56 protein-coding genes, 3 tRNA genes and 1 pseudogene (2 of these 60 running past the window's edge) are annotated in these 54796 nt (G+C 70.2%); 37 read left to right on the forward strand and 23 right to left on the reverse strand.

What is annotated here, in order from left to right:
- Both DEJ19_RS05460 and DEJ19_RS05465 read right to left on the reverse strand, forming a co-directional pair.
- A protein-coding gene (locus tag DEJ19_RS05460; RefSeq protein WP_111234162.1) for an MFS transporter crosses the window boundary here: on the reverse strand, positions 1-538 show its start. It extends 704 nt beyond the left edge of the window; 538 of the gene's 1242 nt are visible here — the first part of the coding sequence; the start codon lies at positions 536-538; its stop codon lies off the left edge, out of view.
- Complete coding sequence (locus DEJ19_RS05465) at positions 535-984, reverse strand: MarR family winged helix-turn-helix transcriptional regulator (protein WP_111024208.1); 450 nt, start codon at positions 982-984, stop codon at positions 535-537. Before DEJ19_RS05465 ends, DEJ19_RS05460 begins: the two co-directional genes overlap by 4 nt.
- An 83-nt stretch (positions 985-1067) precedes the next feature.
- Here DEJ19_RS05465 and DEJ19_RS05470 point away from each other — a divergent pair, with 83 nt between their 5' ends.
- Positions 1068-1358 (forward strand): hypothetical protein, encoded by a 291-nt coding sequence (locus tag DEJ19_RS05470; RefSeq protein WP_071405508.1) that lies wholly within the window; start codon positions 1068-1070, stop codon positions 1356-1358.
- A 29-nt stretch (positions 1359-1387) separates the two neighbouring features.
- Positions 1388-1648: a thioredoxin family protein gene (locus DEJ19_RS05475; protein ID WP_027464648.1), complete on the forward strand. Its 261-nt coding sequence runs from the start codon at positions 1388-1390 to the stop codon at positions 1646-1648.
- On the opposite strand, the gene DEJ19_RS05480 is transcribed toward DEJ19_RS05475, so the two are convergent.
- From DEJ19_RS05480 to DEJ19_RS05490, 3 genes are all read right to left on the reverse strand, one after another.
- Entirely contained in the window at positions 1592-3175 is a 1584-nt protein-coding gene (locus DEJ19_RS05480) for a DUF6716 putative glycosyltransferase (protein WP_146250726.1), read from the reverse strand. The genes DEJ19_RS05475 and DEJ19_RS05480 overlap by 57 nt on opposite strands.
- Before the next feature lie 67 nt (positions 3176-3242).
- The gene (locus tag DEJ19_RS05485; protein WP_071405510.1) at positions 3243-4115 is read right to left on the reverse strand and encodes an N-acetylneuraminate synthase family protein; all 873 of its coding nucleotides are present in this window, start codon (positions 4113-4115) and stop codon (positions 3243-3245) included.
- On the reverse strand, positions 4112-4903 hold the full coding sequence (locus DEJ19_RS05490) for an acylneuraminate cytidylyltransferase family protein (protein ID WP_111100855.1): 792 nt from the start codon (positions 4901-4903) through the stop codon (positions 4112-4114). The genes DEJ19_RS05485 and DEJ19_RS05490 overlap by 4 nt, the downstream gene beginning before the upstream one ends.
- 152 nt (positions 4904-5055) lie before the next feature.
- Between DEJ19_RS05490 and DEJ19_RS05495 the strand changes: the two genes are divergently transcribed.
- Positions 5056-5128 (forward strand) — tRNA-Arg (locus DEJ19_RS05495).
- Positions 5129-5189: 61 nt separating this feature from the next.
- Here DEJ19_RS05495 and DEJ19_RS05500 read toward each other — a convergent pair.
- Entirely contained in the window at positions 5190-6527 is a 1338-nt protein-coding gene (locus tag DEJ19_RS05500; protein ID WP_111234164.1) for a hypothetical protein, read from the reverse strand.
- Positions 6528-6616: 89 nt separating this feature from the next.
- A complete protein-coding gene (locus tag DEJ19_RS05505) occupies positions 6617-6883 on the reverse strand; it encodes a hypothetical protein (protein WP_017886047.1) in 267 nt (88 codons plus the stop codon).
- A 150-nt stretch (positions 6884-7033) separates the two neighbouring features.
- Between DEJ19_RS05505 and msrA the strand changes: the two genes are divergently transcribed.
- The 3 genes from msrA (at position 7034) to DEJ19_RS05520 (ending at position 8611) form a co-directional block, all read left to right on the forward strand.
- A complete protein-coding gene (msrA, locus tag DEJ19_RS05510; RefSeq protein ID WP_071405513.1) occupies positions 7034-7561 on the forward strand; it encodes a peptide-methionine (S)-S-oxide reductase MsrA in 528 nt (175 codons plus the stop codon).
- Positions 7562-7598: 37 nt separating this feature from the next.
- Complete coding sequence (locus tag DEJ19_RS05515) at positions 7599-7802, forward strand: hypothetical protein (protein ID WP_027464651.1); 204 nt, start codon at positions 7599-7601, stop codon at positions 7800-7802.
- 119 nt (positions 7803-7921) lie between these two features.
- Positions 7922-8611: a single-stranded DNA-binding protein gene (locus DEJ19_RS05520; protein WP_111095460.1), complete on the forward strand. Its 690-nt coding sequence runs from the start codon at positions 7922-7924 to the stop codon at positions 8609-8611.
- 72 nt (positions 8612-8683) lie between these two features.
- Here DEJ19_RS05520 and DEJ19_RS05525 read toward each other — a convergent pair whose 3' ends face one another.
- Positions 8684-9421 carry a hypothetical protein gene (locus DEJ19_RS05525; protein ID WP_111033444.1) on the reverse strand — a complete coding sequence of 246 codons (738 nt, stop codon included), beginning with the start codon at positions 9419-9421 and terminating at the stop codon, positions 8684-8686.
- Between the two features lie 189 nt (positions 9422-9610).
- Between DEJ19_RS05525 and ettA the strand changes: the two genes are divergently transcribed.
- A complete protein-coding gene (ettA, locus tag DEJ19_RS05530) occupies positions 9611-11296 on the forward strand; it encodes an energy-dependent translational throttle protein EttA (protein ID WP_071405516.1) in 1686 nt (561 codons plus the stop codon).
- Positions 11297-11328: 32 nt separating this feature from the next.
- On the forward strand, positions 11329-11781 hold the full coding sequence (locus DEJ19_RS05535; protein WP_071405517.1) for an acyl-CoA thioesterase: 453 nt from the start codon (positions 11329-11331) through the stop codon (positions 11779-11781).
- Here the strand turns inward: DEJ19_RS05535 and DEJ19_RS05540 are convergent.
- Positions 11768-12631: an acyl-CoA thioesterase gene (locus tag DEJ19_RS05540; protein ID WP_111030580.1), complete on the reverse strand. Its 864-nt coding sequence runs from the start codon at positions 12629-12631 to the stop codon at positions 11768-11770. The two genes, DEJ19_RS05535 and DEJ19_RS05540, sit on opposite strands and share 14 nt — an antisense overlap.
- A 91-nt stretch (positions 12632-12722) precedes the next feature.
- Here DEJ19_RS05540 and DEJ19_RS05545 point away from each other — a divergent pair, with 91 nt between their 5' ends.
- Both DEJ19_RS05545 and DEJ19_RS05550 read left to right on the forward strand, forming a co-directional pair.
- Positions 12723-13424 carry a DUF8185 domain-containing protein gene (locus DEJ19_RS05545; RefSeq protein ID WP_071405518.1) on the forward strand — a complete coding sequence of 234 codons (702 nt, stop codon included), beginning with the start codon at positions 12723-12725 and terminating at the stop codon, positions 13422-13424.
- A 76-nt stretch (positions 13425-13500) separates the two neighbouring features.
- Complete coding sequence (locus DEJ19_RS05550; protein ID WP_111234165.1) at positions 13501-14343, forward strand: NAD-dependent epimerase/dehydratase family protein; 843 nt, start codon at positions 13501-13503, stop codon at positions 14341-14343.
- A 218-nt stretch (positions 14344-14561) separates the two neighbouring features.
- On the opposite strand, the gene DEJ19_RS05555 is transcribed toward DEJ19_RS05550, so the two are convergent.
- From DEJ19_RS05555 to pepN, 3 genes are all read right to left on the reverse strand, one after another.
- Positions 14562-15023 (reverse strand): globin, encoded by a 462-nt coding sequence (locus DEJ19_RS05555; RefSeq protein WP_258377486.1) that lies wholly within the window; start codon positions 15021-15023, stop codon positions 14562-14564.
- A gap of 56 nt (positions 15024-15079) precedes the next feature.
- Complete coding sequence (locus DEJ19_RS05560) at positions 15080-16147, reverse strand: mechanosensitive ion channel family protein (RefSeq protein WP_111234166.1); 1068 nt, start codon at positions 16145-16147, stop codon at positions 15080-15082.
- Positions 16148-16220: 73 nt separating this feature from the next.
- Complete coding sequence (gene pepN / locus DEJ19_RS05565) at positions 16221-18800, reverse strand: aminopeptidase N (RefSeq protein ID WP_111234167.1); 2580 nt, start codon at positions 18798-18800, stop codon at positions 16221-16223.
- Positions 18801-19013: 213 nt separating this feature from the next.
- Between pepN and DEJ19_RS05570 the strand changes: the two genes are divergently transcribed.
- Positions 19014-19574 (forward strand): mycothiol-dependent nitroreductase Rv2466c family protein, encoded by a 561-nt coding sequence (locus DEJ19_RS05570; protein ID WP_258377487.1) that lies wholly within the window; start codon positions 19014-19016, stop codon positions 19572-19574.
- 121 nt (positions 19575-19695) lie between these two features.
- Here DEJ19_RS05570 and DEJ19_RS05575 read toward each other — a convergent pair whose 3' ends face one another.
- Positions 19696-20214, reverse strand: a complete 519-nt coding sequence (locus DEJ19_RS05575; protein ID WP_258377483.1) for a GNAT family N-acetyltransferase — start codon at positions 20212-20214, stop codon at positions 19696-19698.
- Here DEJ19_RS05575 and DEJ19_RS05580 point away from each other — a divergent pair.
- Genes DEJ19_RS05580 through DEJ19_RS05590 form a run of 3 tightly spaced genes read left to right on the forward strand, consistent with a single transcriptional unit; the run spans position 20213 to position 22352 of the window.
- Positions 20213-20854 carry a helix-turn-helix domain-containing protein gene (locus DEJ19_RS05580; RefSeq protein ID WP_111234169.1) on the forward strand — a complete coding sequence of 214 codons (642 nt, stop codon included), beginning with the start codon at positions 20213-20215 and terminating at the stop codon, positions 20852-20854. The genes DEJ19_RS05575 and DEJ19_RS05580 overlap by 2 nt on opposite strands.
- A 46-nt stretch (positions 20855-20900) precedes the next feature.
- Positions 20901-21389 (forward strand): ribose-5-phosphate isomerase, encoded by a 489-nt coding sequence (locus DEJ19_RS05585; RefSeq protein WP_027464669.1) that lies wholly within the window; start codon positions 20901-20903, stop codon positions 21387-21389.
- Positions 21390-21425: 36 nt separating this feature from the next.
- On the forward strand, positions 21426-22352 hold the full coding sequence (locus DEJ19_RS05590; RefSeq protein WP_111234170.1) for an Fpg/Nei family DNA glycosylase: 927 nt from the start codon (positions 21426-21428) through the stop codon (positions 22350-22352).
- Between the two features lie 28 nt (positions 22353-22380).
- Here DEJ19_RS05590 and DEJ19_RS05595 read toward each other — a convergent pair whose 3' ends face one another.
- Together DEJ19_RS05595 and DEJ19_RS05600 are read right to left on the reverse strand one after the other, a co-directional pair.
- Positions 22381-23853, reverse strand: coding sequence for an amidohydrolase (locus DEJ19_RS05595; protein WP_111234171.1), 1473 nt, complete (start codon positions 23851-23853; stop codon positions 22381-22383).
- Positions 23850-24509, reverse strand: a complete 660-nt coding sequence (locus tag DEJ19_RS05600; RefSeq protein WP_111234172.1) for an FMN-binding negative transcriptional regulator — start codon at positions 24507-24509, stop codon at positions 23850-23852. Before DEJ19_RS05600 ends, DEJ19_RS05595 begins: the two co-directional genes overlap by 4 nt.
- Before the next feature lie 179 nt (positions 24510-24688).
- On the opposite strand from DEJ19_RS05600, the gene DEJ19_RS05605 reads away from it, so the two are divergent.
- From DEJ19_RS05605 to DEJ19_RS05645, 9 genes are all read left to right on the forward strand, one after another.
- Positions 24689-26275, forward strand: a complete 1587-nt coding sequence (locus DEJ19_RS05605) for a peptide ABC transporter substrate-binding protein (RefSeq protein WP_258377484.1) — start codon at positions 24689-24691, stop codon at positions 26273-26275.
- Between the two features lie 8 nt (positions 26276-26283).
- Positions 26284-27678 (forward strand): M14 family zinc carboxypeptidase, encoded by a 1395-nt coding sequence (locus tag DEJ19_RS05610; RefSeq protein WP_111234173.1) that lies wholly within the window; start codon positions 26284-26286, stop codon positions 27676-27678.
- Positions 27678-28619 carry an ABC transporter permease gene (locus DEJ19_RS05615; protein ID WP_110864891.1) on the forward strand — a complete coding sequence of 314 codons (942 nt, stop codon included), beginning with the start codon at positions 27678-27680 and terminating at the stop codon, positions 28617-28619. The genes DEJ19_RS05610 and DEJ19_RS05615 overlap by 1 nt, the downstream gene beginning before the upstream one ends.
- Entirely contained in the window at positions 28616-29506 is an 891-nt protein-coding gene (locus tag DEJ19_RS05620) for an ABC transporter permease (RefSeq protein WP_110864890.1), read from the forward strand. The genes DEJ19_RS05615 and DEJ19_RS05620 overlap by 4 nt, the downstream gene beginning before the upstream one ends.
- Before the next feature lie 70 nt (positions 29507-29576).
- On the forward strand, positions 29577-30986 hold the full coding sequence (locus DEJ19_RS05625; protein ID WP_258377485.1) for a serine hydrolase: 1410 nt from the start codon (positions 29577-29579) through the stop codon (positions 30984-30986).
- The gene (locus tag DEJ19_RS05630; RefSeq protein ID WP_111234174.1) at positions 30983-31564 is read left to right on the forward strand and encodes a GbsR/MarR family transcriptional regulator; all 582 of its coding nucleotides are present in this window, start codon (positions 30983-30985) and stop codon (positions 31562-31564) included. The genes DEJ19_RS05625 and DEJ19_RS05630 overlap by 4 nt, the downstream gene beginning before the upstream one ends.
- On the forward strand, positions 31561-33222 hold the full coding sequence (locus tag DEJ19_RS05635; protein WP_111234175.1) for a dipeptide ABC transporter ATP-binding protein: 1662 nt from the start codon (positions 31561-31563) through the stop codon (positions 33220-33222). Before DEJ19_RS05630 ends, DEJ19_RS05635 begins: the two co-directional genes overlap by 4 nt.
- A 248-nt stretch (positions 33223-33470) precedes the next feature.
- Positions 33471-33800, forward strand: a complete 330-nt coding sequence (locus DEJ19_RS05640; RefSeq protein WP_035807629.1) for a hypothetical protein — start codon at positions 33471-33473, stop codon at positions 33798-33800.
- Positions 33801-33901: 101 nt separating this feature from the next.
- Positions 33902-34054: a hypothetical protein gene (locus tag DEJ19_RS05645; protein ID WP_163343414.1), complete on the forward strand. Its 153-nt coding sequence runs from the start codon at positions 33902-33904 to the stop codon at positions 34052-34054.
- Between the two features lie 67 nt (positions 34055-34121).
- Here the strand turns inward: DEJ19_RS05645 and DEJ19_RS05650 are convergent, their stop codons facing one another.
- From DEJ19_RS05650 to DEJ19_RS05660, 3 genes are read right to left on the reverse strand one after another with little or no spacing between them, the layout of a single operon-like run.
- Positions 34122-34979 carry an EamA family transporter gene (locus tag DEJ19_RS05650; protein WP_111234176.1) on the reverse strand — a complete coding sequence of 286 codons (858 nt, stop codon included), beginning with the start codon at positions 34977-34979 and terminating at the stop codon, positions 34122-34124.
- 13 nt (positions 34980-34992) lie between these two features.
- Positions 34993-35655, reverse strand: coding sequence for a response regulator transcription factor (locus tag DEJ19_RS05655; RefSeq protein WP_027464682.1), 663 nt, complete (start codon positions 35653-35655; stop codon positions 34993-34995).
- A 39-nt stretch (positions 35656-35694) separates the two neighbouring features.
- Positions 35695-37263: a sensor histidine kinase gene (locus DEJ19_RS05660; protein WP_111234177.1), complete on the reverse strand. Its 1569-nt coding sequence runs from the start codon at positions 37261-37263 to the stop codon at positions 35695-35697.
- A 132-nt stretch (positions 37264-37395) separates the two neighbouring features.
- Between DEJ19_RS05660 and DEJ19_RS05665 the strand changes: the two genes are divergently transcribed.
- Positions 37396-38226 (forward strand): AraC family transcriptional regulator, encoded by an 831-nt coding sequence (locus DEJ19_RS05665; RefSeq protein WP_111234178.1) that lies wholly within the window; start codon positions 37396-37398, stop codon positions 38224-38226.
- A gap of 347 nt (positions 38227-38573) precedes the next feature.
- On the opposite strand, the gene DEJ19_RS05670 is transcribed toward DEJ19_RS05665, so the two are convergent.
- Entirely contained in the window at positions 38574-39605 is a 1032-nt protein-coding gene (locus DEJ19_RS05670; protein WP_111234024.1) for a LacI family DNA-binding transcriptional regulator, read from the reverse strand.
- A gap of 118 nt (positions 39606-39723) precedes the next feature.
- On the opposite strand from DEJ19_RS05670, the gene DEJ19_RS05675 reads away from it, so the two are divergent.
- From DEJ19_RS05675 to DEJ19_RS05710, 8 genes are all read left to right on the forward strand, one after another.
- Entirely contained in the window at positions 39724-40998 is a 1275-nt protein-coding gene (locus DEJ19_RS05675) for an ABC transporter substrate-binding protein (RefSeq protein WP_110864882.1), read from the forward strand.
- Between the two features lie 33 nt (positions 40999-41031).
- Positions 41032-41910: a carbohydrate ABC transporter permease gene (locus DEJ19_RS05680; protein WP_027464687.1), complete on the forward strand. Its 879-nt coding sequence runs from the start codon at positions 41032-41034 to the stop codon at positions 41908-41910.
- A complete protein-coding gene (locus DEJ19_RS05685; RefSeq protein WP_214521659.1) occupies positions 41907-42884 on the forward strand; it encodes a carbohydrate ABC transporter permease in 978 nt (325 codons plus the stop codon). Before DEJ19_RS05680 ends, DEJ19_RS05685 begins: the two co-directional genes overlap by 4 nt.
- Complete coding sequence (locus tag DEJ19_RS05690; RefSeq protein WP_111234023.1) at positions 42884-44281, forward strand: glycoside hydrolase 5 family protein; 1398 nt, start codon at positions 42884-42886, stop codon at positions 44279-44281. The genes DEJ19_RS05685 and DEJ19_RS05690 overlap by 1 nt, the downstream gene beginning before the upstream one ends.
- Before the next feature lie 14 nt (positions 44282-44295).
- Positions 44296-47313, forward strand: coding sequence for an alpha-mannosidase (locus tag DEJ19_RS05695; RefSeq protein WP_111234022.1), 3018 nt, complete (start codon positions 44296-44298; stop codon positions 47311-47313).
- A gap of 32 nt (positions 47314-47345) precedes the next feature.
- The gene (locus tag DEJ19_RS05700) at positions 47346-48323 is read left to right on the forward strand and encodes an endo-beta-N-acetylglucosaminidase H (RefSeq protein ID WP_111234021.1); all 978 of its coding nucleotides are present in this window, start codon (positions 47346-47348) and stop codon (positions 48321-48323) included.
- A gap of 226 nt (positions 48324-48549) precedes the next feature.
- Entirely contained in the window at positions 48550-48840 is a 291-nt protein-coding gene (locus DEJ19_RS05705; RefSeq protein WP_111234029.1) for a DUF1905 domain-containing protein, read from the forward strand.
- 166 nt (positions 48841-49006) lie between these two features.
- Positions 49007-49339, forward strand: a complete 333-nt coding sequence (locus tag DEJ19_RS05710; protein WP_111234020.1) for a hypothetical protein — start codon at positions 49007-49009, stop codon at positions 49337-49339.
- A gap of 61 nt (positions 49340-49400) precedes the next feature.
- Here the strand turns inward: DEJ19_RS05710 and DEJ19_RS05715 are convergent, their stop codons facing one another.
- Positions 49401-50129, reverse strand: coding sequence for a DUF2511 domain-containing protein (locus DEJ19_RS05715; RefSeq protein WP_258377468.1), 729 nt, complete (start codon positions 50127-50129; stop codon positions 49401-49403).
- Positions 50130-50316: 187 nt separating this feature from the next.
- Here DEJ19_RS05715 and DEJ19_RS22000 point away from each other — a divergent pair.
- Both DEJ19_RS22000 and DEJ19_RS05720 read left to right on the forward strand, forming a co-directional pair.
- Positions 50317-50484 (forward strand): annotated as a pseudogene (locus DEJ19_RS22000) (hypothetical protein); the annotation flags it as partial.
- A gap of 198 nt (positions 50485-50682) precedes the next feature.
- Positions 50683-52233 (forward strand): reverse transcriptase domain-containing protein, encoded by a 1551-nt coding sequence (locus tag DEJ19_RS05720; protein WP_181441616.1) that lies wholly within the window; start codon positions 50683-50685, stop codon positions 52231-52233.
- A 52-nt stretch (positions 52234-52285) separates the two neighbouring features.
- Here the strand turns inward: DEJ19_RS05720 and DEJ19_RS05725 are convergent, their stop codons facing one another.
- The 3 genes from DEJ19_RS05725 to DEJ19_RS05735 all read right to left on the reverse strand — a co-directional run bounded on the left by DEJ19_RS05725 (position 52286) and on the right by DEJ19_RS05735 (position 54147).
- Positions 52286-53434 carry a hypothetical protein gene (locus DEJ19_RS05725; RefSeq protein ID WP_181441615.1) on the reverse strand — a complete coding sequence of 383 codons (1149 nt, stop codon included), beginning with the start codon at positions 53432-53434 and terminating at the stop codon, positions 52286-52288.
- A complete protein-coding gene (locus DEJ19_RS05730; RefSeq protein WP_181441614.1) occupies positions 53434-53931 on the reverse strand; it encodes a DUF4365 domain-containing protein in 498 nt (165 codons plus the stop codon). The genes DEJ19_RS05725 and DEJ19_RS05730 overlap by 1 nt, the downstream gene beginning before the upstream one ends.
- Before the next feature lie 145 nt (positions 53932-54076).
- A tRNA-Gly gene (locus tag DEJ19_RS05735) sits at positions 54077-54147 on the reverse strand.
- Positions 54148-54201: 54 nt separating this feature from the next.
- Between DEJ19_RS05735 and DEJ19_RS05740 the strand changes: the two genes are divergently transcribed.
- From DEJ19_RS05740 to tig, 3 genes are all read left to right on the forward strand, one after another.
- Positions 54202-54477, forward strand: coding sequence for a hypothetical protein (locus DEJ19_RS05740; RefSeq protein ID WP_111095444.1), 276 nt, complete (start codon positions 54202-54204; stop codon positions 54475-54477).
- A 94-nt stretch (positions 54478-54571) separates the two neighbouring features.
- Positions 54572-54648 (forward strand) — tRNA-Pro (locus tag DEJ19_RS05745).
- A 53-nt stretch (positions 54649-54701) separates the two neighbouring features.
- Positions 54702-54796: the beginning of a trigger factor gene (gene tig, locus DEJ19_RS05750; RefSeq protein WP_027464695.1), read on the forward strand. 1213 nt of this gene lie beyond the right edge of the window; only the first 95 of its 1308 coding nucleotides appear in the window; its start codon is at positions 54702-54704; its stop codon lies off the right edge, out of view.

Here is a 54796-nt window from a genome sequence, read left to right on the forward strand (position 1 = left end):
TCAGGGTCGTGACGCCGAAGAACGGGCCGCGCCAGCTCACCGAGCCGAGCAGGCCTCCGACCAGGGGACCGACGGCGATGCCGAGGCCGAGCGCTGCCTCGTACAGGATGATCGCCGAGGCGGTGCCGCCCGACGCTGCCCCGACGATGGTCGCGAGCGCGGTGGAGATGAAGAGCGCGTTGCCGAGGCCCCAGCCGGCACGGAAGTCGATGATGCTCCACACGCTGTTCGACGTCGCCGCGAGCACCGAGAAGAGCACGATCAGGGCGAGTCCGATGAGCAGGGTGCGCTTCGCGCCGATGCGGCTGGAGACCCAGCTGGTGAAGAACATCGCGACCCCGGTGACGGCGAGGTAGCTCGTGAAGAGCAGTTCGGTCTGCGCGGGGGTCGCCTTGAGGGACGCCGCGATCGCCGGGAGGATCGGGTCGACGAGCCCGATGCCCATGAACGCGACGACGCAGGCGAAGGCGATCGCCCAGACCGCGGACGACTGCTTGAGGATGGAGCCGGACTGGCCGGCGGGTGCGTGGGCGTTCACGCGGGGATCTCCGTTCCGTTGGGGGTTGTCCGGGTGCGCTGGGCGATCAGGTTCGCCGCGTGGTGCAGGACGTCCCAGTCGTCGTCGGTCAGGTCGGCGAACAACGGACCGACCGTGCTGGTGAGGGTGGAACGCCAGGAAGCGAGCCGTTCGCGTCCGGCCTCGGTGAGTTCGATGAGCTGCCCGCGGGAGTCGTCCGGGTCGACGCTGCGGCTGACCAGGCCGTCGGCGAGCATGCCGGCGACGAGTCGCGTCATGGTGGGCTGCGCCACACGGGAGGCGGTGGCCAGTTCACCGAGTCGCAGGGGTTCGTCGGTCTCGAGGATGCCGAGCGTGCGCCAGACCGCGGTGGACGTGGTGTTGCCCGTCGACTGGACGGCGCTGCGGATCAGGCGGTTGACGGAGACGAGGAGGGTCTCGATCGTCTGCTCACGCGGTGTTTCCATAGCTGAACTATATAGCCGTGCTATGAATAGCGCAACGACGGGCTGGACAGACTGCACCAGCCGCCGCCTGGTAGAAGGGAGGCATGAGCGACATCACCATCCACGAAGGCGACGAGTACACCGCGATCTTCCACGGCGGCCCCTTCGACGGCACGACCGACACCCGCACCGCCACGAGCGACGCGCTGGACGACGAGGTCACGGTGTTCGCCGACGTCGAGGGCCTGCAGACGGCCTTCACCTACCGCGCCACCAAGTCCCGCCAGGTCCTCGACCAGATCTCGGTCGAGTTCACCTACGAGCCCGGCGAGTCCGACCCGGTCGACGACCTGCAGGACCGCGGCGACCGCAGCGGCGAGTTCGACCGGGAGTAGAACCCCCACCCGCCGCGTTGCAGGACCACATGCAGCTCGACCTCTGGACGTCCGCCTTCTGTGCGCCGTGCGCCGCCGCCCGCCGGGTGTCGGCCGAGGCCTCGGCGCTCGTCCCCGGGCTCACCGTGACCGAACGCGACGTGGCGGCACACCCCGACGACGCGGAAGACCTCGGTATCCGGTCCACGCCCACGATCATCGTGCGGCAGGACGACGGCACCGAGGTCTTCCGTTCACCCGGCGTCCCGACCCGTGACCAACTCCTGCTCGCGGTGGCCAAGGCGCTCTGAACGAGCCGCCGCCGCGGCCGGCGCAGCCGCCGCCGCAGCCGTCCCAGCGGTGGCCCCCGGCGCGGGCACAGCGGCCCGCGCCCCCGCACGCTGCGACGTCGGCGCCGCCACCACCACGGGTTCCGGCGGATCGACCAGTGCCCGCACGCGTCGTGCCAGACGCTTCGCGCCCCGGATCGGCGCCCCGATTCCCAGTGCCACCAGTCCGAGCGGGCTGCGATCGGCCCCACCGAGGGCGTTCTTCCGCTCCCACGCACGGCGCAGCACCCCACCGCGACTCCGCCGTGCCGGTGCCCGATCCACCAACGTGCCGGCGTCCCGTCGGGCCATCAGCTCCACGAGCCGGTGCTGCCAGTCGTCCTCCGAGGCCGGGTGGAAGTAGTTGTCCCGCATCCACTCCGGCCGGACGACGCCGAACCGTCCGTCGACCAGGTCGACGGCGTCACCCTCGAGGCCGCTCCCCACGAACACCTCGTTGATCAGGTGCCGGCCGATCCCGAAGTCGGTCAGCGTGAGCGCGGGCACGCCTCGCGCCGCCGCCTCGAGCACCGCGGTCGAGCTGATCGTCACGAGCGCCACCGCACGGTCGAGGTGCTCAGCCATCGGCCCGCTCTCCACCACGAGGTTGGTCGGCGCGTCCGCGGGCACCAGGTCCGGGTACGGGTGCTCCTCGCGGTGTGTCTGGTGCTCGCCGGCCGCAGCGCGCGTCTTGATGACGACGCGCCACTCCGGGTGCGCCCGCGCCGTCTCGACGAGCCACCGCACGACGAGTGCCCGGTCGGCCCGCTCGAACGGCACACTCGGCTGCGCAGCGAAGACGACGGAGTCACGGCCCGTCGAGTCCGCACCATCGCTTGCGCCGGCACCGCTGGTCGCGCCGGCACCCCGCGCGAAGGGCAGCGTGGCGAGCGCGAAGTGCGGCTCGACGCCGCCCTGGCGCGCCATCTCCTCGTACGCGCGGACCTCACGGTGGCTGTGCAGCACGAACAGGTCGGCCCGGGCGCGGAAGAAGATGCCCTTCCACTTCGACGGGAACGAGATCCCCGGCAGCCCCGAGACCAGCACCGGCCGGTCCGGGATCCGCCGGTGCACCTCGTCGATCACGAGCTCGGCCACCGGTCCGATCAACGACACCAGGACGGCGTCCGGCGGGTCCTGTCGGAGCTCCTCGACGACGGCGTCGACGTCCTTCGGCGCGGGCGGTTCGCGGTGCAGGTGGGCGAGGCGCCGGTCCAGCCCGCGGAACGCCGACCGCAGCTGCTTCGGGCTCGCCGACCGCGGGGTCGCCACGGTGCGCAGCTCCAGGTCCCAGTCCGCCGGGGCGCTCGCCAGCAGGTGGGCGCCCCACTTCGCGAACGAGTCGGTGTCGACCAGGCCGACCACGCGTCGGACGCGTGGTGACGCGTCGGACGGGAGGCGCGCCTCCAGTCCGACTGTCGACCCGCTGCCGTCAGCCGGCGCTTCCAAGGCGCGGGTCCCGTCGACCGGGCCGGTCACGTGTGCGCCGCCCACGCCCGCTCCGCTCACGCGCCGACGCGACGCAGCTTCGCGAGCGGTGCCTGCTCGCCGGCGGTCGGATGGGGACTGCATCCGCTCACGCGCCGACGCGACGCAGCTTCGCGAGCGGTGCCTGCTCGCCGGGGAAGATCCTCTTGACGCCGTCGCCGAGGGCGGTTTCGATGATGCGGATGTCGCGGGCGAGCGTCTTCAGGCCGTGCGGCTCGAGCGATGCCGCGTGGTCGGAGCCCCACATCGTGCGGTCGAGCGTGATGTGGCGCTCGACGGCCGTGGCGCCGAGGGCGACCGCGGCGATGGAGATCTGCAACCCGGGCTCGTGGCCGGAGTAGCCGACGGGGACGCCCGCGTAACGGTGGGCGAGGGTGTCGATCATGCGGAGGTTCGCCTCCTCGGCCGGCAGCGGGTAGGTCGACGTCGCGTGCATGAGGACGAGGCGGTCGGTGCCGAGGGCCTCGACGGCGGCGTCGATCTGCTCGAGCGTGGACATGCCGGTCGACAGGATGACGGGCTTGCCGGTCGCGGCGACGGCGGCGAGCATGCCGAGGTCGGTGACGGACGCCGAGGCGATCTTGTAGGCAACGACGTTGAGGTCCTCGAGGAAGTCGACCGACGGCTCGTCCCACGGCGACGCGAACCAGTCGAGCCCGCGGAGGGTCGCGTGGTCACCGATCTCGATGTACTGGTCGCGGTCGAACTCGACTCGGTAGCGGTACTCCAGGTAGGTCATGTCGCCCCACGGGGTGCTGCGCGGGGTGTTCTTCATGTGCTCCGGCGTGGAGATCGCGGGGGTGCGCTTCTGGAACTTCACGGCCTGCAGGCCCGCGTCGGCAGCGACGTCGATGAGCTGCTTCGCGATGTCGACGTCGCCGTTGTGGTTGAGGCCGATCTCGCCGATGAGGTACGCGGGGTGGCCCGCGCCGATCGTGGACGTACCGATGGTGACGGTCATGGTGCTCCGTTCGGTGCGGGGGTGGCCCGCGTCGGGGATGGGTCTCGGGTCGTGGTGGGTGCTGGGGCCGGGTCGCCGACGCGTGCGTCGGTCAGCGCGCCGGGCGCGCCCGGCGCTTCGGCGAGGGCTTCGGCGAGGGCCAGGTCGGCCTCGTCGTCGATGTCGATCGCGCCGGCGCCGTCGACGACGGCCAGCTCGACGCGGCCGTGGAACCGGTGCCGGTTCTCGAGGAACCCCGCCGTCCGCATCACGTAGAAGGCGCCGGTCTCGCGGTACTCGGGCTCGCGGTCCTGCCGGCGGGGCCTGGTCGCAGCGTCGTGGTTCACCGCGACCGCGGTGCCGTCCGGGGCGGTCCGCCACAGGAACGCGTGCGACGGCGTGGCGGCGAACACTGCGTCGGCGTGCCCGTCGATCACACGCGCGACGGCGGCGTCGAGGTCGGCCGGGTCGATGAACGGCGAAGTCGCCTGCAGGAAGACGAGGACCTCGGGCAACGGGGTGCTGATCGCGTCGAGGACGTGCAGCAGGGCGGACTCCGAGGACGCCTCGTCACCGGCGAGCTCGGCCGGACGGCGGACCACGGCGGCACCGGCGGCGACCGCCTCGGCAGCGATGGCGTCACCGTCGGTCGTGACGACGACCTCGTCGATGCGCGTGGCACGTCGTGCCGACTCGACCGCCCGACGGACCAGCGAACGGCCCGCGACCGTGCGGAGGTTCTTGCCGGGGATCCCCTTCGACCCGGCACGTGCGGGCACGACGGCGAGGACGGAACCGGTGGTGCGCATGCTCCGGACGCTACGAAGCGCGGGTGTCGCGGAGGGGAACGGGCGGCAGACGGCGGCCGACCGTTGGGCGACCGCCGGGTCCTGTCACGGCGACGCGGCGGGGCGCGCATCGAGCGTCCGGTGGCCGCTCGCCGCTACAATCGACGCTGCTCGCCTCCGTAGCTCAGTGGATAGAGCAGGTGGTTTCTACCCACCGTGCCGCGGGTTCGATTCCTGCCGGGGGCGCCGAAGACGAACAGGGCCGCCATCCTCTCCGGATGGCGGCCCTGTTCTCGTCGTGGGGTGGTTACTCGTCGTCGTCCGCGGCGCGGCGTCGGAGTTCGGCGGCGCTGATCGGCTGCGTGTACGGCGCCTCCGACGTCTCGTTCGCGTCCGCGGGCTCGGCGGGGGCCTGGTTCAGACGCGTCGGGACGGACGTGGTGTTCGTCGCGCCGGGGGAGTCGACCCGGGGTGCCGATGCGGGCGGGACGTCGTTCGCGGGCGCCCGGTTGACGTGGGCGTCGGCCGCGGTGGGCGTCGCGACGGGGCGGTCGGACGAGGACGGACGGTCGTTCCGCGGAGCGCGGTCGGAGTCACCGAAGGCGCGGGTGGCGCTGGCGTCGCCGGACGCGCGAGTGGCGCTCGCATCGCCGAAGGCCCGCGTGGCGCGGTCGTCGTCCACGACCTCGGTGTCGTCCGTGCCGCGGCCCTGGACGGAGCGGGCGGGCGAAGTCGGGGTGCCGAGCGCTGGACGGACCGGGGGTGCAGCCTCGTCGTCGTCGCCGTAGACGCGGGTGGTGTTGTCACCGAAGGAGCGCGTGGCGTTCTGGTCGGCGCTGCCGCGGTTCGGGTTCGTGGCGGCACCACGGTTCACGGAGAATGACGGGGTCGACCCGCCGGCGGCCCCGGCAGACGCAGCGGGCGCGGCAGCACCGGCTGCGGCAGCGGCAGCGGTCGGCGCCGGAGGGGTCGAGGGTGCGGACGCGGGGCGCTGCGCCGGACGCAGCGAGGTCGTCGTCGGGGTGGGACGCTCGACGGGAGCAGCCGCAGACGCAGCCGGAGCCGTTGCCGGAGCCTGCGCGCGCGGGGGCTCGGCCTGGTCGGCGTTCCAGTCCTGCTGGCGCTTGATCAGGTCGGCGTCGGGGTCCGGGGACTCGAACTTCCAGCGCTCGAGGTCGGCCTTGAAGAGCTTGCGCGCACGGCTCGGTCGCGCCTGCCAGTCGAGCAGGCGGTCACGGAACTCGGCGAGGGACTGGTCGGCCTGGAAGCTGAACGTCGACGAGTTCTTCTTGATGTCGGCGATCTCGTGTTGGGCCCAGTTGGCGGCCAGCGGCGCACCCTGCACGGGGAGCAGGCGCAGCCGGATGTCGGCGTCCTCGGCGAGGTGGTCCGCGTACGCACGCTCGTCGTGTCCGAGCGATCCCCACGCCGCTGCCTTGCGCGCAGCCGTCAGGATCGCGGCGACGGCCGCGTTCTTCGATTCCCGCTCCTGGAGCGCCACGACCCGCTTGGTCGCGCTGCGCCCGATGAGCGCCGCGATGACGCCCGCCACGACGATGGCGACGAAGGGGATCACAGCGCCCGAGAGCACCCGCCAACCCGTGTCGGACGAAGTCCAGTCGGTCAGGTCGTTCCACCAGTCCATGCGCGCACGATACCCACGGAACGGTCAGGCATCGGGGAGGCCGGACGGCGTTCCGTGCATCCCGGTGCAGATGATTCCAATGTGGAACATCATGACCAGCGCAGGGTGTCCACGGCGTCGTCGGCGGACCACACGCTCGGCAGCTCGACGAACCGGCGCTCGGTCGCGACGTACCGGCGGGCACGGTAGGCGGTGTCACCGGCGACGTCGATGCGGTCGACGTACCCGACGATCTCTCCGTTGGCCCGGGTGACCCGGCTCAGGTCGTCGCGGACGTCGAGGATGCGGTAGTCGCCCCGGGCGCGGGCCAGCGGGACGGTGCGGATCCGCAGTGCGGGTTCGGTGATGGTCTGCATCGCTGGCCTCCTGGTCGGTGTGGTGCCGACGCTACGGGGGACCACCGACACGCCGAGGGGCAACGTCCGATCTGGGGAACAGGGTCTCCGCGCACACTGTTGTGGAGGAACGACGGGGCTGCACGGGCAGCCCGGAGAGAGGTTGTGCCCATGACCACGTTCGTGCTCGCAGGTGGATGTTTCTGGTGTCTCGACGCCGTGTACCGCACGCTCCAGGGTGTGCAGGACGTGGTGTCCGGCTACGTCGGCGGACAGGTCGAGGAGCCCTCGTACGAACTGGTGTGCACCGGGACGACGGGGCACGCCGAGGCGGTCGCGGTGACGTTCGACGAGTCGGTGATCCCGGCCGACGTGATCCTCGACGTCTTCTTCACGCTGCACGACCCCCGGCAGCTGAACCGCCAGGGGGCCGACGTCGGCACGCAGTACCGCTCCGCGATGTTCCCGGCCGACGACACGCAGCGCGAGCTGTTCGAGCGCGCGATCGAGCGGGCGTCGGACATCTGGGACGGCGGGATCGTCACCACCATCGAGCCGCTCTCGACGTTCTACACGGCAGAGGAGTACCACCAGGACTTCTTCGCGAAGAACCCCGGACAGGGCTACTGCCTCGCAGTCGCGCTGCCCAAGGTGAACAAGGTGCGGAAGGCCTACAGTCAGTACATCCTGGCGTCCTGACCCCGGGGCGGCAGGGCCACAAGGAGGTGGTTCGAACATGACGGACAACACGGGAACCTGGGTCGCGATCGGTCCGGCCGGAGCGGTGGGCAGCATCCACCGCGCGGCGGACGGGTTCCAGGTCGAGCTCTACGGGCGACGACGGGCGGGCGGGCCGTACCCGTCCCTCGAGTCCGCGAAGGGCGCGGTCCACGCCGCGCTCGGACCGTTGGCCGCCCGGCCCGAGTTCCGAGCGCACTGACCGGGTCCGGACAGGAGGCCCGGGGGACTCGTCCTCCACAGGTCGCCTGATCGGGTCCACACGCCACAGATCGAGCCCGGGGTCGCTGACGCGGCCCCGGGCTCCGTGACGATCGACGCATGAACGACATCATCACCGTCTGCGGAATCGTCGCCACCGAGCCCCGGCACCTCGTCACCGAGACCGGCATCGCCATCACGAGTCTCCGACTCGCCTCACCCTCTCGCCGCTGGGACCGGGCCACCGCCGCCTGGGTCAACGGCGCCACCAACTGGTACACCGTCACGGCGTTCCGGTCGCTCGCGTCGAACGTGTACAAGTCGCTGAAGAAGGGCGACCGGATCGTCGTCGCCGGCCGGGTCCGCATCCGCACGTGGGAACGCGACGGTCGCGGCGGGACCTCGGTCGAGATCGACGCCGACGGCATCGGCCACGACCTGGCGTGGGGGATCAGCAACTGGCTGCGGGTGCCGCGGCAGGTCGGCGACGGCGCCTCGGGGCAGGGTGGTCTGCGCGGGGTGGACCCCCGCACCGGCGAGGTCCGCGACCCCGTGGGGCACGGCGCCGCTCACGGCTCCGACCACGGGGCGGAGCCGGACGGTCCGCACGACCACGCACCGGCGACCGAGCACGGTCCGGACGGTGACGGTGACGGTGACGGCGACGTCGACGGGGTGCACGGGGCACCGCCGCCCGGCGACGGCGAGGAGCCCGCGGGGCCGTCCGAGCACGTCCTCGAACAGGACGCCGCCCCCTGGGACCCCGCGCCGCCCCTCGACGACGACGCCCACGACGCCGAAGCGGCCTGACCCGCACGCCGACCGGAGTCGGGGTGCGGGTCAGGCCGCCGGGGACGCGTGCGGTTCACCGCGTCGCGTCGGTCACCACTTCTGGGCGATCATCCCGATGCCGGAGACCTGGGCGGTGTCCCAGTTGCCGCCCCGGGGCAGCCCGGTCACGCGGCCGTCGATCTTGAAGCTGGCGCCCTGCACCCGCGGGCTGTTCGTCTGCTTCGCCTTCAGTCCGTGGAACGAGAAGCTCGTGTCCCACTTGCCGTTCAGGCCGGTGTTCGACTTGCGGTCGCCGACCGTGATGCGGGTGTTCTGCACCGTCGAGTGCACGACGTCACCGTTCAGGCGGGCGTTGGCCTCGGCGTTGAAGAACAGGCGACCGTCGAGGTTGAGCTTGAGGGTGCCGATCGTCTTGTGGTTCACGATCATCGTCGCGACGTCGTTCTTGTACCAGCGCATGCCGATGGGGGTGAGCTTGTTGGTGGCCAGGCCCAGGTAGCCGTAGGTGAACTTGCCGTTCTGCACGCGCTCCCAGATGTAACGCGGCTTGCCCTTGCTCTGCGGGGAGCCCTTGTCCGACTGGATCCCGAACGAGTACGCGTTGTTGTGGGCGTCGTGCACGTTGATGTACGACGAGTAGCCGGTGCCCGTGCCGTTGGCACTGATGCTCGCCGTGTACAGCAGGTACGGGCTGCCCTTCGGCACGGCACCGGCGGCCGATGCCGGCGACACCGGGGCGATGAGCGCGACGGTGAGTGCGATCGCTCCGACGAAGGGGAGTGCGAGGCGGCGGAGCCGCGACGGGGTCGTGGTCGTGTGCGTGGTCATGGTCCTCGTCCTGTCCGTGGTCCTGATCCTGGTCCTCGTCGTGGTGGGCGACGGGCCCGAGGTAGCGGGGTGAGGCCAAGCTACGTCGTCCGTGCCACGAACAACAGGCCTGTTCGTACAGGTGCGGGAAGCGGCGATCCGGCGTCGGGCGAGCGGTGCTCCGGCGGTGTCACTACACTTGGGGCCGATATGGCTGAGTACATCTACCAGATGGTCCGCGCCCGCAAGGCGGTCGGCGACAAGCTGATCCTCGACGACGTCACGATGTCGTTCCTCCCCGGTGCCAAGATCGGCGTCGTCGGACCGAACGGTGCTGGCAAGTCGACGATCCTGAAGATCATGGCGGGTCTCGACCAGCCGTCCAACGGCGAGGCGAAGCTCACGCCGGGCTTCAGCGTCGGCATCCTCATGCAGGAGCCGGAGCTCGACGAGAGCAAGACCGTGCTCGAGAACGTGCAGGAAGGCGTGGGCGAGATCCACGGCAAGCTCGCACGCTTCAACGAGATCTCGGCGCTCATGGCCGAGCCGGACGCCGACTTCGACGCGCTCCTGGCCGAGATGGGCACCCTGCAGGAGGACATCGACGCCGCCGACGCGTGGGACCTCGACTCCCAGCTCGAGCAGGCCATGGCCGCGCTGCAGTGCCCCCCGGGGGACGAACTCGTCACCCACCTGTCCGGTGGTGAGAAGCGCCGCGTCGCGCTCTGCAAGCTGCTGCTCCAGAAGCCCGACCTGCTCCTCCTCGACGAGCCCACCAACCACCTCGACGCCGAGAGCGTGCTCTGGCTCGAGCAGCACCTGCAGCAGTACCACGGTGCCGTCCTCGCCGTGACCCACGACCGGTACTTCCTGGACCACGTCGCCCAGTGGATCGCCGAGGTCGACCGCGGCCGCCTGTACCCGTACGAGGGCAACTACTCGACCTACCTCGAGAAGAAGCGTGCTCGCCTCGAGGTCCAGGGCAAGAAGGACGCCAAGCTCGCGAAGCGCCTGTCGTCCGAGCTCGACTGGGTCCGGAGCAACACCAAGGGTCGCCAGGCGAAGTCGAAGGCCCGTCTCGCCCGGTACGAGGAGATGGTCACCGAGGCCGAGCGCACCCGCAAGCTCGACTTCGAGGAGATCGTGATCCCGGTCGGCCCGCGTCTGGGTTCGCAGGTCATCGACGCCGAGCACCTGCGCAAGCAGTTCGGTGAGCGCGTCATCATCGGCGACCTGTCGTTCACGCTGCCCCGCAACGGCATCGTCGGCGTCATCGGCCCGAACGGTGTCGGCAAGACCACGCTCTTCAAGACGATCGTCGGCCTCGAGCCCCTCGACGGCGGGACGCTGAAGATCGGCGACACCGTCCAGATCTCCTACGTCGATCAGACCCGCGGCGGTATCGACCCGAACAAGAACCTGTGGGAGGTCGTGTCCGACGGACTCGACTACATCCAGGTCGGCAAGACCGAGATCCCGTCCCGCGCCTACGTGTCGCAGTTCGGCTTCAAGGGCCCGGACCAGCAGAAGCGCGCCGGCATCCTGTCCGGTGGTGAGCGCAACCGTCTGAACCTGGCGCTGACGCTCAAGCAGGGCGGCAACCTGCTCCTCCTCGACGAGCCGACCAACGACCTGGACGTCGAGACGCTCGGCAGCCTCGAGAACGCCCTGCTCGAGTACCCCGGTTGCGCCGTGGTCATCACCCACGACCGGTGGTTCCTCGACCGCATCGCCACGCACATCCTGGCGTGGGAGGGTCTCAACGAGGACGGCACGCCGAACTGGTACTGGTTCGAGGGCAACTTCGAGGCCTACGAGGAGAACAAGATCGAGCGCCTCGGTGCCGATGCCGCGAAGCCCGGTCGCGCGACGTACCGCAAGCTCACCCGCGACTGATCCTCGTGGCGAGACTGCACGCTCCCATCCGCATGCGGTGGAGCGACATCGACGCCTACGGTCACGTCAACAACTCCGCGATGCTGCGCCTCCTGGAGGAGGCGCGCATCGTGGGGTTCTGGGGTGCCGATCCCGGTGAGGACCCCGACGGCGACCTGCCCGAGCCGATCATCGACGGCCGGCCGGGTTCCGGCACCATGACGGTGATCGCCGGCCAGCGCCTGGAGTACCTGGCGTCGATCCCGTACCTCCGCCAACCGCTCGACATCCAGATGTGGATCGGGCGGCTCGGGGGCGCGAGCATCGACGTCTCGTACGAGGTCTGGTCACCGGTGGGGCAGCACCCCGCCGTCCTGTACACCCGGGCGACGACGGCACTCGTGATGGTCGACGCGGCGACGAACCGTCCGCGTCGGCTGACCGACACCGAGCGTGCCGCGTGCGAGCGCTACCTCGAGGAACCCGTGCAGTTCAGCCGGCCGTAGGCACCCGCATCATGCCCTCCTGGGCGACGGTGGCCAGCAGCTGACCGTCACGGGAGAACATCCGGCCGAACGCGAGTCCCCGTCCGCCCTGTGCGCTCGGGGACTCCTGCGTGTACAGGATCCACTCGTCGGCGCGACCGTCACGGTGCCACCACATGGCGTGGTCGAGGCTCGCGCTCTTGACCCCCGGGGTGCCCCAGGCGACGCCGTGCCGCCGCATGATCGGCTCGAGGATCGACAGGTCGCTCGCGTACCCGAGCACCGCGCGGTGGAGCGCCGGGTCGTCCGGCAGGTCGCCCTGCACGCGGAACCAGACCGCCTGGTGCGGCACGTGCTCGCCCTGCACGTCGACGAACACCGGGCCCTCGACGTGTCGCAGGTCGATGGACCGCGCGGCCCAGGCACGTGCGACCGGGTGGTCGATCGCGGACAGGATCGACGCGGCCGACGGCAGGGACTCCGGGTCCGGGGTGTCCACCGGGTACGGGTCCTGGTGCTCGATGCCGGTGTCGGGCACCTGGAACGACGCGATCATCGAGAAGATCGGGACACCGCGCTGGTAGGCCTGCACGCGACGGGCCGCGAACGACCGGCCGTCGTGGATGCGCTCGACGCCGAAGGTGATCGGCACGTCGATGTCGCCGGGCCGCAGGAAGTAGCCGTGCATCGAGTGGACGTCGCGTCCCTCGATCGTGCGCTGCGCGGCGACGATGCACTGCGCCAGCACCTGCCCGCCGAACACCCGTCCGCCGGGGGACCAGTGGCTGGCACCGGTCAGGATCGTCTCGCCCGTGCTCGCGCCGGTGTCCTCGAGTCGCAGGGTCCGCAGGAAGTCGGGTTCGCCGTTCACGCTGTGCAGTCTACGAACGGCTGCCCGCCGCCGTCGCAGGTCGTCGCGCTCAGGTGCCGCGGCGTCGACGGCCGGTAGGATCGGGGACGACATGGGCAACTCGTTCACGCTTCCCGACGCCGCCTCACTCGGTGACCTCCGCACGTACCTCGGACGTGCCGCTCGGATCGAGGACGGCTCGGTCCGGCTCATCGCCGACTCCGGCGTCCTGGCCGTCTACACGGCGATCCTCTACCCGCTCGGGCTGCTCGACGAACTGCCGACGGTGCTCGGCCTCCGCACGTTCTCGCTCACCGAGCCGGCGTCGATCGACACCGTGGTCCCGCTGCAGTCGCTCCTCGAACGCCTCCGCCTGCTGGCCGAGGCGCAGGACGCCGAACACGCCGAGGGGGCCGACCCCACGCGGGCCACCCCGATCGAGGTCGAGCTGCCGCACGAGGTGCACACCGTGACGTGGGCAGCCATCTCGCCGCCCCGCGGTGGCTGGGTCCCGCTGCCGGACGTCTCACCGGAACTCCTCCGCCGCGCCACCCGCGACGGCATCGCCGAGGTCGCCGACGCCGTGCCGTCCAACGCGGGCGAGGCAATCGTCCGGCGAATCCGCGCCGAGGTCTGGGGCCGACCGGTTCCCGGCGTCGAGCACCTGCCCGCCGGTGCGGGCTTCGCGGGCGAGAGCCTCGGGTTCCTCGGGCACGACCCGGTCCGCCTGTTCGAGACGGGTCCGTGGAGCCGACTCACGACCTCGCGCGGCCACGTGCTCGTCAAGCGCCGCGCCTGGACCCTGAGCTCCTAACGACGACGACGACCGCGACGCCGCGGTCGACGAGGACGCCGACCACGCCGCCCGGGTGCCGTGGTTGGCTGGCCGCATGCACGTCTTCCTCACCGGTGCGTCCGGGTACATCGGCTCCTCAGTCCTCCGCTCCCTCGTGGCCCACGGCGACGAGGTCACCGCGCTCGTCCGGTCCGACGAGAAGGCCCAGCACGTCCGTGACGCCGGTGGCCGGGCCCTGGTCGGCGACGTCACCGACACCGACGTCGTCGAACGCCTGCTGCACGAGAGCGAGGGCGTCGTCCACACGGCATCGGCTCCGGGCGTCGACCCGGACTTCATCCGCACCGCGATCGGTGCCCTGGCCGGCACACCGAAGCCCTTCGTGCACACCGGCGGGATCTTCACCTTCGGTGACTCGACGGACATCTCCGAGCAGTCGCCGATCGACCCGCCGGCGTTGACCGCCTGGCGCGGACCGAACGAGGCCCTGCTGCGGGGGAGCGACGTGCGGAGCACCATCGTCGCCCCCGGCATCGTGTACGGGCGCGGCGCCGGCATCCCGGCGATCTTCGTCAGCGACGGCGAGCAGCCGGTGCGGCTGGTGGGCGACGGCTCGCAGCGGTGGACGACGGTGCACGTCGACGACCTCGGCGAGCTCTACGTCCTCGCGCTGCACCGCGGCGATCCCGACGGGTACATCGTCGCCGCGACCGGCGACAACCCGACCGTCCGAGCGGTCGCCGAGGCCGGGGCCCACGGTGCACCGGTCGTCGCCGAGAGCGTGGACGCGACCCGCGAACGGCTCGGGCGGGACTACGCCGACGCCCTGCTGCTGCACCAGGAGGCGTCCGGCGCACACGCCCGGTCGGCCTTCGGCTGGCGGCCGTCGCGGCCGTCCCTGGTCGAGGACCTCGCCTCCGGCTCATACGTGCGCTGACCGCGCTGAGACGCGCTGCCCGAAGACGCCGGCGTCCCGCGAACACGAGAACGTGCGGACAGTCGGACGGGAGGCCCGTGGCGGCGCCGCCACGGGCCTCCCGTCCGCCGCTCGCGACGATCACTGCACGCCGGCGTCAGCGGAAGACGCCTCGGGAGCGTCGAGACGCCGCCGGATTCGGCGGCGTCTCGACGACACGACGGCGTGTGCCGCGCGCGTCAGTCGAAGGTGTTCGTCATCGCGTGGGCAGCGCGGTCGAGGTAGCCCCAGAGTTCGGCTTCGTCGAGGGGTGCGAGCTCGAGCGACTCGACCGCCTCGTGCATGTGGTGAAGCCATCGTTCCCGGGCCTCGGACGTGATGCGGAAGGGGTTGTGCCGCATCCGCAGGCGGGGGTGGCCGCGCTGTTCGCTGTAGGTGCCCGGGCCGCCCCAGTACTGCTGCAGGAAGGCGGAGAGGCGCCAGATCGCACCCTCGAGGTCGTCGGCCGGGTACATCGGCCAGATGACCTCGTCCTGCTGCACGCCCTCGTAGAAGCGCCGGACGAGCCGGTCGAATGTCGGTGCGCCGCCGATCCGCTCGTACAGCGACCCGGTGGCCGAGGCGCCGTGCTCCCCGACCCGCAGGGTGATCGGCTGCGCCGGGACGCCGACCGAGCCTGGCATGCCGGGGGAGCCGGGCATGCCGAGCGAGCCGCGTGCTCCGGGCCCGCCCGTGCCGCTCTGGGGTGTGGGGTCGGTCATCGGGGGTCCTTCCCGCTGTCGGGGTCGTCCGTGCGGATCGGCTGTCCGAGGATGTTGCGCTTGGGGCGCCGGGGCTTCGTGGGTGCCGGCGTCGGCTGGGTCCGGACGGTGCGCAGGCCGTTGATCGAGGTCGCGTTCTCCCAGCCCTCGGGCATGATCATCGCCATCGCCGGAAGGGTGATGCCGAGTTCGTCGACGGCGTGCTTCAGGCGGGTGCGGAGCTCCCGGCCGACGACGTCGAGCTCGGACGCCCGGGTCTTCACGACCAGGCGGAAGACCATGCCGGCGTCGGTGATCGACTGCAGGCCCCAGATCTCGGGCTTCTCGACGATCCGCTGCCGCCAGCGGGACTCCTGCGACATCGTGACGGCGGCCTTGAGCAAGGCGTCCTGCACGGCGTCGATGTCGGTGTCGTAGGGCACGGTGATGTCGACGAGCACGCGGGACCAGCCCTGCGACAGGTTGCCGACGCGCAGGATCTGGCCGTTCGGCACGAACCACAGGATCCCGTTCACGTCGCGGATCTGCATGACGCGCAGCCCGACGTTCTCGACGACGCCGGTGGCCTGCCCGGTGTCGACGACGTCACCGACGCCGGCCTGGTCCTCGAGGATCATGAAGATGCCGGACAGCAGGTCCTTCACGATCGACTGGGCACCGACTGCGAGACCGGCTGCGACGAGGGACGCACCACCGACGATGCCGACCGCGGCGTTCGGCAGGACCTGCGGGATGATCACCGCCAGCGCGATGATCACGACGGCGACCGTCGCCAGGTTCTCGAGCACGCTGCCGAGCGTGCGGGTGCGCTGCACGACACGGGCTGCCTGCACCGGCGAGGTGATCAGGGCCTGGGTGTCATCGGCTCCCTGACGCTTCTTCACGCCGGTGACGATGCGGTTGACGATCTGCTTGATCGTGCGCCGCAGGATGAGTCGAATGACGATCGCGACGAGGACGGTCACCACGATGACGATCGGCACCCGCCAGACCGTGACGAAGTCGGTGAAGGAGTTCGACACCCACTTGGACGCGTCGTCGGTCGAAGCAGCGAGGAAGATCATCCGGACGATCGTAAGGGGCGGGGCCTCGGCATCCCTGGAGGAACACCAAGACCCCGCCGGATCAGAGCAGGGGTCAGGCGTCGGCGGCCTGGACCCGGAGCGCGCGCTCGGTGCCCGCGAGGCTCTCGGACACGATGCGGCGCAATGCCGGCGTCTCCGGGTGCTCCTCGAGCCACGCGGCGGCGGCGTCACGGAGCTCGGCCGACGCGAGCGGCGCCGGGTAGAGGCCCGAGACGATCGTGTCCGCCATGTGGTAGCTGCGCTCGGCCCAGATGCGCGTGAGCACCTCGAAGTACTTCGGTACGAGCCCCTCGAGCAGCACCGGGCTGTTCACGTGCTGGAACCCGACCGTGGTCTGGCGCACGATGGCGTTCGGCAGCTCGGACGAGTCGACCAGCGACGAGAACGCCGCCAGCTTGCCCTCGGCCGTGGGGATCGTCGCCCGGGCGCGGGCCGCGGCCTGCTCGCCCGACGCGGTCTTGTCCGCGGCGAGCTCGGCGTCGATCTCGGCGTTGTCCGCGGCACCCGCGAGCACGAGGCCCTCGAGCAGCTCCCAGCGCAGGTCGGTGTCGATCTCGAGGCCCTGCAGCGTGACCGTTCCGTCGCGGAGGCCCTGCAGGGTCGCGACGTGCTCGGGCGTGGACGGGACCTGCGCGAAGAACTTCACGAACTGGAACTGCGCGTCCGAACCGGCCTCGGCCGAGGACGCGAGCTGCCAGAGCGTGTCGCCGACGGTGCGGACCGTGGCCTCGACCGAGCCCGGCGCCACGTAGTTGCGTGCGGTGAGCAGCAGCTGCGAGAGCGTCGTGCGGATGGTCGTCGACTCGGTCTCGGTCGCGATGTTGCCGAGCACGAGGCGGACGTAGTCGCTGGCCGGGGACTCGGCGTCGCGCGTGGCGTCCCACACGGAACTCCAGACGATCGAGCGGGCGAGCGGGTTCGCGATCGACGCGAGGTGCTCGATCGCGGTGCGCCGGGAGTGCTCGTCGAGACGGATCTTGGCGTAGGCCAGGTCGTCGTCGTTCAGCAGCACGAGGTCGCCGCGCTGGACGCCGACGAGCTCGGGCACCTCGGTGCGGGCACCGTCGACGTCGATCTCGACGCGGTGGACCCGCTCGAGCTTGCCGCCGGCGGAGGCCGTGTCGGCGCCGAACGGCGCGGACTCGTCGTTCCGGAAGGCGTACACCCCGATCGCCAGACGGTGCGGGCGCAGCGTCGGGTAGTCGGCGGGGGCTTCCTGCAGGACGGTGAACGACGTGATGACACCGGAGTCGTCGGTCTCGATCTCGGGACGCAGGGTGTTCACGCCCGCGGTCTCGAGCCAGAGCTTCGACCACTCGGTCAGCTCACGGCCGCTCGTCGCCTCGAGCTCGACGAGCAGGTCGCGGAGCTCGGTGTTCGAGTGGTGGTGCTTCTTGAAGTACGCGGAGACACCGGCGAAGAACGCGTCGATGCCGACCCAGGCGACGAGCTGCTTGAGGACCGAGCCGCCCTTCGCGTAGGTGATGCCGTCGAAGTTGACCTGGACGTCCTCGAGGTCGTTGATCGTCGCGACGATCGGGTGCGTCGAGGGGAGCTGGTCCTGGCGGTAGGCCCAGGACTTCTCCATGGCCTGGAACGTGGTCCAGGCCTCGGTCCACTCGGTGGCCTCGGCCGTGGCGATCGTGGAGGCCCACTCGGCGAAGGACTCGTTGAGCCACAGGTCGTTCCACCACTTCATGGTGACCAGGTCGCCGAACCACATGTGGGCGAGCTCGTGCAGGATCGTGACGACCCGGCGCTCCTTGATGGCGTCGGTGACCTTCGACCGGAACACGTAGGTCTCGGTGAAGGTGACCGCGCCGGCGTTCTCCATCGCACCGGCGTTGAACTCCGGCACGAACAGCTGGTCGTACTTGTCGAAGGGGTAGGCGACGTCGAACTTCTCCTCGAAGTACGCGAAGCCCTTCTTCGTGATGTCGAACACGTACTCGGGGTCGAGGTACGAGGCGAGCGACTTGCGCGCGAACACACCGAGCGGGATCGTCCGGCCGTCGCGGCTGGTCAGCTCGTCGCGCACGACCTCGTACGGGCCGGCGACGAGCGCGGTGATGTAGCTCGAGATGCGCGCGGTGGGCGGGAAGGCCCAGGTCGCGACGTCGCCGTCGACGTGCGGCTCCGGGGTGGGGGAGTTCGAGACGACCTGCCACCGCGACGGCGCCGTCACGGTGAAGGAGAACTCGGCCTTCAGGTCGGGCTGCTCGAACACCGCGAACATGCGGCGGGAGTCGGGGACCTCGAACTGGGAGTACAGGTACACCTCGTCGTCCACCGGGTCGACGAAGCGGTGCAGGCCTTCACCGGTGTTCGTGTACAGCGCGTCGCTGACGACCACGAGCTCGTTCTGCTCCTGCAGGTCGTCGAGCTGGATGCGCACGCCGTCGTTGACTGCCGCGACGTCGAGCGCCGTGCCGTTCAGCGTGATCGAGTGCACGGTCTTCGTGATGGCGTCGATGAAGGTCGATGCGCCGGCGGTGGCGGTGAAGCGCACCCGCGTGGTGCTGCCGAAGCTGTCGGCGCCGCGGGTCAGGTCGAGCTCGACGTCGTACGTCTGCACGGCGACGACGGCCGCGCGCTCCTGGGCTTCGATTCGGGTGAGGTTCTCTCCGGGCACGCAACGCTCCATCTTCGCTGGGGACGCGGACGATCGGTGTCCGCGTACGGGGCCCCGGACGGCGTCGTGCGCCGGCGGGACGATGGGTTCCAGCCTAGCGACGCCGCGTACGCTCGGATCGTGACCGAGACGACTGTGGACAACCCGACCGACCCCACCACCGAGCGCACCGCCGTGGAGTTCTGGTTCGACCCGAACTGCCCGTGGGCCTGGATGACGAGCCGCTGGGTGGGTGAGGTCGCCGAGCACCGCGACCTCGACGTGACCTGGAACGTGATGAGCCTGTTCGTCCTCAACGAGGACCAGGACGTGCCGGACAGCTACAAGGAGCGCCTGCACGCCGGCCAGGTCTACCCGCGCATCGTCACGGCGGCGCGGCTCCGGCTCGGGCAGGACGTCGTGAAGCCGCTCTACGACGCCCTCGGCGAGCACATCCACCACCGCCAGGAGTCCGACCCGGAGCAGGTCGTCCCCGCCGTGCTCGCGGAGCTCGGCCTCGACGCCGACCTGCTCGAGTACGCCTGGACGGACGAGGTCGACGCCGCCGTGCGCGCCAGCCACCAGGACGGCATCGACCGCGTCGGACAGGACGTCGGCACGCCGGTCATCGCCGTCGAGGGCACCGCGTTCTTCGGACCGGTCATCTCCCCGGCGCCCAAGGGCCAGGAGGCGCTCGACCTGTGGGACGGCGTCGTCGCCGTCGCGAAGTACCCGGGCTTCTTCGAGCTCAAGCGCTCGCGCACCGTCGGCCCGATCTTCGACACCACCGACTGACGCTCCGGAACCAGGTTCCGGACACAGCACCGCGGGATCGCGTGGTTCCGTGTCCGGAACCAGGCTCCGTTCGTCGACGGGCGGCCGGGAGGCCCGTGGTGCGCCCGCCCCGAGCGTCGCGTCAGACGAGCGGCAGGCGCATGAGCGTCAGGTCGAGCCAGCGGTCGAACTTGCGTCCGACCTCGGGCACGACCGCGACCGTGGTGAACCCCAGGCGTTCGTGCAGGGCGATCGACCCGGTGTTCGTGCTGCAGATCCCGGCCATCATGACGTGCCGGCCCTCGGCGGTGGCCCGCGCGACCAACTCGGCCATCAGGGTCGTCGCGATGCCCCGGCCGCGGAACGTCTCGACCACGTAGACGCTGTGCTCGACGGTCTGCCGGTACCCGTCCGGTTGCCGCCACTGCGAGTACGTGGCGTACCCGGCCACGACGCCGTCGACCTCGGCCACGACCACCGGGTACCCGCCGCCCTGCCGCTCGGCGAGCCACCCGTCGAAGTACGCACGCGGGTGCGGGGTGTCCTGCCAGATGGCGGTGGAGTGCAGCACCGCATCGACGTGCAGGGCGTGCACGACGTCGAGGTCGGTCGGGGAGCAGTCGCGGATCACGACCCCGTTCGTCGCATATGCTGTCATCATGTCTCACATCGTAGACGACGCATACGCCGATCCCGCAACCGGCGCCGACGACACCTCGGTCGCCGAGCAGCGGGCGCTCGGTGAACGCCTCCAGCGACTCCGCACCGAGCGGAAGTGGAGCCTCACCGAGCTCGCCGAGGAGTCCGGCGTCTCCCGCGCGATGATCAACCGGGTCGAACGCGGGGTCTCCAGCCCCACCGCGACGATCCTCGGTCGCCTGTCGGGTGCCTTCGGTCTGACGATCTCGCAGCTCCTCGACGATGCCCTGGAGCACGAGGTGCCCAGGGTGACGGACCCCGACGAGGCGCGCGGGGTCCAGCGCGGCGCGACCGCCGATTCCTGGACCGATCCCGACACCGGGTACCGCCGCCGTCCGGTCTCGAGCGCGGCGTTCCCCGCTGACGTCACCGAGGTGCGCCTCCCGGCCGGCCGCGAGGTGGCCTACCCGGCGTCCGCCTACGCATTCCTGCGGCACTGCATCTGGGTCGTCGAGGGCGTGCTCGAGGTCGTCGTCGGCGGCGAGCCGACGCGTCTGGCGGCGGGGGACCGGATCGAGCTCGGCGACCCCGCCGACGTCGTCTACCGCAACCCGGGCGAGGACCCCACCCGGTACCTCGTCGTGGTGGTCCGCGCGCCGTAGTCCGTGGTGGTCCGGGCCCCGGAGCCGCAGGAATATGATCGGTTCCATGCGCATCCACCTCGGAACGGACCACGCCGGCCTCGAGTTCAACAAGACCCTCGCAACCCACCTGACCGAAGCCGGGCACGAGGTGGTGGACCACGGTCCGACCGAGTACGACGCGCTCGACGACTACCCCTCGTTCTGCATCAACGCCGCGCACGCCGTGGTGCAGGACCAGCGCGCCGGCGTCCAGGCCCTCGGCGTCGTCTTCGGCGGTTCCGGCAACGGTGAGCAGATCGCCGCCAACAAGGTCGAGGGCATCCGCGCCGCGCTCGTCTGGAACGAGTCGACCGCGCTGCTCGCCCGGCAGCACAACGACGCCAACGTCATCTCCATCGGCGCACGCCAGCACACCGAGGACGAGGCGATCCGGTTCGTCGACCTGTTCATCGCCGAGCCGTTCTCCGGCGAGGAGCGCCACGCCCGTCGCATCGCCCAGCTCGCCGAGTACGAGACCACCGGGCTGATCGCCGGCCGCCAGATCGACGCGTAGTCCGACCCGTCAGGGGTACCGGGTAGAACGGTAGTCATGCCCGAGGGTCACTCTGTCCACCGCATCGCCAACCAGTTCACCCGGCACTTCGTCGGCAAGCGCTGCGAGGTGTCGAGCCCCCAGGGTCGCTTCGCCGCCGGGGCCGCGCAGCTCGACGGCAAGCGCATGATCGCCGCGCGTGCGGTGGCGAAGCAGATGTTCCTGGAGTTCGAGGACGACCTGTTCCTCCGCGTCCACCTCGGGCTGTACGGGGCGTGGGACTTCGCGGGAGTGATCTCCACCGCCGAGGCGCTGTCCGACGACGACCGCGAAGAGTCGCTCAGCTCGATCGGCGCCCCGCGGCTCGCCCGCTACCGGATGGCCGAGCAGGAGAAGGCGGAGGACCCGATCGAGTCCTTCCCGCCGGACCCGGTGGGCCAGGTCCGGGTGCGGATCCTCACCGATGACACCGTCGCCGACCTGCGTGGCCCGACCGCGTGCGTCGTGGAGACCCCGGCCGAGGTGCAGCGCGCGCTCGACAAGCTCGGCCCCGACCCGATGAACGACGACGGGCCCGAGGCCGAGAAGACCTTCGTCGACAACGTCCGCCGTCGGAACGTCGCGATCGGGCAGCTGCTCATGGACCAGTCCGTCGTGGCCGGCATCGGCAACATCTACCGCGCCGAGCTGCTGTTCCGGCAGCGCATCGACCCGTACAAGCCGGGCAAGAAGATCACCGTCAAGCAGGCCAAGGCGCTCTGGGCCGACTGGTCGAAGCTGCTGCACGACGGCGTCCGCGACGGTCTGATGATGACGATGGACGACCTGTCCGAGGCCGACCACAAGAAGGCCCTGCGTTCACGCAAGGACCGCCACTGGGTGTACCACCGGCAGGGCGAGCCGTGCCGGGTGTGCGGCACCGAGATCCGGATGGCCGACATGGCCGGCCGGAAGCTCTACTGGTGCCCGAAGGACCAGAAGTAGCCCACGGGGCACGGGCACACCCGCCCGCTCACAGCTCCCGGTACGTGAACCGTCCGGCGACGGCCGTCCCGAGCACCCGCATGCCACGCAGTGCGGCGGACGAGGACGCGGCCAGCGGGTCGGTCTCGACGAGCACCAGGTCCGCCACGTCGCCGACGGACACCCCGACGCGCCCGTCGGTCGACCCCTGCCACGCGACGAGTGCCGAGAGCCGTTCGGCGGGGTGCCACGGGTCCCGCCCGTCGCGGTCCCGCCCGACGGCCGCCGCCATCGACACCCACGGGTCGAGCGGCGCCACCGGGGCGTCCGAGCCGAGCAGCAGGCGCGCGCCGGCCCGTGCGAGCGACGCGAACGCGAACGCACGGTCGGTGGACCCCGCCCAGTGCCGGTCGGCGATGTCTCGGTCGTCCATCGCGTGCTCGGGCTGCACCGACGCGGCGACCCCGAGCCGGGCGAACCGGTCGACGTCGGTGTCGACGAGCAACTGCGCGTGCTCGATCGTGCCGCGGGCCCCGACGGACTCGAAGACGTCGAGCGCCAGGGTGTTCGCACGGTCGCCGATCGCGTGGATCGCGGGGACGAGTCCGGCGTCGACGGCACGGCGGGTGATCGCGACGAGCTCCTCGAACGGCCAGGCGAGCACGCCGGAGCCGTCGGTCATGGCGGCGGTCCGGGTGCCGAGCGACCCGTCCGTGACCACCTTGAACGGCCCCATCGTGAGCAGGCCCCGCGTGCCGTCGACCACGTCGCCGGTGCGCAGTCCCCGGGCGATGGCCTCGTCGAGCTCGGCCGGGTACACCCCGGACGCGACCCGGATCGCGTCGGTGCCTGCGTGGATCCGGCGGCGCCAGCGGTCGAGCCCGAAGCGCATCTCGAGGTCGACCACGCCCGTCACCCCGCGGGCTGCCGCAGCCTCGGCAGCGTCCGCCACGTAGGCGTCGAGCAGGTCGTCCGGCACCTGCGACAGCGCTCCGGTCACGTCGAACGCGTCCTGCTCGCGCAGGACCCCGTCCTCACCCGCCTCGAGCGGGCGGCCGACAGCAGCCGAGAAGTGCGCGAGCGCGAGGGCGTTGCACCACACCGCGTGCAGGTCCGCGCTGATCACGACGACCGGGAGGCCCGGTGCGGCCTGGTCGAGCAGCTCGCGTCGCGCAGGGCGCGGCCACATCCCGTCGCGGTAGCCGTGTCCGACCAGGACGCGGTCCGTCACGCCCGCCCGCGCGACGGCGGCGAGCAGGTCGGCGGTCGCCTCGGCGGAGTCGCAGCCGGTGACGTCGACGCGGCGGCGGACGAGCGCCCACTGGTCGAAGTGCGTGTGGTGGTCGCGGAGCCCCGGGCCGAGCCAGGCGCCGGCGGCCTCCACCACGTCGGTGTCGACGCTCGTGGGTTCGAGGGTGCCGGTCGGCGCGATCTCGGTGACGCGACCGTCGACGATGCGGACGTCGGCAGGGGCTCCGGAGGTGCCCACCCGCCGGACGGTGCGGAGCAGGACGTCCGTCACGACGCCTCCCGGCCGTTCGCCGGGGACGGGACGGGCCGGACCCGCTCGACCTCGTCGGCGAGCGCCGGCGACGCGTAGGGGCCGTCGCCCCGCAGCCCGGCGACGATGCGGTCGATCACCTCGGGAGCCTTGTTCTGCGACAGCTTGGCGCGGGCGTCGAACCGGGTGACGCGGATCCGGATGCCGACGGTGCCCTTGGCCATCCGGCGAGCGGTCTCCTCGTCGATCTGCAACGACACGGGCGAGGGCATGACCCGCTCGAAGTGGTCGACGAGTTCGCCGAGCACCCGGAAGTTCTCGTCGTCGGACAGGATCTCGGGGGTGCCCCAGACGTGGGCGGTGACGTGGTTCCAGGTGGGCACGAACTGCTCCGGCGGGTACCAGGCGGGGGAGACGTAGCCGTGCGGGCCCTGGAACACGACGAGGACCTCGTGCCGTCCGAGTTCGTGCGCGACCTCGTCGGGGCGGCCGACGTGGGACACCAGCACGAGGGCGTCCGGGTCGTCGTCGGGGCCGGGGGTCTCGAGCAGCACCGGGTAGTGCGACGCCACCAGCCCGGCCGCGGTGTGCGACACGATCGTCGCCCACGGGTTCCCGGTGATGAGGCGTCGGACCTCGTCGACGTGGGTCATCAGGAAGTGCGGTGTGTGGCGCATGTTCCGAGCGTGGCACAACGGGCCCGGTCGCGCGACGGGTGTCGTTTCGTCAGTGTTTCTGCGCGGTAAAACTCTCAGAGCGCATTGAAAGAAGTCTTGTGGTCGGGATTCGAACCGTCCTAGCTTTCCCACCACGACGACCGGGCAGGGATCCGGCCGCACCCGATCGAGGAGAGATCATGCGACGCAGGACGATCGCCGCGCTGGCCGCGGCGGCAACCTTGGCACTGGTGGCGACCGGCTGTTCGGCGGGCGGCGCGGCTGACGACGACGCTCCCTCGAGCCTGGTCTACGCGACCGGCGAGCCCGATCACCTGACCCCGGGCCGGCAGACCGTGGCCTTCGACCAGGTGATGAGCGTGTTCGCGCCGCTCACCCAGACCGACGCCGACGGTGACCTGCGGTACGTCGCGGCGAAGAGCGTCGAGAGCGACGACGCCACCACGTGGACGATCACGCTGCGGGACGGCTGGACGTTCCAGAACGGCGAGGCCGTCACGCCGGAGAGCTACGTGAAGGCCTGGAACCACGTGGCCTACGGCCCGAACGCGTGGGAGAACAGCGGTCAGCTCGCCGGGATCGTCGGGTACACCGACCTCAACCCGGCGAAGGGCACCCCGAAGACCAAGGAGATGTCGGGGCTGAAGGTCACCGGCAAGGACACCTTCACGGTCACGCTCACCCACGCGGACAGCCAGTTCCCCCTGCAGCTCAGCCAGGCCCAGACGGCGTTCTACCCGATGCCCGAGGCCGCGTACGACGACCTGAAGGCGTACGACAAGAAGCCGATCGGCAACGGCCCGTACGAGATGACGAAGGCGTGGAAGGCGGACCAGGAGTTCACCGTCACGGCCTGGAAGGACTACGAGGGCACGAAGCCCGCCACCGACGAGGTGACCTTCCGCAGCTACTCCGACATGAACACCGCGTACACCGACGTCCTGGCCGGCAACGCCGACGTGCTGTTCCTGCCGACCGACAAGATGACGAGCGCGAAGGCCGACTTCGGCGACCGCCTGCACTCCTTCGACGCCCCCGGCATCGACTACCTCGGGTTCCCGCTGTGGGAGGACCGGTACTCCGACCCCGACGTGCGCCGCGCGATCTCGATGTCGATCGACCGTGACGAGGTCAACGACGCGATCTACGGCGGCCTGTACGACCCGGCCACCGCGCTGACCCCACCGTCGATGTCCGGCACCGAGGAGGGCATCTGCGGCGACGCCTGCGAGTTCGACCCGGCAGCGGCGAAGAAGCTCCTCGCCAGCGCCGGCGGCTTCGACGGCACCATGACGCTCGTCTACCCGGGCGGCACCGGCCTCGACTCCCTGTACGAGGCGTACGCCAACCAGATCCGGCAGAACCTGGGCGTCGACGCCGAGGCGAAGGCCACCACCGACTGGGCGTCCTACTACTCGGAGCTCACGGACAAGACCGTCGCCGGCCCGCACTTCGGCCACTGGGGCGCGCTGTACATCAGCCAGCAGAACACGCTCCGTGCGCTGTTCACCACGGCCGGCGGCTGCTCCCCGTGCACCGGCTACTACCAGTCCGACGACGTCGACTCGCTGCTCGAGAAGGCCGACTCCGCCGGGTCGCAGGACGAGGCGAACGGGTACTACACGAAGACGCAGCAGGCCGTCCTGAAGGACTTCCCGATCGTCCCGACCTTCTTCGACAAGTACTCGTACGTCACGAGCGACAAGATCGCGAAGCTGCCGGCGGTGGCGGGCAGCCCCGTGATCGCGCAGATCGCCGTGAAGTAGGGCGGGGCATGGAGCAGCACACCGTCCTCGACCTGGTCCGCGACGTCCCCGACCGCGACGGCTTCCCGCTCGTCGACGACCTGCACGCCCGGTTCGCCGCGCTCGCCGCGGCGCACCCCGACCGGGTCACGGTCACCCGGATCGGCACGAGCCGCCTCGGCGAACCCCTGCACAGTTACCGCATCGGCACCGGGTCGCACGCGGCCGTCGTGGTCGGCGGGGTGCACCCGAACGAGCCGATCGGTTCGTGGACGGCACTGCACCTCGCCGAGACGGCCCTCGGTGACGAGCGGGTGCAGGCGCTCGACGTCACCTGGCACATCGTCCCGACGATCGACCCGGACGGCATGCGGCTCAACGAGGCGTGGTTCCACGACCCGCACGACCGGGTCTTCTACTCGCGGCACTTCTACCGGCCCGCTCCGGACAGCCAGGTCGAGTGGACGTTCCCGAACAGCTACAAGTCGGTGTACTTCGACCAGGTGCTGCCCGAGACGCTCGCGTTCATGCGGCTCATCGACGACACCGAGCCGGACCTGCTCGTGAGCCTGCACAACGGTGAGATGGGCGGGGTCTACTACTACCTGTCCGAGGACCTGCCCGCCGTCGTCGACACCCTGCACGCGGTGCCGGCCGCACTCGGGCTGCCGCTCGACACCGGGGAGCCGGAGTCCCCGTACCTGCGGGAGCTCGCCCCGGCGGTGTTCGCGATGGACGGGATCGAGACGGCGTACGCCTACCTCGAGGAACTCGGCGTCGACCCCGGCGAGCACATCCACGGCGGATCGAGCGCGGCGTGGGCGATGCGGCACGGCGCCCTCTGCATGGTGGCCGAGCTGCCGTACTGGAGCCACCCCGACGCCGACGACCAGACCCCGACCGGCGAGCCGTACGCCGACCTGCTGCGCCGGTGCGCGGACGAGCTCGGTGCCTCGGGTGCGGAGCTGCAGGCATTCCTCGACGAGGCGTCGCCGATGCTCTCGATCCCGTCCCCGTTCGTCGAGGCCTCCCGTGCGTTCGTCCCGATGCTCGCCGGGATCGCGGACACCGACCGCCGCCGTGCCGAACGGGAACCGGCCGACCGGACGGCCACCGTCGCGGAGCGCTTCGGATGCGAGGACCTCGTCCGCTGCTTCCGCCTGCGCTACGGCGGCACGCTCCTGCGCGCCGTCGAGGCGGAGACGACCGCCGGCACGGCGTCTGCGCCGCTCCGGCGGCTCCGCGACCGCCTGGCCGAGCGCTACGCGCGCTGGCAGGCGGACGCGTCGACGGGTGCGCAGCCGATCCCGGTGGGGAAGCTCGTGGGCGTGCAGTACGGGGCGATCCTCGCCTGCGCGGCGCACGTGGCGGACCCGACCCGCGCCTCCCGTCCGGTGTCGGCGGCCGTGTCGGGAGGCGCGTGATGCGTCCGACGCTCGCCGTCGGTCGCCGACTCGGCGGCCTGGTCATCGTGTTCCTCGGGGTGACCTTCCTCATCTACGCGATGACGTTCGCGCTGCCCGGCGACCCCATCAAGGCGCTCGGCGGTGAGCGCCCCCTCACCGACTCGGTCGTGCGGGCGCTGCGGGCGGAGTACCACCTGGACCAGCCGCTGTGGCTGCAGTACGTGCAGTACCTGGGCGGCCTGTTCCGGGGTGACTTCGGCACCGACTTCAACGGGCAGTCCGTCGGCGAGCAGATGGCCTCGCGGTGGCCCGTGACGATCACGCTGGCGCTCAGCGCCTGGGCGCTCGAGATCGTCCTCGGCATCGGGCTCGGCGTGGTCTCGGCGCTCAGGCGCGGCACCGTGCTCGACAAGACGGTGCTCGTCGGCACCATCGTCGTCGGAGCCGTCCCCGTGTTCGTGCTCGGCGTGGCCCTGCAGCTGGTGTTCTCGGTGCGGCTCCACTGGTTCCCGGTCGCGGGCGTCAGCGCCGGGTGGCCGACCGCGTACGTCCTGCCGGCGTTCGTGATCGCCCTGTTCGGCCTGGCCGCGGTGTCCCGGCTCACCCGGACGTCGATGATCGAGACGCTCGACGCCGACTACGTCCGGACGGCCCGCGCCAAGGGGCTCGCGCCGGGCCGGATCGTCGGCGTGCACGTGCTGCGGAACTCGCTCATCCCGACCGCCACCTACCTGGCGACCGACCTCGGGTACCTGATGGGCGGCACCGTCATCATCGAGGGCATCTTCAACCTGCCGGGCGTCGGGAACCTGCTGTTCCAGGGCATCCGCTCGCACGAGGGTGCCGTCGTCGTCGGCATCTCGACCGCCCTCATCCTGGTGTTCCTCGTCACGAGCGTGCTCGTCGACCTGCTGCACGCCGCCCTCGACCCGCGCGTCCGGACAGGAGCCTCCCGATGACCACCGAAGCCCTCGGCGCCACCGTCGACCCCGTCGTCGGGGTCCGGCGTCGGCCACTGCTCGCCGCCGCACGGACGCCGGGGTTCTGGGTGCCCGCGTCGGTGCTCGTGGTGGTCCTGCTCATCGCGGCGTTCCCGCAGCTGTTCGCCGGGCTGTTCGGCCACGGCGACCCCCGGGTGTGCGACCTCGGCCGGAGCGGGGCGTCAGCGACCGCCGGGCACCCGTTCGGCTTCGACCTGCAGGGCTGCGACGTGTACGCGAACGTCATCTGGGGCACCCGGTCGTCGATCGCCGTCGCGGTGCTCACGACCCTGCTCGCCGGCATGGTCGCGGTCGTCGTCGGGACCGTCGCGGGCATGGTCGGCGGATGGGTGGACGCCGTCCTCGCCCGGCTCACCGACGTGTTCCTCGGGTTCCCGTTCCTGCTCGGCGCCGTCGTCGTGCTGAACAGCGTGGGGGAGCGGTCGGTGCTCACCGTGTCGCTCGTGCTCGCCCTGTTCGGGTGGCCGACGATGGCCCGGCTCGTGCGGTCGAGCGTCCGCAGCGTCCGGGGCGCCGAGTTCGTGCTCGCCGCCCGGACGATGGGGTTGTCGACGTGGCGGATCACCACCCGGTACGTGTTGCCGTCGTCGATCTCGCCGCTGCTCGTGCTCGCCACCATCACCGTCGGTGGGGTCATCGTGTCCGAGTCGTCGCTGACCTACCTCGGCATCGGGCTGGAGCGTCCGGCGATCTCGTGGGGGCTGCAGCTGTCCGCGGCGACGTCGCAGTTCCTCCGGGCCCCGCACATGCTCATCGCGCCGGCGGCGTTCCTCGCCGTGACCGTGCTCGCCGTCATCGCGCTCGGCGACACGCTGCGCGCCGCACTCGACCCGCGTCGGCGCTGACGTGCGTCGCGGCGGGCACCGTCGCGACCGACGCGCCAGACTCGAACCACCGCCCTTCGAAAGGACCACCGTGACCGACACCCTCTCCGCGTACCGGAAGACCCTGCCCTACATCCGCGAGTGGGTGTCGTACAAGGTGTGGCAGTTGCGGGTGCCCGGCGTGCAGGTCGCCGTCGGCTTCGGCGGCGAGGTCCTGTTCGACGAGGCCTGGGGCTACGCCGACGTCGAGGCCGGGCGCCGCCTGACCACCTCCGACCTGTTCCGCATCGCCTCGCACTCGAAGACCTTCACCGCGACGGCCCTGCTGCAGCTCGCCGAGCGCGGGTCGCTCCGGCTCGACGACACCGTCGGCACGTACGTCCCGGCCCTGGTCGACGGCGGCTCGCCGCTCGCCGACGCCACCCTGCGCGAGCTCATGGAGATGGGCGCCGGCGTCATCCGCGACGGACACGACGGCGACTACTGGTCCCTGCTCCGCCCGTTCCCCGACGAGCAGGAACTCCTGGCGCTCGTGCTCGACCGGGGCCAGAAGGTGCCGACCGGCTCGTCGTTCAACTACTCGAACCTCGGCTACTCCCTGCTCGGCCTGGTCATCGCCGCGGTGTCCGGGCAGTCGTACAACGACTTCGTGCGCGAGTCGATCACCGAACCCCTGGGCCTGCGGAACACCGGCCCCGACTGGGACCCCGCACGCGCCGACGACTTCGTGGTCGGGTACACCGGCTTCCACACCGCCCGGCACCGGCAGCGCATCGACCACGTCGACACCCGCGCGATGGCCGCCGCCACCGGCTTCCACGGCACCGCGTCCGACCTGGTCCGCTACTTCTCGCAGCACGTGATCGGGCAGGGCACCCTGCTCGACGACCACTCCAAGCGCCTCGCGCAGCGGAAGGCCTGGAGCGCCACCGACGACCCCGCGGCCCGCGGCTACGGTGCCGGGTTCATCGTCGACCGGATCGACGGACGCGAGATCCGCGGCCACTCGGGTGGGTTCCCCGGCCACATCACCCAGTCGATGTTCGACCCGGCGTCCGGGCTCGTCGTGTCCGTGCTCACGAGTGCCGCCGCCGGACCCGCCACGCTCGTCGCCACCGCGGTCATCGCCATGCTCGACGCCGCGGCCGACGCCGACGCCCCGGGGACCCCGGTACCCGACGACGTCGACACCGCCACGTTCACCGGACGCTTCGCCAACCCGTGGGGCGTCACCGACGTCGCCCGGATCGGTGACCGGCTCGTCGAGGTCGACCCGTCCGGCGCCGAGCCGATGGACACCCCCACCCGACTCGAGGTCGTCGACGCCGACACCCTGCGGATGACCCACGGCAACCGCTTCGGCTCGGTCGACGAGGACATCACCTACACCCGCGACGAGGACGGCACCGTGCGGGCGATCCGTGGCGGTGGCGGCATGTCGCAGGAGCCGTGGTCGATCCCGGACGAGCGACCCGAGGTGGCCGCCGGGCTGGCCTCGTGACGGACGACAGGGGCGCCGACGGCACCGACGGCGCCCGCACCGACGCCGACGACGACCGGCTGCTCGGACCGGAGCGCCAGGCGTTCGTCGAGGAGTTCGCCCTGATGCTCAACGACGGCGCGGGCATGCCCCTCACCGACGCCCGGGTGCTCGGCTACCTGATGATGACCCGCGCACCGCACTCGTCGTCGTCGGACCTGCAGGCAGCGCTCGGTGCCAGCTCGGGGTCGGTGTCGATGGCCACCCGACGGCTCGTCGACTCCGGGTTCGTGAAGCGCCACATCGTCCCCGGCGAGCGCAGTCACTACTTCCGCGCCGAGGCCGACGTCTGGGGCTCCTGGCTCGCCAGCGAACGGAAGTACCTCGACCGGCAGCGCGACATCATCGGCCGCGGGCTCGCCGTCGTCGAGGGCGCCGGCCGTACCGGCACGGGCGACGTGGACGCCGAGGTCCGCGAGCGTCTGCTCAACGGTCGCGACTACATGCAGTGGCTGCAGGGATACCACCGCAAGATGCTCGAGGAGTGGGAGGCCTTCAAGGCCGCCCGCGACGACACCGACCCCCCGGAGACCCCATGAGCGGCACCACCGACGTCCTGACCGTCGAGCACCTCACCGTCACCTTCGACGTGGACGGCGAGGTGGTCCGCGCCGTCGACGACGCCTCGTTCACCGTGGCCCGGGGCGAGGTCGTCGCGGTCGTGGGGGAGTCCGGCTCCGGCAAGAGCATGACCGCGATGACCGCGATGGGCATCGCCCCCGACGGTGCGCGCGCCTCGGGGAGCATCCGGCTCGGCGACCTCGAGGTCATCGGCACCGACGAGCGCACCCTCCGGTCGGTCCGGGGCCGCAGCGTGTCGATGATCTTCCAGGACCCGTCCGCGGCGCTGAACCCGGTGTTCACCATCGGGTTCCAGCTCGCCGAGGCCGTCCGACGCACCAACGGCCAGCACGACCGCGCCGCCGTCCGGGAGCGCTCGCTCGAGCTGCTCCGCGCCGTGGAGGTCCCCGAACCCGAACGCCGCCTGGGCCAGTACCCGCACGAACTCTCCGGCGGGCAGGCCCAGCGCGTGATGATCGCGATGGCGCTCGCCGCCGACCCGGACCTGCTCATCGCGGACGAGCCGACGACCGCCCTCGACGTCACCGTGCAGGCCGAGGTGCTCGACGTCCTCCGCGCGCTGCGCGAGCGCACCGGCACCGCGATCCTGCTCATCACCCACGACATGGGCGTCGTCGCGGACCTCGCCGACCGCGTGGTCGTGATGCGCCGAGGCCGCGTCGTCGAGACCGGCACCGCCGAGGCGGTCTTCGCCGCACCGTCCGCCGACTACACGCGCGAACTCCTCGCTGCGGTCCCGCGCATGGGCACCGGGTCCGGTCTGGAGGCCCGGCTCGGCTCCGCCACGGAGCCCCCGGCCGCCGTCCTGGACGTCCGGCACCTCGTGGTCGAGTACGGCGGCGCCCTGCGCGGGCGCTTCCGTGCCGTCGACGACGTGTCGTTCACCGTCGGCCGTGGCGAGATCGTCGGCCTGGTGGGGGAGTCCGGCAGTGGCAAGACCACCATCGGCCGGGCCGCGGTGGGCCTCGCGCCGATCACCTCGGGCTCGGTGGTCGTCGACGGCACCGACGTCGCCGGCGCACGACGAGCCGCCCGCCGGCAGATGCGCCAGCACGTCGGCGTGGTGTTCCAGAACCCGCTCCGGTCGCTCAACCCCCGGTACACCGTCGGGCAGACCGTCGCCGAGCCGCTCCGCCAGATCCTCCGGCTGTCGGCGGTGCAGGTCGAGGAGCGTGTCGAACGGCTCCTCGCCGACGTCGGTCTCGACGGCGGGTACGCCGAGCGCTACCCGCACGAACTCTCCGGCGGCCAACGGCAACGCGTCGCGATCGCCCGCGCGGTGGCGCTCGACCCCGCGCTCCTGATCGCCGACGAGCCGACGAGCGCACTCGACGTGTCGGTGCAGGCCCGCGTGCTCGACGTGTTCCGCGAGCTGCAGGAGCGCCTCGGGTTCGCGTGCCTGTTCGTCACGCACGACCTCGCCGTGGTCGACACCCTGTGCGACCGGGTCGTCGTGCTGCACGGTGGCCGGGTCGCCGAACACGGCACGCGCGACGCCATCCTGCGCTCGCCCCAGGACCCGTACACACGACGGCTCATCCAGGCCGCCCCGGTGCCGGACCCCGGGGAGCAGGCACGCCGACGCTCCGAGCGTCTGGCGGCCCGCGCGGGCTGAGCCGGAGCCGGAGTGTGCGTCGACTCCCGCTGCTCTGCCCGGCGAGGGACGGACGTTCGTGTCCGCGCGATGACGGTTCCGGTTCGCGCCGCCCGGGGATCGTGAACCAGAACCGTCAACGAGGTGGGAACGCGTGCCCATCCGCCCCGGCTCGCCGCTCGCCGACGACACGCCCGTCCGACGCCAGGTCGTCGTCCAGACGGCGCGGTCGACTTGACTGTCGTTCGAACACACGTTCGAATACCGTCGTGGGACGGCGTCGCGAGAACCGGTGGCAGCCCCCGGAGCACCCGGAGGTCGAGCGTCCGCGCGCGTACTCCCTGTCCGAGGACGCCCGCGGCGGCGACGTCTGCCACGCCGTCACCCCGAAGCCGGTCTGGGCGTGGATCCAGTTCCCGACCTTCCACGTCCGGGTGAAGGCCTTCGCCAAGAGCTGGACCCGCGACGCCGTGCTGGTGGAGTGGGCGCAGTTCGGGCAGCAGGCCGAGGCATGGGTGTGGCGCTCCGCGGTGAAGCACCGCACGCTCCGTGCCGACCGGGACAGCGCGAACCGGAGTCCACAGAACGCACTGCGTTGACTTCCACCCGCACCCCGAGGATGGTTTAGCGAACGCGGGTTCAGCAAGTAACTCACCGATCGAGGCAATCGATCCGGACCCGTACCCACGAAGGAGGCACCATGAAGAACGCAGCGGTGCCGTCCTGGGTCGCCCACGTGCTCACCCCGCCCGAGGTCATCAGCGCCTACGTCGAGCGTCGGATCAACGATCCGTCCCTCCTGTCGGGTGAGCAGTCGGAACCCACGTACGCAGACTTCCTGCGCGACGAGTAGACGGTCTTCTCAGGAGGCCCGGATCACGCACCGCCGTCGGCGGACGTGATCCGGGCCTCCTCTTCGTTCACCCCGTGCTTCCGCCGCGTCGGCGACGGGCCGACAGCGTCACGCCGACGCTCGCGGCGGTGACGCACGCCAGGGCGACCGTCTCGAGCACCGACAGCCCCTCGGCCAGCACCACCAGGCCGGCCAGGGCGGCGATCGCCGGGCCGAGGCTCTGCAGCACCCCGAACACCCGTGTCGGCATCCGGCGGAGCGCGAGCATCTCGAGGGCGTACGGCAGCACGCTGGACAGCACGGCGACGGCGCCGAAGACGAGCAGGAGCGTCGGTTCGCGCAGGACGCCGTCCACCGCGGACCGGAGCCCGAACGGCAACGACACGAGCATCCCGACCACCATCGACACGACGAGCCCGTCGACGCCGGGGATCGCGGCGCCGACGTGCCGGTTCATCACGATGTAGCCCGCCCAGCACGCGGCAGCGAGGACCGCCCAGACGACCCCGCCCACCTCGGTCACCGCGGTCGGGCCGACGCCGAGCAGCACGACCCCCGCGAGCGCCAGCACGGCCCACAGTGCATCGCGCCAGCGCCGGGTGTGCACGAGCGACAGGGCGAGCGGCCCGAGGAACTCGATCGTCACGGCGACACCGATCGGGATGCTCGCGAACGACAGGTAGATGAAGACGTTCATGCCGCCGAGCGCCAGGCCGAGGCCGACCGCACCGAGCCACTGCGCCCGCGTCCAGTGCCGGACGCGGGGACGGACCACCAGGGCGAGCACGACGGCGCCGATGACGAGCCGCAGCGTGGCGGCACCGACCGCGCCGACGTCGTCGAAGTGGGTCTTCGCGATCGCGGCGCCGAGCTGGACGGACACCATCGCGGTGAGGGCCAGCAGGGGTGCGGGGACCCGGTTCATCCTCGGGCTCGGCTCATCCGAGGTAGGCGAGGACGGCGAGGACGCGGCGGTGGTCCTCTCCGGTGTCCTCGAGCGCGAGCTTGCCGAAGATGCTCGACACGTGCTTCTCGACGGCTCCGGTGCCGATCACCAGGGCGCGGGCGATCGCGGCGTTCGTGCGGCCCTCGGCCATCAGCCCGAGCACGTCGCGCTCGCGCGGGGTCAGGGCTGCGAGCGGGTCGCGGCGGCGGCTCATCAGCTGCGTGACGACCTCGGGGTCGAGCACGGTGCCCCCGGCGGCGATGCGGCGGACGGCGTCGTCGATCTCCTCGAGCCGGGTGACGCGGTCCTTGAGCAGGTAGCCGATGCCGGTCGCGCCGGCCGCGAGGACGTCCTCGGCGTAGGTGGCCTCGACGTACTGGGAGAGCAGGAGCACACCCGTCCGTGGAGCGATCCGGCGGGTCTCGACGGCGGCGCGGACACCCTCGTCGGTGAAGGTCGGCGGCATCCGCACGTCCATCACCACGACGTCGGGTGCACCCTCGGGCAGCGTCGCCAGGAAGGCCCGGGCGTCGGAGTACTGCCCGATGACGTCGATGCCGGCCTCGTCGAGCACGCGGGCCAGGCCCTCGCGCAGCAGGACGGCGTCGTCGACGACGACGGCCCGGATGCGTGCTGCATCCGGGCCGTCTGTCATGCCGACCAGCCTAGTGGGAGCGCGGGCGCCCCCGTGGGGTCACGACCGCTGGTTCGCCGCCGTCGGGACGCCGTTCAGGGCACCGAGGGGGATCCGGGCGGTGGCCTCGGTCGGGCCACCCTCGGGGCTCGAGACGACCAGGTCGCCGTCGAGGGCCCGCATGCGGCCGATCAGGCCCTCGATCCCGTGGCCCTGCTGCGGTCGGGCACCGCCCCGGCCGTCGTCGGTGACGCTGACCGTCAGGTACCAGAGGCCCGAGGCGTCGACGACCAGGCCGAGGTACACCCCGGCGGTGGTGGCGCCGGCGTGCTTCATGGTGTTCGTCAGCAGCTCGCTCACCGTGAAGTACACGTTGCGCTGGATCTCCGTGGCGAGCTCCAGGCCCTCGGGCAGCCGGACGTCCAGGCCCACCGGGATCGGGGTGCGGGCGACCAGTGCCTCGAGCGCCGCGACGAGTCCGCGGTCGAGCAGGATCGGCGGAGCGAAGCCGCGGGACAGGGCGCGCAGTTCGTCGAGGGCGTCCTGGGCGTGCTCGGACGCCTCACCGATGAGCTGCTTGGCCTTCTCGGGGTCCTTCTCGAAGGCGCGCTCGGCGGCGGACAGGTCCATGCGGAGTCGCACCAGCCGCTGCTGCGGGCCGTCGTGCAGGTCGCGCTCGATCTGGCGGAGTGCCTGCCCCTCGGCGGTGACGGCACCGGCGCGGGAGGCCTGCAGGCCGGCGACGCGCTGCTCGAGCTGCTCGGCGCGGAAGCCGCCCAGCAGGCCGAAGTCGACCCAGTAGTGCGCCAGGACGGATCCGCGGGCCCAGAGCGGGAAGAGCACGACCGAGGCGGCCATCGACAGCAGGCCGAGGGCGCCGACGCCGGTCACGAACCCGACGCTGTCCGTGAAGTAGCCGACCCGGACGTTGTTCGCGAAGTACAGTCCGCCCACGACGATCGGCCAGGCGAAGCCGACGAGCAGCAGTGCACCGGTCCCGACGGTCACGACCGCGACGAGCGGGTAGACGACCGCGGCGTGCAGCAGGTAGAGCCAGTAGTGCGGGTTGGCGACGGCCGAGCCGGTACGGGTCCACCAGTTCTGCTGCCACCGGGGCGTCCAGTCCACCGGGCGGATCGGGCGTCGGTCGGCCCAGCTCATGCGGAGCTTCTCGAACTGTCCGAGCCACCGCGCCACGAACAGCGCGATGAAGAACATGAGCAGGACGAAGGGGTTGAAGAGGTCGCGGAACCCGCCACCGAAGATCGCCGTCGGGAACGCGAAGTACAGCGTGCAGAGCAGCACGGCGGTGAGCGCCATGTAGCCGAAGTCCCGCGGCAGGCGCCTCCACGCGTCGCGGTAGAACTGCCCGGCGGTCATGCCGGACCCGCGACCGGAACCACCGACCGGACCGGACCCGACCCGCGGGGTGGCGCTCCACGACGCCGGCGGGGACTGCGGGGCGTCCTGGGGGTCCTGCTGGTGCTGGCGCGGGTACTGGGGCATCGGCTTGGTGGCTCCAGGGGGCACGGAGTCGCCCAGCGGGACGGTCTGGGCCTGGTCGGGCGAAGGCGTGACGTCGTCCAGCGGGACGGTTCGCGCCTGGTCGAGGCGGTCGGTGTCGGTCATGCATCCAGCCTCGCGATCGCGGAGCCGTTCCCCCATCCTGCCCTCTCCCCACCCCGGGTGGGGTTATCCCCCCTCTTCCACAGGTCGCCCGATCCACGCCCACGCGTCCTGCCCGTGGATCACGCTCGTCGGATGGCTGATGCGCTCCGAGCACTGATCGACGCCGTCGGGCTCCAGGTGGGGCCGGGCACCGAGGTGCGGTCCGACGACGAGGCGTGGACGCTCGACGTCGAACCGACGGGCACCCACGTCTGGGTGGCGACGCGGTCCCGTTCCGTGTGGATCCGGCGCGGAGACGACATCGCGATCGTCGACGCCGGCACCGCCGCCCTCGTCGAAGGGCACGCGACGATCACGATCGGCACGGGCCCCGAGCGCTCCGGCCCGCCCCGCGTCGCGGAGACGTACGCGTTCCCGCACGAGGCACTCTTCGCGCTGACCGGTGTCCTCCTCGGAGCCGCAACGCTCGGCCCGCTCGCCGACGAGGTCCTCGCACTCCCACCCGTCGCGACCACCGGTCCGCCCGGGGCTCCCTCGCCCGACGTCGGCCTCGCGCTGCGCCACGTCGGGCACCTCGACGGCGGGAGGTGGCACGGCGCGCAGCAGCAGGCCCTCGCCCGGCTCGTCGTCACGACGGTGCTCCGCGACAACCCGCCCCCGATGCTCGGCGACAACGGTCTCGCGCGGATCCTCGACCGCTTGTTCGATCCGGCTGGTCCGTCGTCTCTGCAGGGCATCCTCGTCGGTGTCCGGATGTCGGAGCGCACCCTCGAGCGCCGGTGCGCCGCAGCAACGGGATGCTCGCCCGCGCAGCTCGGCCGCTGGTACCGCAGTCTCGCCGTCCGCAGCGCACTCACCCGTGGCGACCGCCCGTCCGACGTCGCGACACGCTTCGGCTTCAGCACGACGTCGTCCAGGTGGCGAGCCCTCGAGCGGGTCCGACCCCCGACGACCCGCCGGTGACCGTCGACCGCGGGGAAGGAGGTTCCGATCCGCATCGATGACGGTTCTGGTTCACGATCCTCGGGTTTCGTGAACCAGAACCGTCACGGCGCGGAGAAGACCACGTCGTCCCGCGTCGGTGCAGTGCAGTGCGGTGCGTGCGCCAGTTGCAGGCAGCCGCGCCGCGCTGCGGGAGGGGGAGCGGCGGCAGCGGGAGCGGGAGGGGGAGCGGCGGCAGCGGGAGGGGGAGCGGTGGGAGCGGGAGCGGCGGCAGCGGGAGCCGGACCGGCGAGCACGGCGGGCGCCTGAGCGCGCGGAATCAGCGGCGGGAGCGGGAGCGGGTCGTCGGCGCCGACGTCCGGAGCGGGTCAGGCGGGGGCGCGGCCGGTGGACTCGCGGACGCTCAGGGTGAGCGAGGGGCCCGGGCGTGAGGGGAGCGGGGCGCTGGCGTCGATCTGCGCGCGCAGCAGGGTCGCTGCACGCTGTCCGAGCTCGACGGTGTCGCGGGTGAGCGAGGTGATCGCCGGGCGGACGAGCCGGATCATCGCCGAGTCGTCGAAGGACACGATCGAGACGTCGCCGGGCACCGCGACGCCCATCTCGCTCGCCACGCCCAGCCCGGCGACGGCGAGCACGTCGTTGTCGTAGACGATCGCGGTCGGTCGGATGCTCCTCGACAGCAGGGTGCGGGTGGCGCTGGCGCCGGCCTCGGCCGAGTAGTCCGTCGGCACCGAGACCGTGTCGTCGAGCCCCTCGTCGGCAGCGAACGCCCGGAGCCGGTCCATGCGCATGGCGGTGTGCTCGAACTCGGGCCGGCCGGCGACGTGCGCGATGCGTCGGTGCCCGAGGGCGTGCAGGTACCGCAGAACGGTGTCGGTGGCGTCCGAGTCGTCGATCCAGACCGTGGGGGCTGCGCCGCCGGGGGAGGGGTGCGAGCCGACGACGACGGTGGGCAGGCCGAGGTCGGCGAGCAGGGCGAGCCGGGCGTCGTCGCGACGAGGGTCGATCACGATCACGCCGTCGACACGGTGTCCGCGCCACCAGTCCCGGTAGGTCTCGAGTTCTTCCTCGGCATCGCGCGCGACGAGCAGGTTCATGCCGACGTGGGTGCCGGCGAGCCCGAGCTGGATGCCGGAGATCAGGTCGCCGAAGAACGACTCCGTGCCCAGGGTTCGGGCCGGGCGGTTCAGCACGAAGCCGATGGAACCGGCCTTCGCGCCGCCGAGTGCCCGGGCCGCGGTGTGCGGCTGCCAGTCGAGCTCGCGGGCGATCTCGCGCACGCGGCGACGGGTCTCGTCGGAGACGCCGGGGCGGTCGTTCAACGCGAACGACACCGCGCTGATGGACACACCGGCCCGCGCGGCGATGTCGGCGATCGTCGTTCGACGCTTGGTGGCCACGGGGTTGACTATAGCGCTTTAGTCATCCACAGTGGCTGCCACACACGGGTTCGGTGACTGCTGCTGAACCGGTTCAGCTATGACGAGGGAGTCAGACGCCATGAGGACCACCACACGCATGACGAGGGGCCGCGCCACCGCGCTGCTCGCGACGGCCGCCGCCACGGCGCTCGTCCTGACCGGCTGCTCGAGCGGCGGGAACGCGGCCGACAACGGCGGCGGCGAGATCAGCGGCACCATCACCCTGCAGACCTGGGCGCTCACGCCGACCTACACGGGGTACCTCAACGGGGTCATCAAGGACTTCGAGCAGGCCCACCCGGACGCGAAGGTGAAGCTGCAGGACCAGCCCGGCGACGGGTACGCCGACAAGGTGCTCAGCCAGGCCTCGTCGAACAGCCTGCCCGACGTGATCAACCTGCCGCCGGACATCGCCCTGCCTCTCGCGAAGCGCGGGTTCCTGCAGGACGTCGCGAAGGACGACTCGAAGCTCGCCAGCACGTACGTCGCCGGCGCGTTGGACTCGTACAAGTACAAGGGCGTCGACGGCACGTTCGGGTACCCCTGGTACCTCAACACCGACGTGAACTACTGGAACTCGACGATGTTCGCCAAGTGCGGCCTCGACGCGAAGAACCCGCCGAAGACCACCGACGAGCTGTTCACGCAGGCGAAGACCATGCACGACAACTGCCCGACCGACTACCTGATGAGCCGGAAGCCCGGCCTCGGCGACTTCACGCTCGCCGGCGTCAAGGTGCTCAACGCCGACGGCACGAAGTTCACCTTCGCCGACTCGTCGAAGGCCGCCGACCTGATCGACCGCTACAAGGACGCGTACCAGGACGGCTACATGCCCTCCAACGTGCTGAACAGCGACTACCTCGGCAACTCCACCCTGTTCACGCAGGCCAAGGTCGCCTGGACCACCGGTGGTGCCACCTCGCTCGCCGACTTCGAGAAGAACAACCCGTCGCTCAAGGGCAAGGTCACCGTCAGCCCCGCACTCGACACCCCGCCGCTCTACGTGCAGGGCCTGTCGGTCTCGAGCAAGTCGAAGCACCTCGCCACCGCCGAGGCCTTCGCGAAGTTCATGACGAACGCGGAGAACCAGGAGGCGTTCGCCCACAAGGTCAACATCTTCCCGTCCACCACGTCGTCGCAGTCCGACCCGTACTTCTCGAAGGACGACGGCACCGTGAACGGCGAGGCCCGGGTCCTCGCGAACGAGGCCCTGAAGACGGCGAAGGTCATCAACCCGGTCGAGGCGAACTCCGCGATGACGGACTTCCTCGACCAGCAGATCGCCCTCGCGATGAAGGGCCAGGTGGCGCCGAAGCAGGCGCTCGAGACCGCCCAGACCAAGATGAACAGCCTGCTGGCCAACGGCTGATCCGGCCCCGGAGAAGGAAGAGGGAGGATCGTCATGCGTGCGAACCGCTGGTACACGCCCTGGTTGCTCGTCCTGCCGGCACTGATCTGGCTCGTCGCGTTCAGCCTGTGGCCCTCGATCAACACGGTCCGGTTGTCGTTCACGAACGCCAGCCCGCTCGGCGGCGTCAGCCAGTGGGTCGGGGTCCAGAACTTCGAGACCCTGCTCGCCGATCCGCAGGTGTGGGAGGCGCTGCTCAACAGCGTCATCTACATGGCGGTGTGCCTGCCGCTGCTGACGGTCCTCCCGCTCCTCATCGCGGTGCTCGTGCAGCAGAAGCTGCCCGGGATCGCGTTCTTCCGCACCGCGTTCTACACGCCGGTCATCGCGTCCGCGGTCGTCGTCGGGCTCATCTGGACGTGGATCCTCGACGACCGCGGCGTCATCAACGAGATGGCGCAGGCCCTCGGCGTCGTGCAGGGCAGCGTCCCGTTCCTGACCGACCGGTGGCTGCTGCTCCTCAGTGCCATCAGCCTGACGGTGTGGAAGGGGCTCGGCTACTACATGATCATCTTCCTGGCCGCCCTCGGGAACGTCGGCAAGGACCTGCACGAGGCCGCCGCCCTCGACGGTGCCGGCGCCGTCCGACGCTTCTGGTCGGTCACGATGCCCGGGGTCCGCGGCACCATGACACTCGTCGGGATCCTGGTGTGCGTCTCCGCGCTCCGGGTGTTCAGCGAGCTCTACATCCTCACCAACGGCACCGGCGGACCCGGCGGGCAGGACAACTCGCTCGTCATGCTCATCCAGCAGTACGCCCGCGGCTTCACCGGCAACCTCGGCTACGCGTCCGCCCTGAGCCTCCTGCTCTTCGTCGTGACGCTCGTGCCGATGCTCGCCCTCGCCCGGATGAACAGCAAGGCGGACAAGTGACGAACACGACCAGCACGACCGAACCCGTCATCGGCGGCGCGCAGGGCGCAGCCAGCCCGACGCCGGACGTGACCGGCGCGACGGGCGCTGGACGGGCCTCCAGGCAGAACGGACGCGACGGACGCAAGCGGCGCCGCGCGGTCTGGGGCGTCATGTCCACCCGCGAGAAGGTCGTCCGCTACGTCCTGCTCATCGTGGTGCTCTTCATCACGATCGGCCCGTTCCTCTGGCAGCTGTCCACGTCGCTCAAGGGCGCCGGTGAGGACATCTACACGGCGAACCCGTCGTTCATCCCGTCCGAACCGACCATCGAGAACTACCTGAAGGTCGCCGCCGCGATCCCGGTGTGGCGGTACATCGGCAACTCTCTGCTCGTCGCCGCGATCGACGTGCTCGGCAACATCGTGTTCGCGACCCTGGCCGGCTTCGCCCTCGCCCGTCTGCAGTGGCGGCACCGGAAGCTCGTGCTCGGCCTGTTCCTCGGCACCCTCGTGCTGCCCGGCGAGGCGACGATCATCTCGCAGTTCGTCACCGTGAAGGACCTCGGCCTCGCCGACAACCTGGTCGGTGTCGCCCTGCCCGGCATGATCGCGGCGCTCAACGTCCTGCTGATGTTCAACGCGTTCCGGCAGATCCCCGAGGAGATCGACCAGGCAGCGGTGATGGACGGTGCGAACGCGATGCAGCGCCTCCGCTACATCTCGCTGCCCGCCGTGCAGGGGACCATCGCGGTCATCGCGATCTTCTCGTTCATCGGCGCGTGGGACGACTTCCTCTGGCCGCTCATCGTGCTGCAGTCGCCCGAGAACCTCACCCTGACCGTCGGGTTGCAGTACCTGCAGGGCACGTTCGCCACCGACCAGCGGATGATCGCGGCCGGCACCATGATCGCCTTCATCCCGATCGCCGTGATCTTCGCCGTCCTGCAGCGCTTCTTCTTCAAGGGCGTCGAAGAGGGCGGTGTGAAGGGCTGATGCGGTTCGGGGTCAACTACACGCCCTCGGTCGGCTGGTTCCACTCGTGGCTCGACTTCTCGCGGTCGGACACCGCCAGGGACCTCGAGGCCATCGCGTCGATCGGCGCCGACCACGTGCGGATCTTCCCGCTCTGGCCGGTCGTCCAGCCGAACCGGACGCTCATCCGGCAGCAGGCCCTCGACGACGTCGCGACGGTCGTCGACCTCGCCGGCTCGTTCGGACTCGACGTCAACGTGGACGCGCTGCAGGGGCACCTGTCGAGCTTCGACTTCGTGCCGTCCTGGCTGGACAGCTGGCACCGCCGCAACATGTTCACCGACCCGGACGTGGTCGCGTCGACCGCCGCGTACGTCCGGGCGCTCGCCGGAGCCGTCGCCGACAAGCCCAACCTGCTCGGCATCACCATCGGCAACGAGGTCAACCAGTTCGCACACGCGCCGCACCCCGCACCGCACACGATCACGGGGGAGCAGGGGCACGCGTGGGCGGCGGCGATGGTCGCGGCGGCGCGGGCGGGGCTGTCGGACGGGTCGTCGGCGTCGGCCGCTTCGTCCGTGTCGGTCGGCCTGGAGGCGCGGCTCGACCCCGCCTCGTCGGGCCCGCCCGCCACCGGGTCGCGTCCCGGGCCACTGGTCACCGTCGCGCAGTACGACGCGGCCTGGTACGACGACGCCCAGCCCTTCGGCCCCGAGCACGCGGCGGACCACGGTGACGCCACCGTCACGCACTCGTGGGTGTTCAACGGCTCGGCGGCCCTGCACGGCGCCCTCGGAGCCGGGTCGGTGCGGCACGGGGAGTACCTGCTCCAGCTCGCGGCGGCCTGGAACCGCGACGCCGCCCGACCGAACTGGCTGCAGGAGGTCGGCGCCCCCACCAACGTCGTCGACCCCGCCGACGCCGCCGCGTTCACCGAGCAGACCATCCGGCACGTCCTCGACGCGCAGCAGGTGCTCGGGGTGACGTGGTGGTGCTCCCACGACGTCGCCCGGTCGCTCGCCGACTTCCCGGAGCTCGAGTACGACCTCGGGCTGTTCACGAACGACGGACGCCTGAAGCCCGCCGGCGAGGCGTTCGCCGCCCTCGCGCGCGCCGAGCACACCCGGGCCGATCGTGCCGCACCGCCGACCACCGCGCTCGTCCTCGACGACGTGCTGTCCGACGGCACCGACCGGCACGGCACCCGCGCCGACTGCGCCCCTGGCGGCCGGTTCGCCGCCGCCTGGCTCGCCCTGGCCGAAGCCGCACCGGACGGCCGCGGGCCCCAGGTCGTCCTGCGCTCCCGACTGTCGGACACCGCGCTGCTGGCCGACCGCGGCATCGACCGCTGCGTCGACGTGCCCTCCGACCTCGACACCACCACCGTCCGCGTCGCCCACCCGGCGACGACGCCCTGACCCCGGAAGGCCCCATGCACGACGACATCCCCCTCACCACCGGACGCGCCCGACGGGTGCTCGACGAGCGGATCACCCCCGCGGTGCACGCGACCACGACGGCCCTCCAGGCCGCCTGGCACGAGCTGCCGGGGGAGCCGGTCCCGCCGACCGAGGGGCTCGCGCTCACGTTCGAGCCCTACGAGGTCGGCACCCCGTGGGGTGCGGCCTGGGGCACGACGTGGTTCCGGTTGACCGGGACCGTGCCGACCGAGTGGGCCGGACGCCGGGTGGAGGCCGTGATCGACCTCGGCTTCGACAAGAACATGCCCGGGTTCCAGTGCGAGGGACTCGTCTACCTGGCCGACGGCACCCCCGTGAAGTCGATCAACCCGCGCAACCAGTGGGTCCTGGTCACCGAGCGGGCCGAGGGCGGCGAGACCGTCGAACTGTTCGTCGAGGCCGCGTCGAACCCCGTCCTGCTCGACTACCACCCCTTCCTGCCGACGCAGGAGGGCGACGTGCAGACCGCGTCCTCGAAGCGCCTCTACGCCACCCGCCGGATGGAGCTCGCCGTCTTCGAGTCCGAGGTGCACGAACTCGCCCTGGACATCGACGTCCTGCTCGAACTGCAGGCCGAGCTGCCCGCCGGACCCCGACGCATGCGGATCCTGCAGGCCCTCGACGACGCCCTCGACGCGCTCGACCTGCAGCACATCCCGGAGACCGCCGGGGACGCCCGTGCGGCGCTCGCCGAGGTGCTGGCCGCTCCCGCCGAGGCCTCGGCGCACACGATCTCGGCCGTCGGGCACGCCCACATCGACTCCGCCTGGCTCTGGCCCGTGCGCGAGACCATCCGTAAGGTCGCCCGCACCACGTCGACCATGACCGAGCTCATCGACCAGACCGACGACTTCCTGTACGGCATGTCGAGCGCGCAGCAGTACGCGTGGATCAAGGAGCACCGCCCCGAGGTCTACGCCCGCGTCAAGGCCGCGGTCCAGGCCGGCCGGTTCCTGCCGATCGGCGGCATGTGGGTCGAGTCCGACACCGTGATGCCGACCGGCGAGAGCATCGTCCGGCAGTTCTCGCAGGGACAGCGGTTCTTCGAGCGCGAGTTCGGCATCCGGCCCAAGGGCGTCTGGCTGCCGGACAGCTTCGGGTACTCGCCGGCGCTGCCGCAGCTGATGCGCCGCGCGGGCTTCGAGTGGTTCTTCACGCAGAAGATCTCGTGGAACCAGGTGAACAAGTTCCCGCACCACACGTTCCTGTGGGAGGGCATCGACGGGTCGCGGGTGTTCTCGCACTTCCCGTCGATGGACACCTACAACTCGCGATTGTCCGGCAGCGAGGTCGCGAAGGCCTCCCGCCAGTTCCGCGAGAACCGGCTCGCCAGCGGCTCGATCGCCCCGGTCGGTTGGGGCGACGGCGGCGGTGGCACCACCCGCGAGATGACCGGCACCGCCGCACGGTTGGCCGACCTCGAGGGCAGCGCGAAGGTCCGCTGGGAGCACCCGGACACGTTCTTCGACCGGGCGAAGTCCGAACTGACCGATCCGCCCGTGTGGGTGGGGGAGCTGTACCTCGAGCTGCACCGGGCCACGCTCACGTCGCAGCACGGCACGAAGCAGGGCAACCGCCGGTGCGAGCAGCTGCTCATCGAGGCCGAGCTCTGGGCAGCGACCGCCGCCGCCCGCACCGACTTCGCCTACCCGTACGACGAGCTCGACGCCCTGTGGCAGCAGGTCCTGCTCCAGCAGTTCCACGACATCCTGCCGGGCACCTCGATCGCGTGGGTGCACCGCGAAGCGGTCGAGCGGTACGCCGAGACGGCCGCGGCGCTGACCGCGATCATCGACCAGGCGCTCTCGGCGCTCGCCGGCACCGGGGACGCGGCCGTCGTCGTGAACCCGGCCCCGTTCCTCCAGGCCGGTGCACCCGCGCAGGGCGCTGTCGTGGCGACCGACGTGGCGGCAGCGACCGACGTGTCCCTGTCGCAGCAGGACGGCGGGTACGTGCTGGCGAACGACCTGGTGCGGGTCGTGGTCGACGCGCAAGGGCTCGTGATGAGCGCCGTCGACCTGGCGAGCGGGCGCGAGGCGATAGCGGCCGGGCAAGCGGCGAACCTGCTGCAGCTGCACCAGGACTTCCCGAACATGTGGGACGCGTGGGACGTCGACCGGTACTACCGCAACCGCGTCGAGGACCTCGTGTCGACCACCGGGCTGACCGCGTCGATCGACGACACCGGGGCCGCACGGGTCGTCGTGTCCCGGGCGTTCGGTGACTCGACGGTGACGCAGGAGATCGTCCTGGCGCCGGGGTCCCGCACCCTGGAGTTCGACCAGGTGACCGACTGGCACGAGACCGAGAAGTTCCTCAAGGTGGCCTTCCCGCTCGACGTCCGCGCCGAGCACACCGTCGCCGAGACGCAGTTCGGCGCGCAGAAGCGGGTGACCCACACCAACACCTCGTGGGAGGCCGCGAAGTTCGAGACCTCGATGCACCGCTACGTGCTGGTGTCCGAGCCGGGCTTCGGTGTCGCGCTCGTGAACGACTCGATCCACGGCTTCGACACCACGCGCGACGCCGTCGACGGGCACGTCACCACCACCGTGCGGCTGTCGCTGCTGCGGGCACCGCGGTTCCCGGACCCCGAGACCGACCAGGGCGTGCAGACGCACCGGTACGGCATCGTCATCGGCACCGACCAGCTCGGAGCCACGTCGGCCGGCGTGCGGATGAACGCGGGCGCGCGGACCATCACGGGCGCGCACGGCTTCGAGCCGCTGGTGCAGGTGTCCGGCGACGTCGTGCTGTCGAGTGTCAAGCTCGCCGACGACCGGTCGGGCGACCTGGTCGTGCGCGTCTACGAGCCGTCCGGGCAGCGGGGGACCGGGGGCATCGCGGTCTCGGCCGACGAGGCGACCTTCGGCGCTGCCGTCGAGGTGACCCTGCTCGAAGAACCGCTGGCCTCGGCCGGCACCGTCGACGCGTCCTCGTTCGCCGTCGACGCCTACGAGGTCCGCACCTTCCGCTTCCCACGCAACTGACCGACCGCCCGTCCCACCCAAGGAGGAACCACATGAAGCAGTCCACGAAGTTCAGCATCGCGACCGCACTGGTCGCCATGCTCGCGGCACCACTGGTGCCCGCCGCAGCATCCGCGGCGCCCTCCTCGTCGGGGTCCAGCCACGGGCACGGACACGGTTCGTCCCACGGCGGCGGGCATGGTCATGGTCATAGACACGGGCACCACGCTGCGCCCACCAAGTCGGGGCCGACGAGCATCGCCTACGTCGAGGTGAACAACGACGAGCTCGCCAACGTCGGGCGGTACACGCTGGAGAACGGCGCGAACGCGTTCGACGTGGCGATCATCTTCGCCGCGAACATCAACTACGAGGACGGCAAGGCGGTCCTGTACAACAACGAGAACGTGCAGCGGACCCTCGACCAGGCGGCCACGCAGATCCGCCCGCTGCAGGCCAAGGGCATCAAGGTGACGCTCTCGGTGCTCGGCAACCACCAGGGCGCCGGCCTGGCGAACTTCCCGACGAAGGCCGCGGCACGGGACTTCGCGGCGCAGGTCTCCGCGACGGTCAAGAAGTACGGACTCGACGGCGTCGACCTGGACGACGAGTACTCGGACTACGGCGTGAACGGCACCCCGCAGCCGAACCAGCAGTCCATCGGCTGGCTCATCAGCGCCCTGCGTGCGGACATGCCGGGCAAGATCATCTCGTTCTACGACATCGGCCCGTCCTCCGATGCCCTGAAGACCGCGAACCCGTCGATCGGCGGCAAGCTCGACTACGCCTGGAACCCGTACTACGGCACCTACACGGCGCCGACGATCTCGGGCCTGCCGAAGTCGAAGATCTCCGCCGCCGCGGTCGACATCCAGAACACCCCGCAGGCCACGGCAGTGTCGCTCGCGCAGCGCACGAAGGCCGACGGCTACGGCGTCTTCATGACGTACAACCTGCCGGGAGGCGACGAGTCCTCCTACGTCTCCTCCTTCACGAAGGTGCTGTACGGACAGGCCGCGTCGTACCGCTGACGCGTCCGTCCTGACGGCGACTCGCGCCCCGTGCTCCCCGGCTCCGGCTTGGAGGCGCGGGGCGCGTCCGTCGTCCGGGTCCCGCTGGTCCGAGGGGAGGCACCAGTTCTTCCTCGCCCTTGACGGTTCCGGTTCGCAGACCCCGGCGATCGTGAACCGGAACCGTCATACACCGGAAACGAAGCCCCGCCCGGCGCGCTGGATGCCGCGGCCGTACGATCGCCGCATGGAGCTCGAGTTCCGCGGCGAGGTGATCGAGTGGCGAGGCCCGTCACCGTTCTTCTTCGCCGTCGTGCCACCGGACGCCGCCGAGGTCATCGCGGACCTCGCGCCGGTGCTCACCTACGGGTGGGGTGTGATCCCGGCGCGCGTGACGATCGGCTCGGTGACGTGGACGACGTCGCTGTTCCCGAAGGACGGCGGGTACCTCGTGCCGTTGCGTGCGGCGGAGCGGAAGCGTGCCCGGGTGGATCTCGGCGACTCCCCGGAGATCACCCTGGAGTTCGCCGACCCCTGACGTTCCTACCACCGACCGTCAGTCCTCCACAGATCCGTCGATCGCGAGACCTTCCCACAGCGACCGCCAGCTGCCCTCGCCGTCGCTGTCGGGCTCGTTGCCCCTGGTACGTTTTGCATCTGAAGTATCGGCTCGCGGAAACGGGCTGCGAGGACAGGAGAACGTGATGACGAACTACCTCGTGCGGCTCGAGTGCGTGGCGCAACTCGGGGCAGCGGACGATCCGCGCGCAGCCCTCTCGGCGGACTTCGACGCCATCGCAGAAGCACTCTTCGACCTCGACGACGTCCACGACCAGGACCTGACCGCTGACCTGTCAACCGGCACGCTCACCTTCTCGATCGGTGTCGACGCGGACGACGAGCCCGGTGCGCTCGACCGTGCGCTCGGTGCCGTCCGGACCGCGCTGCACGTTGCTGGACGCGGCACTCCCGGTTGGGAGCAGCACTACCGGATGCTGCGGCAGGAAGTCGGAGAAGCGCCGCTCGGAGCGCTCTGAGACGATCGGCTGGTGGGCATCCGTCGTCGGAGTCACACCGTGCAGACGGATCGGTCCCGTGCTACTTGCAGAGCTTCAGGCCCGCGTCGAGCACGGGCGAGATGTCGAGCCTCAACCCGTCGACGTGAGGATTCGGTGCCCAGATGGGGTCGATTTCCGGGTACGACGTGTGGTCCTGTTCGGTGCCGTTGACCGCGTAGCGGGTGCCGTCGGGAGCCTTGAGTGTCACGACGTTCAGATCCATGCCGCCCGCGGTGATGTTCTTGCAGCGCACGACCGCGTAGGGCACCGTCAGCGGCCACTCGTCTCCGAACTTGGTGCTGACCAGCAGGCCCCTCTTCTTCTCGAGCTTCTTCGGAATGTGGACCTTGGCCGCCGGAGCAGGGGGCGCGTAGTCGGCGCAGAACCCGTCTTGCGGGTGGCCGAGCTTCACCTTGCCGCTCTTCTTCTTGGGGAACTTGACGACGACGTACCCGGCGTTGCCGCCCTTGTCGTCCGGTCCTCCGCCCGGAGCCCACGTGCGGTCTACGCAGATCACACGCTTGCTGACCTTGACCCCGTTGACCTTCAGGCCCTCCCAGATCGGCGCATCGGGCAGTTCAGCGAGGACCCGCTTCTCGGCCTTCTTGATTCGCTTCGACTTCTTCGCGGTCGCCGTGGGCGTCCGTTCGCCGGTCGCGGTGGTCCGGGTAGGGGCAGCGGACGCCGCGCCCGCCGGCATCGCTGCCGTGCTCGCGACGATGCTGACTGCCGCGAGCGTCATGACGGCGAAGGAGAGGTGCTTGTTCACCCGAACGAGAGTATGGCTCAGAGTCAGCTCTCGATAGCCCTCGTCCGCGGGTCTCGGAGCGCCAGATCTAGTTACGGTGCTTGTCCGGCGTGCGGTTGCTGCATCTTGAACAGCAGCGACCCCCGACGCTGTTCTGGGAAGCAGCAACGGCTCTCGTCAGCTTGACTGATCCCGGAACACAGTACGCGCCTACTACCTCGTGCCTGCCGTCCAGCAGGGGGGTGTGGTGAAGCACATGCGCTTCCACGACCTGCGCCACGCGTGTGGCTCACTCATGCTCGCGGCGCGCTTCAAACCGTACGAGATCAGCCGCTCGATGGAGCACACATCGGTCTCTGTGACGGACACCGCCTAGGGGTGCCTCTAGGTGAGTTCAAAAGATTGCTTGGCGTAACCGCCTCGGGTTGCGGTAGGTTCTAATCAGCCAACACGGTTGGTTAGGCTAGGTGTCGAGCTTTGACGCATCACGCGGTTGAGACCGATTCTCCCGAGGAATTGGTTGTGGGAACGTACTTTCACCTCGGCCCAGCCGCCCTCCGACTCTAGGATGCGCATGAAAATCAGTGCTGCGGACCTGCTTGCCGAGAGCGACAAGCTCATACGGAAACATCAGCGGTACATGCGTCAGATGCGTATCGACGACGAACGTCGACGCCGACGTGGATCTGTTCCCGCTCGGGCGACTCTGTTGAGGCCGACGTATTGGTCGGTCGACCGAGGATTCGACCCTTACCATGTGCGTAAGAATGCTTCCGCGATTGCGCGGGCTATCAATCTCGCCCTCAAGGCTGGCTCGTATTCGCCTAAGTCTCCCGTCGCACACTCCATCGCAAAGCCTAGTGGTGGTGAACGCGAGCTTTCTATCTTCCAAATTGCCGATTCAGTCGTTTCACGTGCAATCTATCGGTCGCTCTTGGTGAAGAATAGGGCGTTGCTCAGCGCGCGGTCGTATGCCTACCGGGATGACTTGTCCACCCACGATGCTATCCAGTACATCGCGAGCGAGTTTGCGACAGACGAGCGCATTTTTATTGCCGAGTACGACTTCAGTGCATACTTTGATTCGATCGGCCATTCCTACGTGCTTTCTACACTCGAGGACAATGGTTTCTTGATCACCGCAGCCGAACTGCGCGTCCTCAAAGCGTTCATGGGGCTGGGCGCAAAACTTGAGGGGTCATACAACGATCCAGCCATTTCGGGAGAGCGCACGGTAGGGATTCCCCAGGGGACATCGGTGTCCCTGTTCCTTGCGAACGTTGCAGCTTGGCGTACTGATCGAGAGCTTGAGCGTATTGGTGTTGGCTTCGCGCGGTATGCAGACGATACACTAATCTGGTCGAGAGATTATCAGCAGATTACTAGCGCGGTGAATTTCGTGAAGGCCGAAGCTGCCTCGATTGGCGCGACCTTGAACAAGAAGAAGTCGCAAGGGATCCGACTTTTCGTTGAACAGGGCGAGAATACCGAGATCAGAAGTACTAGCGAGGTAGAATTCGTCGGCTACAGGTTCAAGCGAGGAACTATCGGACTGAAGCAGCCAGTCGTTGAGCGCATGAAAACCCGCGTCCGATACCTAATCTGGTCAAACCTGCTGGAACCTTTGCAGTCCGGGACTGGAACGTCTGACAGAGTGCGGCCGCCCGTCGACCGCGATTACGTCGTCACGCTCCTTCAAATTCGCAGGTACTTGTACGGCAACTTCTCCGAAGCAAAGTTGCGAGAGTTGGAAAGAGGTGCCGCTCGTCGCATTCGCTTTCCTGGGGTGTTGGCCTACTTTCCTTTGGCGTCCGACCTCGACCAGTTGAAGGATTTTGACGGTTGGTTGCTCTCGACGTTAGAACAGGCTTTGCGTAAGCGAGCCATGCTGCTCGGTCGGAGCAACTCGGCGCTCCCGGTGCCTTTCGGGCTGCGAGGCCAGGCGCTTGCGTCGGCGTGGGGAGAAACGAGCGCTGGCGATCCTATTGACCTGAGAGTGCCGTCGGTGGCGCGGTTCATGTCCGTTCTTCGGCGGGCTGCAACAGTTTATGGTGCAAACTTCGTTAGTCGGGGTACGGGCGCGGAAGAGTACCAGTACAGCTTCTCTTCGTCTGAGGAGAACTGACAAGACTGACAAAGGAGTACTCCCGTGGTTACTTCAAGCGCGAGGAGTACCGCTACAGCAGAGTGTCGTTGAACAGCTGGTCGATCAGCCCGATGGACTCTGGCTTCTGGACGAAGAGAGGGCGCCCCGGTTGGCGCTCGATCTTGCCGCGAGCGATCACCGCTCGATGATCCCGCGCCCATTCGTAGGCCTTATGGATGGTCTTCTCGTCCACTGTGACGGAGATGTCCACAACCCGGTTCCTGCGCTCCGTGCGGATCGCAACCTCTCCGTATGGGTCGCCCTGAACGTAGTGAATCCGAACGATCTGGCCCGTAACGGAGGCGTCTGGCTCTGCGCGCAGCTGATCTAGCTGGCGAACGACCTGCCCCAGCACCGGAGCCGCCTCGTCCTGGATTACGACGCGCCTTGGGGCATTCGTTGGCTCGCCCAAGCCAGGTGACCAGGTGAACGTCGCATCGAAAGCCTGCACTCCGGCGCTGACGGCGATACTCCGGACCGCGGCCACCAGCTCCTTGCTCACACCGCTCTGCACGAGGTCACGGATATCGTCCGGGCGCGGCGAGCGGTCGGGGCGAACGGCCACTGTGTCGAGAGCGGCAAGGGCCGTGGCGAGAGTACGGGTCACTCCGCGCTCGCCGGGCTCGATTTTGATGGAAGTCATGCCTGGTTCTTCTTCCGCAGGCGGGACGGGCATGACCACCGGGAGGATGAACGAACCGTGTCTCGTGTGTGAGAGTCGAGCACGGCGAGCAAGTTCGTCTCCCGGGTTGCTGAACCCGGTACCGATGCGGGCACGGGGCTTGCGCGCCGTTGTGGCAGCGGCGCGCATCAGGCGTCGGGCAGAGTCCAACACGGTGGCCGCGCCGTCGAGCATCGCGGTCTGCTCGACGAGGTATCGGTCTGCGATGCGGTAGTCCTGACCGTCCAAAAACTCTCGTTCGACGGCGGCCGAGAGCTCACTTACGGGCATCTGCTTCTGTCGCGCGATGCGGCTGACGACCGACACGTACTCGAACGAGTCGACCTCAATATACCAAGGAACAGCGAGGATCAGCGGCTCAGCGCGGTCCATGAAACCAAGGGCTTGCGTATCGCGCAGTGCCCACAGCTGTCCGGCGACACCATCCTGCTCTGCTTGCCAGCCGTGTCGCACGAGATAGCTCGCGACGTTGGCGCGCATGTCCTTCTCGTTCGACATCATGCTCCGAAGACACTGAGTAGGTCGGACTCCCACTGCGGGAGTGTGGCGGCAGACAGCCGCTGGGCTCGTGGGACTTGGATCTTGTTGGCGGCCCGGATGCTCTCAACGTCAATCCGCGTCCAGTACGCGGCTGTCGCGACCATCTTGGTGCCGCTGGAATCGTGATCCAACCATGAGCCACTGTCGCTGGGCACCGTAACGACCACGAAGTACGCCGGTACGCGCAACTTCGCCCACTTGTCGAGCCAGTTCGCCTCGGGGTAGTAGGTAATGTTCGGGCCGCCCGACATTGCATGGCTTTGGGTGGTCTTCACCTGGATGTACACGTCACCAGCCTGGAAGCCGAGCTTGAGGTCGATGGACTGCACGTCTTCGCCTGACCCCACCTCTTCCAGACCGCACCCCGCCTGACCAGCGAGGGCGCGAACGTAGACGACGCCGTAGCGCCCCTTCCGCTGAGTCAGATTGAGAAGAGGATCGGACAGGAAGTCCACGCCAGCGGACGGCGCAGTAGATGGCATGAAGTCGACACTAGATGAAACAACCTCGGCACCCGCGTAGCCAGAACGAGGGGTCTGGGAGGGGCTCGGCCTGAGCGTCCGTCGCCCGGGCGGGCCTCCTTCTCAGTAGCCACAAGGGAGGGGATGACGGGAATCGAACCCGCGTAGCCAGTTTGGAAGACTGGGGCTCTACCATTGAGCTACATCCCCGCGCCTGCGCACCAGGCGCAGCCCGACCATCGTAGCGGACGAACGAGCACCGACATGCCGACGCGCGTCATCCCGAAGCCGGACGGCGGTGCCGAGCGCACCATCCGCTGGTCGCGGGTGGTCTCGTACGTACTGGTGGTCCTCGCCGCCGCGGTGCTGTCCCTGCGTCCCGACCTGTTCGGTGACCCGCAGTCGCAGCCCGCGCACGCACTGCTGCACGTCGGGCGGATCGTCGTCGGGCTGCTGCTGGCGGTGGCTGCCCTCGGGGTCCAGGTGGCCGTCGGGATCCGGTGGCGGCGGGGTCTGCGACGCGCCGCGGAGGACGACTGAGCAACCCCCGGGAACAGCGCGCCGTCGGACCGCTAGACTCACCGGGGTCGCATGCGCCCCTCGGCGTGCGCGGCTGATCCCTGGCACGAAGCAACGGGGCGTAGCTCAGCTTGGTAGAGCGCCCGCTTTGGGAGCGGGAGGTCGCAGGTTCAAATCCTGTCGCCCCGACCAGGTCCTCCGAGCACCACCGACCACACGAACGTCAACCAACAGGAGAACATCCCTTGGCCACCAGCACCGTCGACAAGGTGAGCGACACCCGCGTCAAGCTCACCGTGAACGTGACGCCGGACGATCTCAAGCCGAGCATCGACCACGC

The sequence above is a fragment of the Curtobacterium sp. MCSS17_016 genome (assembly GCF_003234255.2).
GTDB lineage: Bacteria > Actinomycetota > Actinomycetes > Actinomycetales > Microbacteriaceae > Curtobacterium > Curtobacterium flaccumfaciens.

Bases quoted from the DNA above. Each gene is read 5' to 3' on its own strand.
- DEJ19_RS05500 (WP_111234164.1), bottom strand. From the start codon at position 6,527: ATGGACTGGTGGAACGACCTGACCGACTGGACTTCGTCCGACACGGGT.
- DEJ19_RS05615 (WP_110864891.1), top strand. From the start codon at position 27,678: ATGCGTCCGACGCTCGCCGTCGGTCGCCGACTCGGCGGCCTGGTCATC.
- DEJ19_RS05620 (WP_110864890.1), top strand. From the start codon at position 28,616: ATGACCACCGAAGCCCTCGGCGCCACCGTCGACCCCGTCGTCGGGGTC.
- DEJ19_RS05610 (WP_111234173.1), top strand. From the start codon at position 26,284: ATGGAGCAGCACACCGTCCTCGACCTGGTCCGCGACGTCCCCGACCGC.
- DEJ19_RS05490 (WP_111100855.1), bottom strand. From the start codon at position 4,903: ATGCGCACCACCGGTTCCGTCCTCGCCGTCGTGCCCGCACGTGCCGGG.
- DEJ19_RS05550 (WP_111234165.1), top strand. From the start codon at position 13,501: ATGCACGTCTTCCTCACCGGTGCGTCCGGGTACATCGGCTCCTCAGTC.
- msrA (WP_071405513.1), top strand. From the start codon at position 7,034: ATGACCACGTTCGTGCTCGCAGGTGGATGTTTCTGGTGTCTCGACGCC.
- DEJ19_RS05720 (WP_181441616.1), top strand. From the start codon at position 50,683: ATGAAAATCAGTGCTGCGGACCTGCTTGCCGAGAGCGACAAGCTCATA.
- DEJ19_RS05635 (WP_111234175.1), top strand. From the start codon at position 31,561: ATGAGCGGCACCACCGACGTCCTGACCGTCGAGCACCTCACCGTCACC.
- DEJ19_RS05605 (WP_258377484.1), top strand. From the start codon at position 24,689: ATGCGACGCAGGACGATCGCCGCGCTGGCCGCGGCGGCAACCTTGGCA.
- DEJ19_RS05650 (WP_111234176.1), bottom strand. From the start codon at position 34,979: ATGAACCGGGTCCCCGCACCCCTGCTGGCCCTCACCGCGATGGTGTCC.
- DEJ19_RS05655 (WP_027464682.1), bottom strand. From the start codon at position 35,655: ATGACAGACGGCCCGGATGCAGCACGCATCCGGGCCGTCGTCGTCGAC.
- DEJ19_RS05555 (WP_258377486.1), bottom strand. From the start codon at position 15,023: ATGCCCGGCTCCCCCGGCATGCCAGGCTCGGTCGGCGTCCCGGCGCAG.
- DEJ19_RS05590 (WP_111234170.1), top strand. From the start codon at position 21,426: ATGCCCGAGGGTCACTCTGTCCACCGCATCGCCAACCAGTTCACCCGG.
- DEJ19_RS05535 (WP_071405517.1), top strand. From the start codon at position 11,329: ATGCGGTGGAGCGACATCGACGCCTACGGTCACGTCAACAACTCCGCG.
- DEJ19_RS05645 (WP_163343414.1), top strand. From the start codon at position 33,902: ATGAAGAACGCAGCGGTGCCGTCCTGGGTCGCCCACGTGCTCACCCCG.
- DEJ19_RS05580 (WP_111234169.1), top strand. From the start codon at position 20,213: ATGTCTCACATCGTAGACGACGCATACGCCGATCCCGCAACCGGCGCC.
- DEJ19_RS05485 (WP_071405510.1), bottom strand. From the start codon at position 4,115: ATGACCGTCACCATCGGTACGTCCACGATCGGCGCGGGCCACCCCGCG.
- DEJ19_RS05570 (WP_258377487.1), top strand. From the start codon at position 19,014: ATGACGAGCCGCTGGGTGGGTGAGGTCGCCGAGCACCGCGACCTCGAC.
- DEJ19_RS05600 (WP_111234172.1), bottom strand. From the start codon at position 24,509: ATGCGCCACACACCGCACTTCCTGATGACCCACGTCGACGAGGTCCGA.
- DEJ19_RS05705 (WP_111234029.1), top strand. From the start codon at position 48,550: ATGGAGCTCGAGTTCCGCGGCGAGGTGATCGAGTGGCGAGGCCCGTCA.
- DEJ19_RS05465 (WP_111024208.1), bottom strand. From the start codon at position 984: ATGGAAACACCGCGTGAGCAGACGATCGAGACCCTCCTCGTCTCCGTC.
- DEJ19_RS05560 (WP_111234166.1), bottom strand. From the start codon at position 16,147: ATGATCTTCCTCGCTGCTTCGACCGACGACGCGTCCAAGTGGGTGTCG.
- DEJ19_RS05545 (WP_071405518.1), top strand. From the start codon at position 12,723: ATGGGCAACTCGTTCACGCTTCCCGACGCCGCCTCACTCGGTGACCTC.
- DEJ19_RS05520 (WP_111095460.1), top strand. From the start codon at position 7,922: ATGAACGACATCATCACCGTCTGCGGAATCGTCGCCACCGAGCCCCGG.
- DEJ19_RS05710 (WP_111234020.1), top strand. From the start codon at position 49,007: ATGACGAACTACCTCGTGCGGCTCGAGTGCGTGGCGCAACTCGGGGCA.
- DEJ19_RS05725 (WP_181441615.1), bottom strand. From the start codon at position 53,434: ATGTCGAACGAGAAGGACATGCGCGCCAACGTCGCGAGCTATCTCGTG.
- DEJ19_RS05475 (WP_027464648.1), top strand. From the start codon at position 1,388: ATGCAGCTCGACCTCTGGACGTCCGCCTTCTGTGCGCCGTGCGCCGCC.
- DEJ19_RS05690 (WP_111234023.1), top strand. From the start codon at position 42,884: ATGCGGTTCGGGGTCAACTACACGCCCTCGGTCGGCTGGTTCCACTCG.
- DEJ19_RS05695 (WP_111234022.1), top strand. From the start codon at position 44,296: ATGCACGACGACATCCCCCTCACCACCGGACGCGCCCGACGGGTGCTC.
- DEJ19_RS05470 (WP_071405508.1), top strand. From the start codon at position 1,068: ATGAGCGACATCACCATCCACGAAGGCGACGAGTACACCGCGATCTTC.
- DEJ19_RS05660 (WP_111234177.1), bottom strand. From the start codon at position 37,263: ATGACCGACACCGACCGCCTCGACCAGGCGCGAACCGTCCCGCTGGAC.
- DEJ19_RS05675 (WP_110864882.1), top strand. From the start codon at position 39,724: ATGACGAGGGGCCGCGCCACCGCGCTGCTCGCGACGGCCGCCGCCACG.
- ettA (WP_071405516.1), top strand. From the start codon at position 9,611: ATGGCTGAGTACATCTACCAGATGGTCCGCGCCCGCAAGGCGGTCGGC.
- DEJ19_RS05585 (WP_027464669.1), top strand. From the start codon at position 20,901: ATGCGCATCCACCTCGGAACGGACCACGCCGGCCTCGAGTTCAACAAG.
- DEJ19_RS05665 (WP_111234178.1), top strand. From the start codon at position 37,396: ATGGCTGATGCGCTCCGAGCACTGATCGACGCCGTCGGGCTCCAGGTG.
- DEJ19_RS05700 (WP_111234021.1), top strand. From the start codon at position 47,346: ATGAAGCAGTCCACGAAGTTCAGCATCGCGACCGCACTGGTCGCCATG.
- DEJ19_RS05505 (WP_017886047.1), bottom strand. From the start codon at position 6,883: ATGCAGACCATCACCGAACCCGCACTGCGGATCCGCACCGTCCCGCTG.
- DEJ19_RS05515 (WP_027464651.1), top strand. From the start codon at position 7,599: ATGACGGACAACACGGGAACCTGGGTCGCGATCGGTCCGGCCGGAGCG.
- DEJ19_RS05680 (WP_027464687.1), top strand. From the start codon at position 41,032: ATGCGTGCGAACCGCTGGTACACGCCCTGGTTGCTCGTCCTGCCGGCA.
- DEJ19_RS05525 (WP_111033444.1), bottom strand. From the start codon at position 9,421: ATGACCACGCACACGACCACGACCCCGTCGCGGCTCCGCCGCCTCGCA.
- DEJ19_RS05740 (WP_111095444.1), top strand. From the start codon at position 54,202: ATGCCGACGCGCGTCATCCCGAAGCCGGACGGCGGTGCCGAGCGCACC.
- DEJ19_RS05575 (WP_258377483.1), bottom strand. From the start codon at position 20,214: ATGATGACAGCATATGCGACGAACGGGGTCGTGATCCGCGACTGCTCC.